Source organism: Altericista sp. CCNU0014 (genome assembly GCF_044923475.1).
In the GTDB taxonomy this organism is placed as follows: domain Bacteria; phylum Cyanobacteriota; class Cyanobacteriia; order Thermosynechococcales; family Thermosynechococcaceae; genus JAAURS01.
On the sequence record NZ_CP137338.1, the window covers coordinates 621,287 to 677,074 of the forward strand.

General features: G+C 53.1%; 58 protein-coding genes and 2 tRNA genes (2 of these 60 only partly in view). 30 read left to right on the top strand and 30 right to left on the bottom strand.

The features are described from left to right. Window positions 1-1,777, top strand: partial view of a glutamine--fructose-6-phosphate transaminase (isomerizing) gene (glmS, locus tag R6H26_RS03080; protein ID WP_404788219.1) — the 3' portion only. The gene continues 122 nt to the left of window position 1, outside the view; only the last 1,777 of its 1,899 coding nucleotides appear in the window; its start codon lies beyond the left edge, outside the window; its stop codon occupies window positions 1,775-1,777. Between the two features lie 57 nt (window positions 1,778-1,834). Continuing rightward, window positions 1,835-2,623, top strand: coding sequence for a Uma2 family endonuclease (locus R6H26_RS03085; RefSeq protein WP_404788221.1), 789 nt, complete (start codon window positions 1,835-1,837; stop codon window positions 2,621-2,623). A gap of 25 nt (window positions 2,624-2,648) precedes the next feature. On the opposite strand, the gene mnmG is transcribed toward R6H26_RS03085, so the two are convergent. The 7 genes from mnmG to R6H26_RS03120 form a co-directional block, all read right to left on the bottom strand. Next, a complete protein-coding gene (gene mnmG, locus R6H26_RS03090) occupies window positions 2,649-4,556 on the bottom strand; it encodes a tRNA uridine-5-carboxymethylaminomethyl(34) synthesis enzyme MnmG (protein ID WP_404788223.1) in 1,908 nt (635 codons plus the stop codon). Between the two features lie 111 nt (window positions 4,557-4,667). Beyond that, on the bottom strand, window positions 4,668-5,633 hold the full coding sequence (gene bioB, locus R6H26_RS03095; RefSeq protein ID WP_404788225.1) for a biotin synthase BioB: 966 nt from the start codon (window positions 5,631-5,633) through the stop codon (window positions 4,668-4,670). Window positions 5,634-5,886: 253 nt separating this feature from the next. After that, window positions 5,887-6,753 carry a LuxR C-terminal-related transcriptional regulator gene (locus tag R6H26_RS03100; RefSeq protein WP_404788227.1) on the bottom strand — a complete coding sequence of 289 codons (867 nt, stop codon included), beginning with the start codon at window positions 6,751-6,753 and terminating at the stop codon, window positions 5,887-5,889. A 126-nt stretch (window positions 6,754-6,879) separates the two neighbouring features. Beyond that, a protein-coding gene (locus R6H26_RS03105) for an IS1 family transposase (protein ID WP_404788229.1) occupies window positions 6,880-7,589 on the bottom strand; the annotation gives its coding sequence in 2 pieces (ribosomal slippage) (window positions 6,880-7,292 and window positions 7,292-7,589; 711 coding nt in all). Window positions 7,590-8,555: 966 nt separating this feature from the next. After that, window positions 8,556-8,747 carry a hypothetical protein gene (locus R6H26_RS03110; protein WP_404788230.1) on the bottom strand — a complete coding sequence of 64 codons (192 nt, stop codon included), beginning with the start codon at window positions 8,745-8,747 and terminating at the stop codon, window positions 8,556-8,558. Between the two features lie 13 nt (window positions 8,748-8,760). Next, window positions 8,761-9,087: a hypothetical protein gene (locus tag R6H26_RS03115; RefSeq protein WP_404788231.1), complete on the bottom strand. Its 327-nt coding sequence runs from the start codon at window positions 9,085-9,087 to the stop codon at window positions 8,761-8,763. An 89-nt stretch (window positions 9,088-9,176) separates the two neighbouring features. Continuing rightward, a complete protein-coding gene (locus tag R6H26_RS03120) occupies window positions 9,177-9,380 on the bottom strand; it encodes a hypothetical protein (RefSeq protein WP_404788233.1) in 204 nt (67 codons plus the stop codon). Window positions 9,381-9,439: 59 nt separating this feature from the next. Here R6H26_RS03120 and R6H26_RS03125 point away from each other — a divergent pair, with 59 nt between their 5' ends. Together R6H26_RS03125 and R6H26_RS03130 are read left to right on the top strand one after the other, a co-directional pair. Further along, entirely contained in the window at window positions 9,440-9,733 is a 294-nt protein-coding gene (locus R6H26_RS03125) for a DUF433 domain-containing protein (RefSeq protein WP_404788235.1), read from the top strand. Then, window positions 9,730-10,074, top strand: coding sequence for a DUF5615 family PIN-like protein (locus R6H26_RS03130; protein ID WP_404788237.1), 345 nt, complete (start codon window positions 9,730-9,732; stop codon window positions 10,072-10,074). The genes R6H26_RS03125 and R6H26_RS03130 overlap by 4 nt, the downstream gene beginning before the upstream one ends. A gap of 212 nt (window positions 10,075-10,286) precedes the next feature. Here R6H26_RS03130 and R6H26_RS03135 read toward each other — a convergent pair. Next, a tRNA-Ser gene (locus tag R6H26_RS03135) sits at window positions 10,287-10,371 on the bottom strand. A 225-nt stretch (window positions 10,372-10,596) separates the two neighbouring features. On the opposite strand from R6H26_RS03135, the gene thrS reads away from it, so the two are divergent. Continuing rightward, window positions 10,597-12,462, top strand: a complete 1,866-nt coding sequence (thrS, locus tag R6H26_RS03140) for a threonine--tRNA ligase (RefSeq protein WP_404788239.1) — start codon at window positions 10,597-10,599, stop codon at window positions 12,460-12,462. A 4-nt stretch (window positions 12,463-12,466) separates the two neighbouring features. Beyond that, window positions 12,467-13,057, top strand: a complete 591-nt coding sequence (locus tag R6H26_RS03145) for an L-threonylcarbamoyladenylate synthase (protein WP_404788241.1) — start codon at window positions 12,467-12,469, stop codon at window positions 13,055-13,057. Here the strand turns inward: R6H26_RS03145 and R6H26_RS03150 are convergent. Next, on the bottom strand, window positions 13,054-13,458 hold the full coding sequence (locus R6H26_RS03150) for a DUF4359 domain-containing protein (protein ID WP_404788243.1): 405 nt from the start codon (window positions 13,456-13,458) through the stop codon (window positions 13,054-13,056). The two genes, R6H26_RS03145 and R6H26_RS03150, sit on opposite strands and share 4 nt — an antisense overlap. Before the next feature lie 211 nt (window positions 13,459-13,669). Here R6H26_RS03150 and R6H26_RS03155 point away from each other — a divergent pair. Then, a tRNA-His gene (locus tag R6H26_RS03155) sits at window positions 13,670-13,743 on the top strand. A gap of 208 nt (window positions 13,744-13,951) precedes the next feature. On the opposite strand, the gene R6H26_RS03160 is transcribed toward R6H26_RS03155, so the two are convergent. Beyond that, the gene (locus tag R6H26_RS03160) at window positions 13,952-14,287 is read right to left on the bottom strand and encodes a XisI protein (RefSeq protein ID WP_404788245.1); all 336 of its coding nucleotides are present in this window, start codon (window positions 14,285-14,287) and stop codon (window positions 13,952-13,954) included. Continuing rightward, window positions 14,275-14,691 carry a XisH family protein gene (locus tag R6H26_RS03165; RefSeq protein ID WP_404788246.1) on the bottom strand — a complete coding sequence of 139 codons (417 nt, stop codon included), beginning with the start codon at window positions 14,689-14,691 and terminating at the stop codon, window positions 14,275-14,277. Before R6H26_RS03165 ends, R6H26_RS03160 begins: the two co-directional genes overlap by 13 nt. Window positions 14,692-14,879: 188 nt before the next feature. Here R6H26_RS03165 and R6H26_RS03170 point away from each other — a divergent pair, with 188 nt between their 5' ends. From R6H26_RS03170 to R6H26_RS03180, 3 genes are all read left to right on the top strand, one after another. Further along, the gene (locus R6H26_RS03170) at window positions 14,880-16,031 is read left to right on the top strand and encodes a transposase (protein ID WP_404788248.1); all 1,152 of its coding nucleotides are present in this window, start codon (window positions 14,880-14,882) and stop codon (window positions 16,029-16,031) included. A gap of 211 nt (window positions 16,032-16,242) precedes the next feature. Continuing rightward, on the top strand, window positions 16,243-17,682 hold the full coding sequence (locus R6H26_RS03175; protein ID WP_404788250.1) for a TldD/PmbA family protein: 1,440 nt from the start codon (window positions 16,243-16,245) through the stop codon (window positions 17,680-17,682). Beyond that, a complete protein-coding gene (locus tag R6H26_RS03180) occupies window positions 17,679-19,010 on the top strand; it encodes a TldD/PmbA family protein (RefSeq protein ID WP_404788251.1) in 1,332 nt (443 codons plus the stop codon). Before R6H26_RS03175 ends, R6H26_RS03180 begins: the two co-directional genes overlap by 4 nt. A gap of 10 nt (window positions 19,011-19,020) precedes the next feature. Here R6H26_RS03180 and coaE read toward each other — a convergent pair whose 3' ends face one another. Next, a complete protein-coding gene (gene coaE, locus R6H26_RS03185; protein WP_404788252.1) occupies window positions 19,021-19,644 on the bottom strand; it encodes a dephospho-CoA kinase in 624 nt (207 codons plus the stop codon). 490 nt (window positions 19,645-20,134) lie between these two features. Here coaE and R6H26_RS03190 point away from each other — a divergent pair, with 490 nt between their 5' ends. Next, the gene (locus R6H26_RS03190; RefSeq protein WP_404788254.1) at window positions 20,135-23,857 is read left to right on the top strand and encodes an EAL domain-containing protein; all 3,723 of its coding nucleotides are present in this window, start codon (window positions 20,135-20,137) and stop codon (window positions 23,855-23,857) included. Here R6H26_RS03190 and lpxB read toward each other — a convergent pair. From lpxB to R6H26_RS03225, 7 genes are all read right to left on the bottom strand, one after another. Continuing rightward, window positions 23,802-25,004, bottom strand: coding sequence for a lipid-A-disaccharide synthase (lpxB, locus tag R6H26_RS03195; RefSeq protein ID WP_404788256.1), 1,203 nt, complete (start codon window positions 25,002-25,004; stop codon window positions 23,802-23,804). The two genes, R6H26_RS03190 and lpxB, sit on opposite strands and share 56 nt — an antisense overlap. Further along, window positions 25,001-25,831, bottom strand: a complete 831-nt coding sequence (lpxA, locus tag R6H26_RS03200) for an acyl-ACP--UDP-N-acetylglucosamine O-acyltransferase (protein ID WP_404788258.1) — start codon at window positions 25,829-25,831, stop codon at window positions 25,001-25,003. Before lpxA ends, lpxB begins: the two co-directional genes overlap by 4 nt. Before the next feature lie 37 nt (window positions 25,832-25,868). Continuing rightward, window positions 25,869-26,369, bottom strand: a complete 501-nt coding sequence (gene fabZ / locus R6H26_RS03205) for a 3-hydroxyacyl-ACP dehydratase FabZ (protein WP_404788260.1) — start codon at window positions 26,367-26,369, stop codon at window positions 25,869-25,871. 67 nt (window positions 26,370-26,436) lie between these two features. Beyond that, complete coding sequence (gene lpxC, locus R6H26_RS03210; protein ID WP_404788261.1) at window positions 26,437-27,297, bottom strand: UDP-3-O-acyl-N-acetylglucosamine deacetylase; 861 nt, start codon at window positions 27,295-27,297, stop codon at window positions 26,437-26,439. Between the two features lie 6 nt (window positions 27,298-27,303). Continuing rightward, window positions 27,304-29,727 carry a BamA/TamA family outer membrane protein gene (locus tag R6H26_RS03215; RefSeq protein ID WP_404788263.1) on the bottom strand — a complete coding sequence of 808 codons (2,424 nt, stop codon included), beginning with the start codon at window positions 29,725-29,727 and terminating at the stop codon, window positions 27,304-27,306. A 71-nt stretch (window positions 29,728-29,798) separates the two neighbouring features. Then, window positions 29,799-30,527: a phosphoribosylaminoimidazolesuccinocarboxamide synthase gene (purC, locus tag R6H26_RS03220; protein ID WP_404788264.1), complete on the bottom strand. Its 729-nt coding sequence runs from the start codon at window positions 30,525-30,527 to the stop codon at window positions 29,799-29,801. Window positions 30,528-30,915: 388 nt separating this feature from the next. Next, a complete protein-coding gene (locus R6H26_RS03225) occupies window positions 30,916-32,067 on the bottom strand; it encodes a transposase (RefSeq protein WP_404783408.1) in 1,152 nt (383 codons plus the stop codon). Window positions 32,068-32,246: 179 nt separating this feature from the next. Here R6H26_RS03225 and trmD point away from each other — a divergent pair, with 179 nt between their 5' ends. Beyond that, complete coding sequence (trmD, locus tag R6H26_RS03230; protein WP_404788266.1) at window positions 32,247-32,981, top strand: tRNA (guanosine(37)-N1)-methyltransferase TrmD; 735 nt, start codon at window positions 32,247-32,249, stop codon at window positions 32,979-32,981. A 77-nt stretch (window positions 32,982-33,058) separates the two neighbouring features. Continuing rightward, a complete protein-coding gene (locus tag R6H26_RS03235) occupies window positions 33,059-33,598 on the top strand; it encodes a L,D-transpeptidase family protein (RefSeq protein WP_404788267.1) in 540 nt (179 codons plus the stop codon). Window position 33,599: 1 nt separating this feature from the next. Here the strand turns inward: R6H26_RS03235 and R6H26_RS03240 are convergent, their stop codons facing one another. Then, entirely contained in the window at window positions 33,600-34,202 is a 603-nt protein-coding gene (locus tag R6H26_RS03240) for a Maf family protein (protein ID WP_404791190.1), read from the bottom strand. A gap of 151 nt (window positions 34,203-34,353) precedes the next feature. Between R6H26_RS03240 and R6H26_RS03245 the strand changes: the two genes are divergently transcribed. The 10 genes from R6H26_RS03245 (at window position 34,354) to R6H26_RS03290 (ending at window position 40,590) form a co-directional block, all read left to right on the top strand. Further along, window positions 34,354-34,617 (top strand): TMEM165/GDT1 family protein, encoded by a 264-nt coding sequence (locus tag R6H26_RS03245; RefSeq protein ID WP_404788268.1) that lies wholly within the window; start codon window positions 34,354-34,356, stop codon window positions 34,615-34,617. Between the two features lie 15 nt (window positions 34,618-34,632). Further along, window positions 34,633-34,914: a TMEM165/GDT1 family protein gene (locus R6H26_RS03250; RefSeq protein ID WP_404788269.1), complete on the top strand. Its 282-nt coding sequence runs from the start codon at window positions 34,633-34,635 to the stop codon at window positions 34,912-34,914. 193 nt (window positions 34,915-35,107) lie between these two features. Beyond that, complete coding sequence (locus R6H26_RS03255) at window positions 35,108-35,410, top strand: RNA recognition motif domain-containing protein (protein ID WP_404788271.1); 303 nt, start codon at window positions 35,108-35,110, stop codon at window positions 35,408-35,410. 114 nt (window positions 35,411-35,524) lie between these two features. After that, window positions 35,525-35,707, top strand: a complete 183-nt coding sequence (rpsU, locus tag R6H26_RS03260; RefSeq protein ID WP_404788273.1) for a 30S ribosomal protein S21 — start codon at window positions 35,525-35,527, stop codon at window positions 35,705-35,707. Window positions 35,708-35,927: 220 nt separating this feature from the next. Next, complete coding sequence (locus tag R6H26_RS03265; protein ID WP_404788275.1) at window positions 35,928-36,422, top strand: hypothetical protein; 495 nt, start codon at window positions 35,928-35,930, stop codon at window positions 36,420-36,422. 28 nt (window positions 36,423-36,450) lie between these two features. Beyond that, on the top strand, window positions 36,451-37,206 hold the full coding sequence (locus R6H26_RS03270; protein ID WP_404788276.1) for a 16S rRNA (uracil(1498)-N(3))-methyltransferase: 756 nt from the start codon (window positions 36,451-36,453) through the stop codon (window positions 37,204-37,206). A gap of 12 nt (window positions 37,207-37,218) precedes the next feature. After that, window positions 37,219-38,331, top strand: a complete 1,113-nt coding sequence (locus tag R6H26_RS03275; RefSeq protein WP_404788278.1) for a tetratricopeptide repeat protein — start codon at window positions 37,219-37,221, stop codon at window positions 38,329-38,331. 123 nt (window positions 38,332-38,454) lie between these two features. Beyond that, window positions 38,455-38,952: a CGLD27 family protein gene (locus tag R6H26_RS03280; RefSeq protein WP_404788279.1), complete on the top strand. Its 498-nt coding sequence runs from the start codon at window positions 38,455-38,457 to the stop codon at window positions 38,950-38,952. A gap of 72 nt (window positions 38,953-39,024) precedes the next feature. Continuing rightward, on the top strand, window positions 39,025-39,978 hold the full coding sequence (locus tag R6H26_RS03285) for an asparaginase (RefSeq protein ID WP_404788281.1): 954 nt from the start codon (window positions 39,025-39,027) through the stop codon (window positions 39,976-39,978). 30 nt (window positions 39,979-40,008) lie between these two features. Then, entirely contained in the window at window positions 40,009-40,590 is a 582-nt protein-coding gene (locus tag R6H26_RS03290) for a pentapeptide repeat-containing protein (RefSeq protein ID WP_404788283.1), read from the top strand. 50 nt (window positions 40,591-40,640) lie between these two features. Here R6H26_RS03290 and R6H26_RS03295 read toward each other — a convergent pair whose 3' ends face one another. Beyond that, window positions 40,641-41,138 carry a hypothetical protein gene (locus R6H26_RS03295; protein WP_404788285.1) on the bottom strand — a complete coding sequence of 166 codons (498 nt, stop codon included), beginning with the start codon at window positions 41,136-41,138 and terminating at the stop codon, window positions 40,641-40,643. A 335-nt stretch (window positions 41,139-41,473) separates the two neighbouring features. On the opposite strand from R6H26_RS03295, the gene R6H26_RS03300 reads away from it, so the two are divergent. From R6H26_RS03300 to R6H26_RS03310, 3 genes are all read left to right on the top strand, one after another. Further along, window positions 41,474-41,770 (top strand): hypothetical protein, encoded by a 297-nt coding sequence (locus R6H26_RS03300; protein WP_404788287.1) that lies wholly within the window; start codon window positions 41,474-41,476, stop codon window positions 41,768-41,770. 119 nt (window positions 41,771-41,889) lie between these two features. Continuing rightward, window positions 41,890-42,420 carry a hypothetical protein gene (locus tag R6H26_RS03305; protein ID WP_404788289.1) on the top strand — a complete coding sequence of 177 codons (531 nt, stop codon included), beginning with the start codon at window positions 41,890-41,892 and terminating at the stop codon, window positions 42,418-42,420. A 19-nt stretch (window positions 42,421-42,439) separates the two neighbouring features. Further along, window positions 42,440-43,306, top strand: coding sequence for an SDR family oxidoreductase (locus tag R6H26_RS03310; RefSeq protein WP_404788291.1), 867 nt, complete (start codon window positions 42,440-42,442; stop codon window positions 43,304-43,306). Here R6H26_RS03310 and R6H26_RS03315 read toward each other — a convergent pair. Beyond that, entirely contained in the window at window positions 43,293-44,435 is a 1,143-nt protein-coding gene (locus R6H26_RS03315; RefSeq protein ID WP_404788293.1) for a PleD family two-component system response regulator, read from the bottom strand. The two genes, R6H26_RS03310 and R6H26_RS03315, sit on opposite strands and share 14 nt — an antisense overlap. 410 nt (window positions 44,436-44,845) lie before the next feature. Next, window positions 44,846-46,132: a serine--tRNA ligase gene (serS, locus tag R6H26_RS03320; RefSeq protein WP_404788295.1), complete on the bottom strand. Its 1,287-nt coding sequence runs from the start codon at window positions 46,130-46,132 to the stop codon at window positions 44,846-44,848. 213 nt (window positions 46,133-46,345) lie between these two features. Between serS and tpiA the strand changes: the two genes are divergently transcribed. The 3 genes from tpiA to R6H26_RS03335 all read left to right on the top strand — a co-directional run bounded on the left by tpiA (window position 46,346) and on the right by R6H26_RS03335 (window position 49,839). Then, entirely contained in the window at window positions 46,346-47,071 is a 726-nt protein-coding gene (gene tpiA, locus R6H26_RS03325) for a triose-phosphate isomerase (RefSeq protein WP_404788297.1), read from the top strand. A gap of 136 nt (window positions 47,072-47,207) precedes the next feature. Then, on the top strand, window positions 47,208-49,013 hold the full coding sequence (locus tag R6H26_RS03330; protein WP_404788299.1) for an SLC13 family permease: 1,806 nt from the start codon (window positions 47,208-47,210) through the stop codon (window positions 49,011-49,013). Then, on the top strand, window positions 48,997-49,839 hold the full coding sequence (locus R6H26_RS03335) for an inositol monophosphatase family protein (RefSeq protein WP_404788301.1): 843 nt from the start codon (window positions 48,997-48,999) through the stop codon (window positions 49,837-49,839). Before R6H26_RS03330 ends, R6H26_RS03335 begins: the two co-directional genes overlap by 17 nt. Before the next feature lie 53 nt (window positions 49,840-49,892). On the opposite strand, the gene R6H26_RS03340 is transcribed toward R6H26_RS03335, so the two are convergent. Together R6H26_RS03340 and R6H26_RS03345 are read right to left on the bottom strand one after the other, a co-directional pair. Beyond that, window positions 49,893-50,840, bottom strand: coding sequence for an SPFH domain-containing protein (locus R6H26_RS03340; RefSeq protein WP_404788303.1), 948 nt, complete (start codon window positions 50,838-50,840; stop codon window positions 49,893-49,895). A gap of 12 nt (window positions 50,841-50,852) precedes the next feature. Next, complete coding sequence (locus R6H26_RS03345; protein WP_404788305.1) at window positions 50,853-51,302, bottom strand: NfeD family protein; 450 nt, start codon at window positions 51,300-51,302, stop codon at window positions 50,853-50,855. Between the two features lie 290 nt (window positions 51,303-51,592). Here R6H26_RS03345 and R6H26_RS03350 point away from each other — a divergent pair, with 290 nt between their 5' ends. Continuing rightward, window positions 51,593-51,814 (top strand): ferredoxin-thioredoxin reductase variable chain, encoded by a 222-nt coding sequence (locus R6H26_RS03350; RefSeq protein ID WP_404788307.1) that lies wholly within the window; start codon window positions 51,593-51,595, stop codon window positions 51,812-51,814. Here R6H26_RS03350 and R6H26_RS03355 read toward each other — a convergent pair. The 5 genes from R6H26_RS03355 to R6H26_RS03375 all read right to left on the bottom strand — a co-directional run. Next, window positions 51,811-52,599, bottom strand: coding sequence for a YdcF family protein (locus tag R6H26_RS03355; RefSeq protein ID WP_404788309.1), 789 nt, complete (start codon window positions 52,597-52,599; stop codon window positions 51,811-51,813). The genes R6H26_RS03350 and R6H26_RS03355 overlap by 4 nt on opposite strands. Window positions 52,600-52,657: 58 nt before the next feature. Further along, entirely contained in the window at window positions 52,658-54,079 is a 1,422-nt protein-coding gene (locus R6H26_RS03360) for a 2-succinylbenzoate--CoA ligase (protein ID WP_404788311.1), read from the bottom strand. Between the two features lie 260 nt (window positions 54,080-54,339). Further along, complete coding sequence (locus tag R6H26_RS03365; RefSeq protein ID WP_404788313.1) at window positions 54,340-54,960, bottom strand: FMN-dependent NADH-azoreductase; 621 nt, start codon at window positions 54,958-54,960, stop codon at window positions 54,340-54,342. Window positions 54,961-55,004: 44 nt separating this feature from the next. Then, entirely contained in the window at window positions 55,005-55,361 is a 357-nt protein-coding gene (locus tag R6H26_RS03370) for a RidA family protein (RefSeq protein ID WP_404788315.1), read from the bottom strand. Between the two features lie 149 nt (window positions 55,362-55,510). Continuing rightward, window positions 55,511-55,788, bottom strand: partial view of an ester cyclase gene (locus R6H26_RS03375; protein ID WP_404788317.1) — the 3' portion only. It continues 235 nt past the right edge of the window; 278 of the gene's 513 nt are visible here — the last part of the coding sequence; the start codon falls outside the window, past its right edge; the stop codon is at window positions 55,511-55,513.

The following is a 55,788-nucleotide window of genomic DNA, read 5'->3' on the forward strand; positions in this document are numbered from 1 at the left end:
ACTGCACTGTATTCGCGCTAAGGGTAAGCTGCATCATTTGGCAGACAAGCTCGAGCATTGGGAATATCCAGCTTCTGTGGGTATCGGCCACACGCGCTGGGCGACCCACGGCAAACCAGAGGAATATAATGCCCATCCCCACCGCGATGAAGCGGAGCGGCTGGCCGTGGTTCAAAACGGCATTATCGAAAACTATCGAGAGCTGCGAGAAACCCTCAGGCAAAAGGGCTATACTTTCCGCTCCGAGACCGATACGGAAGTGATTCCCCATCTGATTGCCGATCGCCTCAAGGCCCTCGACCCTGCTGGCGATGCGTTGGGAGGGTCTCTCCTCCTAGAGGCAGTTTGTCAAGCGGTGAACGAGCTGCAAGGTGCGTTTGCGATCGCCGTTATTTCCGCCGACTTCCCGGATGAAATCATCGTCGCCCGCCAGCAGGCTCCCTTAGTGATTGGTTACGGCCAAGGCGAGTTTTTCTGCGCCTCGGATACGCCAGCGCTCATTCCCTACACTCAAACCATTCTGCCCCTCGACAATGGCGAAATTGCGCGCCTGAGCACCGATGGGGTGCAGGTGTTTCACTTCAACGGCGATCGCGTCCGGAAAACCCCTAGAACCTTGAACTGGAATCCAGTCATGGTGGAAAAACAGGGGTTCAAACACTTCATGCTCAAGGAAATCTACGAGCAGCCCGGCGTGGTGCGCGCCTGTTTGGAGACTTACCTGGATGAATCGTGGGACATTGACGCCGTCCGAAGTCCGGTGCGGCTCGGTCTGCCCCCAGAACTATACGCCGACCTAGAGCACATCCACATTCTGGCTTGCGGGACGAGCTGGCATGCCAGTCTAGTGGGCAAGTATCTCCTAGAACAGGTTGCGGGCATTCCGACCCAGGTGCATTACGCTTCGGAGTTTCGCTATGCTCCCTCCCCCCTTACTGCGAACACCCTTACGATTGGGGTGACGCAATCGGGAGAAACCGCCGACACTTTGGCGGCCCTAGAGCTAGAAAAACAGCGCCGCATCGATCGAACCGATGCCTATCGCTCGCGTCTGTTGGGGATTACAAACCGGACGGAGAGTTCCCTGGGGCGCATGGTGCCTCACCTGATCGATACCCATGCGGGGATTGAAATTGGGGTGGCTGCGACCAAGACGTTTATTGCCCAACTGATTGCGTTTTATTTGCTGGCTTTGGACTTGGCTCACTATCGCAAAGCCCTTCCAGCCGCACGGATAGTTGAAATTCTAGATGGTTTGCGTCAGCTTCCGGCCCTCGTGGAACAGGTCTTAGAAATTCAAGAGCGCTACGTGGAAACCTTAGCCCATAACTTTTTAGATACCCAAGACTTTATTTTTCTAGGACGCGGGATTAATTTTCCCATTGCCCTGGAAGGTGCCCTCAAGCTCAAGGAAATCAGCTACATCCACGCTGAGGGCTATCCGGCTGGCGAAATGAAGCACGGCCCCATTGCATTGTTGGACTCGAAGGTGCCTGTCGTGGCGATCGCCATGCCGGGAACGGTCTTTGAAAAGGTGCTTTCCAATGCCCAAGAAGCTCGCGCTCGCGACGCTCAGTTGATTGGAGTCACGCCCATGAACGAGCAGGAAGCCCAAGAAACTTTCGATACGCTCCTGCCCGTCCCCGAAATTGACGAGTTGTTATCTCCTATCTTGACCGTTATTCCGCTCCAGTTGCTGTCCTATCACATCGCAGCGCTGCGGGGGTTAGACGTGGATCAGCCGAGAAATCTGGCAAAATCCGTCACCGTGGAATAGATTGAAAAGAAAGAAGAAATCTAGCTCCCCCATGCAGGTCCGATCGAGGGCAACATCATGGTACTTCAGATTCCATCGCCTCGTGCAACAACGCCCAGCGTGACCTGGGAAGCTCTGCCTGCCGATTTTGTCTTGCCCGACGACCCTGTGGAAAATATCCAACAACCGCTCCTCGCCGCTGCGCTCACCGATGCCCTTGGCGCAGCAGGGTACATCAAACCCGCAATGCTCATTGTTTCCAACTTTGGGCTGGTGGCAAACATCAATAAGAAGACCGTCGTGAAAGCGCCGGATTGGCTGTACGTGCCCCGCGTCAATCCGGTTGCCCAGGATATTATTCGTCGTAGCTATACCCAACACCTAGAAGGCGAGCCTGTCGCAATCGTCATGGAGTTTTTGTCTGACGAAGAGGGGGGCGAATTGTCAGTGCGGTCCACCCCGCCCTACGGCAAGCTCTACTTCTACGAACAAATTTTGCAGGTGCCTACCTATGTCACCTACGACCCCTACGAGTCCAGGCTGGAAGTCCGATGCTTGCAGGAGGGACGCTATCGGTTGCAGGAACCTGACGATCGGGGACGGGTGTATATTCCAGAGGTAAACCTGTGGCTTGGCCTGTGGTCGGGCGAACGTCTCCGTCACACGATGAACTGGCTGCGGTGGTGGGACGCGGCGGGAAATTTACTCCTATGGAGTGCAGAACAAGCAGAGCAAGAACGTCAACGAGCGGAACAAGAGCATCAACGCGCAGAGCAAGAGCGCCAACGAGCTGAACAAGAACGCCAACGAGCGGACGCTTTGGCCACAAAACTCAGAGCGCTGGGAATCGATCCGAATCAACCCTGACGAAGGCTTTCTAGCCCTCTCCCCATTAGGCTTGTGTTGCTAACCGAGACGAGGTTTCTAGGTAAAACAACAGGGCATTGATATCCGCAGGGTTAACGCCTCCAATGCGAGTCGCCTGACCGATGGTCAGCGGCTTAACCTTATTCAGTTTTTCGCGGGCTTCCATAGACAGCGTTTGAATGCTGCCGTAATCTAGGTTGATAGGCAGTTTGCGATGTTCTTGACGGCTGGTGTACTCGATTTGTTTTTCCTGCCGCTTGATGTAGCCGGAGTACTTAATTTCAATTTCTACGCCTTCCTGTTCGCACGCTGCCAAAGCTGGAATTCCCAGTCCGTGCCGCTCCAAATCGACATAGTGAATGCTAGGTCGACGCAGTAAATCCGCAAGGGTAATCGAACCTTTGATCGCCTGATCGGTCTCGGCGGCGATCGCCATTCCCACTTCATCCTGTTCCTTCAGGCGCGTGGCGTGGAGTCGCTCTTTCTCAGCCGTGATATTGGCTTGCTTGCGGGTGAATAATTCCCAACGGCGATCGTCAACTAGGCCGATTTCTCGACCCAACGGCGTCAGACGCTGATCGGCATTATCGGACCGCAGAATCAGGCGGTACTCCGAACGACTGGTCAGCATTCGATAGGGTTCGCGAAGATCTTTGGTGCAGAGATCGTCCATGAGCGTACCCAGATAGCTCTGCTCGCGGGAAAACACCACCATCTCTTGATGGCGGACAAAGCGGGCGGCGTTGATGCCTGCCACTATCCCTTGCGCGGCGGCCTCTTCGTAGCCCGTCGTGCCGTTAATTTGCCCCGCGCAGAATAACCCCTCGATTTTTTTAGTCATGAGGGTGGGATAGCACTGGGTTGCGGGAAGGTAGTCGTACTCTACGGCATAGGCAGGGCGAAGCATGGCGCAGTTTTCTAGGCCGGGGAGCGATCGCAGCATTTGCAGTTGCAAGGTCTCGGGCAGTCCCGTCGAGAACCCCTGAATGTAAAGCTCTGGGATATCTCTGCCCTCTGGCTCGATAAAGATCTGGTGGCTTTCCTTATCCGCAAAGCGCACGATCTTGTCTTCAATGCTGGGACAATAACGAGGCCCCTTGGCATCCACCCAACCGCCATAGACGGGCGATAGGTGCAGGTTATCTCGGATGAGTTGATGGGTTGCGGCAGTGGTGCGCGTAATGTGGCAGGGCACTTGCTCCCGCTCCACCCACGCGTCAGGATCGAAGCTAAACCAGCGCGTGCCATCGTCTGGGGGCTGTTCTTCCATTTTGCTGTAGTCTACCGAGCGCTTATCGACCCGCGCTGGCGTGCCCGTTTTCAGCCGTCCCGTTTCAAAGCCGAGGCGGTTGAGGGTATCCGTCAGTCCTTCTGCGGCAAATTCACCCGCGCGGCCAGCAGCCATGGATTTATTGCCCACCCAAATGCGACCGCCCAGAAAGGTTCCCGTCGTTAAAATGACGGCTTTGCACTCAAAGGCGACGCCAAAGTAAGTCTGCACCCCCACGACTTCTGCGTTAGGTCCCAGCACCAAGTCCGTCACCATGCCTTCGCGGACGGTCAGGTTTTCCTGATTTTCGACGATGGTTTTCATGACCGCAGCGTATTCCCGCTTATCGGTCTGCGCCCGCAGCGCCCACACCGCAGGCCCGCGAGAGCTATTGAGCAAGCGCTTTTGCAGGTAGGTGCGATCGGCCATTTTGCCAATTTCTCCGCCCAGCGCGTCTACTTCATGGGTGAGCTGAGACTTGGCCGGCCCGCCCACGGCTGGATTGCACGGCTGCCACGCAATTTTGTCTAGAGTCAGGGTCAGCAGCAGCGTTTTGCAGCCCAATCGCGCCGCAGCTAACGCGGCCTCGCACCCCGAATGGCCTGCCCCCACCACAATGATGTCAAAGGCATCGATAAATTCAACAGAAACTGGAGCGATCATAGAGCGATGGCGATTTGCACGGAACCTTTCCCTATTCTACTCGGCTCTCAGTGCGAGTCTCCGCGTGACGGCGACGCCTCCAGTTCTGGCGGACATTGCCGAACATTATTTTTATGCCGTTCGAGCATTTGTCGGGCTTAAGGCGCCAATTTTTTCTAAGAGTTGGCGATCGCAGTCTGGTTCGGGGTTCTCTGCCGTGAGCAGTGTCTCTCCATAGAAAATCGAGTTCGCTCCTGCCATAAAACAAAGCACTTGAGCTTCGGGCGTTAAGTGACTGCGCCCCGCACTGAGGCGGACGCGAGCCTTAGGCATGACGATCCGAGCTGTGGCGCACATTCGCACTAAGTCAAAGGAATCGACGTGGATCCGATCTGCCAGTGGCGTACCTGGAATCGGCATCAAGGCGTTAATGGGAACGCTTTCGGGATGCGGGTTCATTGTAGCCAGGATCTCCAGCATTCGGGCGCGATCTTCGAGCTGCTCGCCCATGCCGATGATGCCGCCACAGCAAACGGTGATGCCTGCGTTGCGGACGTGGGTGAGGGTTTGGAGGCGATCGCCGTAGGTCCGCGTGCTCACGATCTGACTGTAGTATTCGGGGCTGGTATCTAGGTTGTGGTTGTAGGCTGTCAGCCCTGCCTCGGCTAGGCGTTTGGCTTGCAGCGGCGCGAGCATGCCTGCTGTCACGCAGGCTTCCATGCCCAGTTGCCGCACGCCCTCGACCATTTCGAGCATGGCGTCAAATTGCTTGCCGTCGGGGATTTCGCGCCACGCCCAGCCCATACAAAAGCGATCGGAACCCAGTTCTTTTGCTTTTTGGGCTGCTGTTAAGACCTCATCGACGGTCTTGAATGGTTCTGGCTTAACTGCGGTGGGATGGTGGGCCGATTGAGAGCAATAACCGCAATTTTCGGCACAGCCGCCAGTTTTGACGCTCATGAGGGTTGCGAGCTGAATATCCGTGCCCTGCCAATGTTGGCGGTGAATGGTTTGAGCTTGATAGACCAGATCGAGGAGCGGTAGGTTGAGCAGGTCAAGAATGTCGGCAGTCATCCAGTCGTATCGAAGCGTTGACATAGGTTAGGGCGGAGGGGTAGGGGTTATACGCTGTCCAGAATGAATTGAATCCCACGATGGAGAAACGCAGGCTCATCCTTGATAATGCAGTAGGGCGGCATAGTTTAGATTACCTTGCCTAAGGAGCACGGGAGTAGTTTTTGAGCGATCGCGTTTTGTCGCACTGCCTTTGAGCACTGATGGATGGGCGTTTAGAGCCTTTCAGGCTTGAACCGTCAGCTAAGGGGGGACAAATTGAGAAGGCCTAGTTTTGCTAATGCCTGGGCGATCGTCTCTGTCCGGCTATGCACCCCCCATTTGCTATAAATACTTTCCAGATGTTTGCAGACGTTGCAGACGTTGATTTGAGGTGAGTGGCGATCGCCTTATTGTTTTTGCCCTGTATCACGCAAGCTAAAACCTCGGTTTCGCGTTGGCTTAACCCTAGTAGGGCTAGGGAATTCATTGGGGATAGCGTTTGTTCTTCGAGCAGAAGTAGATATCGCGCCCCCAGTTGTTCGATGACTAAACGAATCACTAATTCTTTGCCTGCCTGCTGAATTCGTAATGGCGAACAAGCTTTGGGGTGGTCTGGATGTTTAGTGAGTCCAGCGATTTGATGTTTAACCCATGACCATAGATGGTCTGGGAGTTGATGGGAGCAGGTGGGTTTTGAAAAATAGGTTTCTAGCCATCGTATGGATTGGGGTGCAATCGATTGTATACACCCGTCAGCATTTAGGATGACCAAATCAAGGTAATTGAGGGTCTGCTGGAGTTGGCTTAACTTCTGTTGTAGTAGCTGATAGTGTTGAACATTGCAATAGGCTTGAAATAGGTGAGGACGAAGGAGATTTAGGATGAGGCGATCGCTTTCTGTAAAACTACGCTGACTTCGATTTAGCGAGGCTCCGACTAAAGTTGCTTTTACCTGCGAAAGTTGATGCCAGCCCACAGGAGTTACATTTGGCAAGAAAAGAGTCATCTGGTCTTCAAGGTTAAACGATCGCATAAACCTTTGATATACCCCCTCAAGGCAATAAAGTTCCTCTTGACTGACAAAATCTGAAACTTTATAGGCTCCATTGAGGGTTTGCGGCATATTACGGGTGATTGGATGCTCGCCGAAATGTTCGGACATTTCTCTTTCTTGAGCAGCAGTTAAGCCAGGAAAATCGGGTAGATGGCTATGAGAAATTTGAAGCCCTTGAGAGTGAATGACGTGGAAACATGGAATATCGCTGGGGACAATCTGATTTAGGTAGTCCTAAACAAGTAAGGATGCATTGTCGTGGTGAACAAAGAGCCAGATGGCTCCAATGTGATTTTCCAGTTTTTTAGAAAAAGAGAGGGTTTTACGCACTAATCGTGAGACTCGTTGGCGCATCGTACAGTTGAAACGCTCAATATAACTCGTTTTGCCTGTCTCTTTGCCCACAGCCTTGTGACGCTTATCAGGGAACACAAGGGCGTAGGCACTCCAAAAATCTGTGTAGGCCACTGCACACTGACGGTAGATCCCAGGCAACGAAGCCCAAAGCGCTCTCGCTCCTTGTTCAGAGCGGTCGCCGACATGAACCCCGACAATTTCGCGGGTCTCGACATCCAGAGCAAGCCAAATCCATTGTTTGTTGCCTTTATCGCCGACAAACGACCACATTTCATCGCACTGAAGGGTCAACGGCCCTTTTTTTTAGAGGACACTTTGACCTGTCGAGGAATCGACTCATATTTGCAGTTAACATAGTCCTGCAACCATGTTTCGGAAACATCGCAAACCCTCGCAATCCCGGCAAGCGGTATCTTTTCGAGTAAGAGTTTATCGATGAGGTCTTTGGTCACTTGAGAGATCAGTTTTTGCTTAGGGGCCTCAACGAACTGGCGACCGCAAGTTTTGCACTTGTGATTTTGATTCCCGTTATGGATAAAACCGTTTTTGACAACGTTTGTCGATTCGCAGCTTGGGCAACTTGGCATTGATCGTAAGGCGCTAAAGAGGTCTTTATGATCTTATCCTTACATTTGGGGGACTACCCTGATTTAGAACTGAGAGTGCATCCACCCCAAATGTATCTGGATTGCGAAGCGTATAGAGTTGCTGAATACTTTGCCATAGATTTTTTGTATCGCTAAACACCAACTCTTTCATAAACTTATACGCGATTCTTGAAAGTAAGGCTTCAGAATTAAATTAAGCCAGACTTTTCTGAAGCCTACAATTTAATGTAACAAAAAAATCACAAACAGATGGGTCAAATGGCGAATAGATTTTTAGAAGCCTGAACTGTATCTTACTTAGTAGGTTTAATGCAACTGTAGTGAACAAGCGATCGCCATTAACTGTTAAGAAGTTTTTCTGTAAGCAGTAGTTCTTATGAATTTGAATTGTGAGAATGGCTATTTATAGAAGCTTTCTTAGATCAAACATAGGAGAAAATATGATTTCTATTACCCTCAATAGCCCACCCCGCCCAGCAACTGGGGATGGGGAAGTAATTTTAGCCTTAGACGGCGTAGAAATGTGTTTTAATTGGAAGAATGGAGAATTTAATGGTGTCCATGCAGGTTCTGTGGATAGGGGAGAACAGGTTAATATTCTAAGTGACCACATAACGCTAGACGCAGAAGGGACAACATGTGAGTGCTGTATATGGCCAGAAGGCGGTGGAACAAGAGTTTGTTGGCCTATCAGGTGCGGGTCTGCCTGTCCGTAAAGTCAGGTAGGTTGAGTTTCCTAACGTCAACTCAACTTTAAACTTCCTCAAAATAACTTGAACCAGCGATCGCTTCCCCTTGCGCTGAATGCGCTGGAAACGCGATCGCTTTGTGGCTGAAGCTAAAGAAGGCGATCGCGTCTGTTGAGCTTTGGTTGGCGATCTGAGTATTAGTTTTTGGCTAAAAAAGGGCGATCGCCAAAAAAATCAATAAAAAGATCGCCACAAATTACGAAACTGGAACTTTTGACTCAAGCATTTGAGCCAAATCTCCACGAATCGCTTCTAAAAATAAGCAATCATTCGTAATATCTGCAACCTCATCCTCATCCAGTACTTTGCTAAGACGCTCCTGATATGCATTGATTTGGAAATCAAGGGCATCAACAATAAACCGAATTGCTTTTGGCGATAAATTCATTAGGTTTTACCCTCTAACTCATCTTATAGAACTTTGCTGCTATAGATTGCAGCGCAGCCTTATAGTCGTCTAACCTCATTGTACACGCTGGCTCCCAAGCCCAATGATTTCCATAGTCATTCACAAGGGTGAGCGCATCAGGAATAATAGCCCCCCGATCTAACTTCCACCAGTTTTTTCCTGCTCCTAGAGTTGCAAAAGTAGAAATTCCTCCAGAATTCTCGATAACCCAAATTTCGCCATCTTTTTCATAACTTTCAACATCCTGAGGACGCACATTATCCATCCTGGGAGAAATCGCATTACCCATTCGATACAGATCGATTAAAGTTTTGCTCATTAAACAGCTCTACACACCCAAAAGCCCCATAATTCTAAGATACAAGGTTGTGACGGTAGCAAACCTAATCTCAAACGGGTTTCTTCAAGCTAACTTGGGCTGGCGATCGCTTCCCCTTGCCCTGAATGCACTGGAAACGCGATCGCTTTGTGGCTGAAGCTAAAGAAGGCGATTGCGTCTGTTGAGCTTTGGTTGGCGATCCCGTTACAGCCGAATTTTCTGCCGGCTCCAAATGCATGTTCGTCTGCTAATGCTAGGGCGATCGCCATACTCACAGGCAACCCAATCCACACAATGACTGAGCCTATTGATAAACTAGATTAAACGCCAGTCAACCTGAGCCATTTGTCCTATGCTTGCTGAAACCTCTTCCCGCTACGTTACGAGCAATCCTGAAATTTTAGGTGGAGAGCCAATCATTATCGGCACAAGGACCTCTATCCGCGCCATCGTTGGTCTATGGCGCTTAGGCATCATGCCAGAAGAAATCCTCAATCACTTGCCTCATTTAACACTGGCACAGGTGTTTGATGCATTAAGTTTTTATCTCGACAATCAATCCGAGATCGATCATTACATTGAACGGAACCAAGTGCCCAACGAATTGATTCATCCCTCGGTCAAGGCCACATTAGCCACACTATGACCATCTTTGCCGCGCTTTATACAGACGAGGATATGTCGGCATTGGTTGCTACGCTCTTGCGCTCTCGTGGTTTGGATATTACAACAGTTCCTGAACAAGCCACCCTCGGTAAAACCGATCGCGAACAACTTGAATTCGCAACTTCATTAGGACGATGTATTCTGACCCATAACCGAGTTGATTTTGAGCGACTGCATCTTCAATACATGGAGGAAGGCAAACAGCATTGTGGGATTATCATTGTGCCTCAGAAAAGCGCCTATGAAGTCGCACAACGGATTGGTATTTTGGTAAGTGCATTAATGGCTGACAAAATCAACAATCAGCTATTGTATGCATAAAGGTTGCTTAGTTTGATGCTAAGGATCGTGGATTAAATAAACAGGCATAGGCAATCTTACGCTGGAAAGAGCATAGAATCCCACCGCTACAGGAATTAGCCGTACCGCTGTGACCATTGCATCATTACTGCGCCAGCAGATTAAGCCCCGAGTAAGCGCGTCCGACTGAGGATAGTCGCGCTCTAAGGAAGCCTGGAAGCGAGTTATGAAAACGGAGAGGGGGGGATTCGAACCCCCGTTGAGTTGCCCCAAAACAGATTTCGAGTCTGCCGCATTCAACCGCTCTGCCACCTCTCCCTAAGGCATTTCTAGACAAAGCCATGAGTTATTGTACATCGTCTAGCGCTGACCGATTCGGCTGAAGCAAAAACAGTCTCGGGCAAAGTGCCAGTTCGGCTCGGCGTCGCTCGTTCGAATCATTGAGCGTGCCTGATTCCGCAAAATTAAAGCGACGCAGCAGTGCCACCTTCGATAAGATGGAGGTTATCTATTCCTATTCTTCGTCGTTAGCGTCCTCCGCCCATGTCTGTCCAGCCTGAATCGTCAACTCAGAAAATTACGCTGCCCAAGACCAGCGAATCGGAAACCCTCAAGCGCATTCGCCATACCGCGTCTCACGTGATGGCAATGGCCGTGCAAAAGCTATTTCCGGGGGTGCAGGTCACGATCGGACCTTGGATTGAGAATGGCTTTTATTACGACTTCGATAGCCCCCAGCCGTTCTCTGAGGAGGACCTGAAGGCGATCAAAAAGGAAATGATTAAAATTATCAATCGCAAACTGCCCGTTCGACGCGAAGAAGTATCTCGCGCTGAAGCCCAACAGCGCATCCAGGCGCTCGACGAACCCTACAAGCTAGAAATTTTAGAAGGGCTGCAAGAACCCATCACCCTCTATCACTTGGGCGAAGAGTGGTGGGATCTCTGCGCGGGGCCTCACGTCGAATCCACCGCAGAGCTTAACCCCAAGGCGATCGAGTTAGAAAGCGTGGCAGGGGCTTACTGGCGCGGCGACGAAACCAAGGCTCAACTTCAGCGCATCTACGGCACCGCCTGGGAAACGCCAGAGCAGTTGATCGAATACAAGCGTCGCAAAGAAGAGGCGTTGCGCCGCGATCACCGCAAAATCGGCAAAGAGCTGGGACTGTTTATCTTTTCAGACCTGGTCGGACCTGGACTGCCCCTTTGGACCCCCAAGGGTACCATCCTGCGCTCTCTTCTGGAAGATTTTCTGAAACAGGAGCAGGTGAAGCGCGGCTACCTGCCCGTCGTGACGCCTCACATCGCGCGAGTGGATTTGTTTAAGACTTCCGGGCACTGGCAAAAGTACCATGAAGACATGTTTCCGCTCATGAGCGAAAACGAGGGCGATCGCCTAGCCGAGCAGGGCTTTGTTATGAAGCCCATGAACTGCCCGTTTCACATTCAGATCTACCAAAGCGAACTGCGTTCCTATCGGGAACTCCCCATCCGGCTGGCAGAATTTGGCACGGTGTACCGCTACGAACAATCTGGCGAGCTGGGTGGGCTGACGCGGGTGCGGGGCTTTACGGTGGATGACTCCCATTTATTCGTGACCCCGGAACAGCTGGATAGCGAATTTCTCAAGGTCGTGGATTTAATTCTGTCGGTGTTTGAGAAGCTCCAGCTCAAAAACTTCCGCGCCCGCCTCAGCTTCCGCGATCCGGCTTCGGACAAGTACATCGGCAGTGATGACGCCTGGGACAAAGCCCAGACTGCCATTCGTCGCGCTGTGGAAACCCTGGGTATGGATCATTTTGAGGGCATTGGCGAAGCGGCGTTCTACGGACCGAAGCTGGACTTTATTTTCCAAGATGTTCTGGAACGGGAATGGCAGCTCGGTACCGTCCAGGTAGACTACAACCTGCCGGAGCGGTTTGGTTTGGAGTACGTCGCCGAAGACGGCAACCGCAAACGCCCGGTCATGATTCACCGCGCGCCCTTTGGGTCTCTAGAGCGACTGATCGGCATCTTGATCGAGCAGTATGCGGGCAATTTCCCCTTCTGGCTGGCTCCAGTTCAGATGCGGCTGCTGACGGTTTCCGACGAGCAACTTCCCTTTGCTCAGAAGGTTGCAGCGGATTTCCTTGCAAAGGGACTGCGGGTTGAGGTGGATTCAGGGGGCGATCGCCTCGGCAAAAAGATCCGCAATGCTGAAAAAGCCAAAATTCCGGTCATGGCCGTGATTGGCGCGAAGGAGATGGAGTCCGATCGCCTCACGCTGCGCCTGCGGATTCCAGACTCCAACGATTCCGGCGCGATCGCATCTCGGGAAGTGGAAAGTTTGCCCATCGCTCTAGTGGAGGCGGCATTGCTCGAGGCTGTCCAAAGCTATACCGACCTCTCTGCGGCCTTTATTCAAGGGTAGAGCGGTGCCTCAAGTCTCCATTGCGGAATTGGTTGCTGCTGCTCGCGCGGGTCAACTGGTGGGGTTCCCGACGGATACCGTACCAGCACTTGCTGCCGTCCCAGAGGCGGCAGCGAGCATTTACGCCGCAAAGCAGCGCGCGCCCGAGAAACCGCTGATTCTAATGGCTGCAACGGCGGAGGATCTTTGGCCTTTTGTCCGAGGGGATGTTATGGCTCGGGCAAGATGGAAGGCCATTGCCGCAAAATATTGGCCTGGCGCGCTGACGTTGGTGCTGCCCAAGGGCGATCGCGTTCCCAATGCCGTCAACCCGGAGAATCCTACTAGCATTGGCATTCGGGTTCCAAACTGGCCGCTGGCCCTAGCAATCTTGCAGCAGACGGGGCCGCTGGCAACTACAAGCCTCAATCGTTCCGGTCAGCCACCCTTAGAAAACTTAATAGAGATTGCTGAAGCATTCCCGTCTGTGGTGACCCCTCCAATGGATTTATGGGAATTGCCGCTAGGGCAGGATCGCGTTCCTTCTACGGTGGCCCAGTGGAAGGTGGAGGGCTGGACGATTTTGCGTCAGGGTTCCGTCCGGCTAGAACCCTAAGAAATGAGGAAGAACTGATTGCCAATGCCCAGCACCCGCAGGGGACGAATGGGGAACTCAGTGGTATAGAGGCTGAATAGGAAAAAATCTTGACGCTCGGTGTTGTGGGCAATAAAGGCGCGAATTTCGGTTTTTCCCTGCTGCATAAAGGCTTGACAACTGTCCTTGAGGAGCGTGTCAAACAGTTTAGGCGTTTGGTCGTTGGCCCGGCAGAGGTCGCGGATTAAAAACCGAGAAACCGTTTGCGTGGCAAATTCCGTATAGCTTTCCTGCTTTGGATTGGTGGCAATCAGTGCTATGCCCAGACCGCAAACTACACTGCAACCCACCCATTGTGTCATTTTGAGGGGAAGGCGCGACTTCGTCGGTAACAATCGTTCGGGGGGGGAGGGTTGCGTCATTACGGATCTATTATCCACTCAATCCCGCGCTTCACAGACGAACAAACCAAAACTTCCCTAAACGTGCGGCCACGGACGTTAAAGTGTTTGCCCTTGACGCTCCATCTAATGGCTGCAAACCCATACTTTCTGTGTGGGAGATGGCATCGTCTGGCCCAGGCAGCAGACTAGATCTAAAATAGAATGAGGTGTTATATTAATCAAAGCTTTGGCGAGCGTAGCCAAGTGGTTAAGGCAGTGGTTTGTGGTACCACCATCCCGCGGGTTCGAGTCCCGTCGTTCGCCCTTGAGGCTTTTAGCCTAAAATACAATCCCCTAGAGCGCTCTAGGGGATTTTTTGATCGACCGATCGCGCTTCGCCATGTTTTGTTTGACCGGGAGGTTGCAGTCAGCTTGAAAACGTTAGCAATGCAACACGGCAAATGATGGGGGCGTTATCAAGGCGCATCGGTTCTGGATGAAGATGGCTGGAATCTGCCGACCGATGCCTGGTCTATGCAACGCCAAACCCAGTATATTCCCGCATATACGCAGCCTGAAACCCCAGCACAATATCCTCTTTCGCTACCCCCAACGTCATCAATTCTTGGGCGATGGGCATCTCTGTCATATTTTGCTGCACCCAAATTTTGCCATCCTTAATATCTAAATGCAGCACGCAACCGTGTACTCGACGATGGCCATCCCACCCTACATTCATTATCTGATAATGATCTCGCTGAGTGTCAAATACAGCTTGCGATTCAATTTCGCCATTTGCAATCGGGACTTTTATGTAGTTTGTTAGAAGGGTTTGTATGGCCTGACGATAGCGATCTATTGTATCCATTGCACGATAACCTCATTGACTGGCTCGTAAATAATCCGTTTTATTCCATAGCGTTCTACAGAAATTTGAGCAAATTCTCGTCGAAAAAATGCTTCATGTACGGCAACGGGGACAGCCAAGTACAGCAGACGTTCTGGATCGCTCAGTTCTAAGGCAAGTCGGTAATTAAGAAACTGGCCCAAGGCAGCATGGTAATCCGTGACAGGCGATTCCCCCAGGAATGTCTTGATTTCAACTGCAATTTTTTCACCAGCTCGTTCTGCTGCTAATAGCTGCTCGGCACCTAAATCAATTTCAAACTTTGCTCCTCCTACTTCTAGTCTCAGAGGATCATCCGTAATAATCCATTGCTCCTTCTGAAGCGCAACTTTGACAGCCTCATGGAACCGATCTTTTGCTGCCATGCAATTCTTGAATCTCGTGCAATCCAATCCTATTGTAATCAGATATTAGTCTTGCGTTTAACCCAACATTCCTTGATGGTGCAGAAAAGTCATGAAGACCTTACCAGCAGGCAATATTCAAATCTGTCAAAGGTGACAGAGAGGGGCATTCAATGTGATGCTTAAGTTCCCAAACTCAGAGCAATCCTATGTCAACCCCTCAACTCTATCGTCAACTGCAAACTCAACTGAGTCAATGGGTCACACCCAAAGATAAACGTCACCTTACTGTGTTTGCTGAAAACATCGCTGCAATCCTCCAAGCCCAAAGTGGCAGCTTAAGCCATTGGCTGACTTATTTGAGTCATCGTCGTTGTAAAGCCCGCTCTCACATGGAACGACTGAGCTACTTCGTTCATAATCCCAAGATCACCTCAGAAACATTCTATGTTCCATTACTGCTTCAATTTCTTCAAGTGTGGGCGGGCATGGCGACGACATTGACCCTGGATACAAGCATGCTGTGGGATGAGTATTGCCTGATAGAGGTCTGTCTGACCTGGGGAGGGCGCTCTTTTCCTTTGGCTCAAAAGGTGCTCAAGCATGGCAGTGCTACGGTCGCTTTTGCGGACTATTGCTCAGTGCTGGATGTGGCTGAGACGGTCTTACCCGCTGATTGTCAAATCACACTATTGGCTGACCGAGGCTTTGAGCATGGTGAGTTAATTCGTTGGCTACGGAGCCATCAATGGTCTTGGGCAATTCGCGCTAAATCCGATTTGAGGGTCACGTTGTCTAATGCTCAAACCGAGTCGGTTGCTGACCTGCTGCCAGAGCCTGAACAAGCTTTTCTATTTTCTGATGTCACGATTCTTGAAGATATCCACTGTCATTTGGCGACCGCTCGATTATCCATCGCCCAGGAGGCTTGGGCTGTGATTACAGATAAATCGCCTTCTGTGCAAACCTTCGCGCTATATGGTCAACGTTTTGGTGGCATTGAACCCCATTTCAAGGATTACAAGTCTGCCGCCTTTGAACTGCCTCGTTCTAAACTCAGAGATGCCCATGCTTTAAGCCGACTGCTGATGTTACTGGCGGCTGCGACCATTATTGCCATTTGCGTTGCCATTGAAACGATCGCTCAAGGCGCACTAAAGTCCATTGATTGGCATGCTCACAGGGGATTGAGTTTTCTGCAAATCGGGCTAAGACGGATTAATCAGTTGTGCTATCAAAGATTACCGCTGCCACCCTTGAGATATTTGCCACGATGTAATCCACCACCTGCTTATGCCTCTCTCAAGAAGCGAGATGCGATGAACACTCGCATTGAGTTTGCCAAGGTGACTGTCTTCTAAAGCTTTCAGCTCCTTTGAGTTTTCTGCACCACTAAGCCCAACATTCTGAATCCAGCCCGTCGTTTTCTTGAGGATTTAAGGTCAGAGCTATATTCTTGCAGTAGCGATCGCCCCTATCCTTTCCCCTAAAACGCACTACAGCCATGCACCACACCTCCAGGAAACGCTAGACTAGCCCATACATTTGTCTGGTTGCCGCCTGGAATAGCTTATGGAGTTCGATCTACACAAAGCCCTCAATAACCTGACCTTAGACGCCGAATGGGTCGGCCTGCGTCAAGTTTCAGAAAAAGCATCCACCCGCTACGTCCGCGACGGCAACCCCGAAGCCAACCGCCAATCCCGCACCCAGGGCGTCATGGTCGAAGTCCTCGCCAACGGGCAATTTGGCTATGCCGCCACCAATCGCCTCGATCGCGCAGGCATCCAAGCCGCCGCAGAACAAGCGCAACAACAGGCGATCGCCGCCGCCCCTTGGGCCATTCACTCCTTCACCGCAGACGTGCGCCCCAAAGCAGTCGGGCAATATACCTCCCCCGTCGGGCAACCCTCAGACGCCATCAGTGTCTCAGACCTCGTCGGGCTGCTGACTCAAGTCTGCCAAACCCTCAAAGTCTCCGATAAAGTGGTACAAACCAGCGCTATGGCCCAAACCGTCGAAACCGAACAGCGGTTTGTCAGCAGTAACGGTTCCGACGTATACCAGCGCTTCTTCTTTGTCGAAACTGACTACGCTTCCACCGCCCAAGACGGAGCCGTCACCCAAAAGCGAACCGATAACGGTCAACTGGCCCGCTGTTACCAAGCAGGCGTAGAAGTCTTCGACCCCGCCGCCGTCCTGGCTCGCGCCCGCCAAATTGGAGAGCAGTCCGTAGAGCTATTGGTTTCCGAAGAATGTCCCACCACCACCGCCACCTTAGTCCTAGCGCCCGACCAGATGATGCTGCAAATCCACGAAAGCATCGGTCATCCTCTAGAACTAGACCGCATCCTGGGCGACGAGCGCAACTATGCCGGATCTAGCTTCGTGAAACTCTCTGACTTCGGCACCCTCGTCTACGGGTCGCCCCTCATGAACGTCACCTTCGACCCTACCGTCCCCGGAGAACTTGCAGGCTACGCCTTTGACGATGGCGGTACCCCCGCCCAGCGCGAGTATCTCATTAAAGAAGGGCTATTGCTGCGAGGGCTGGGCAGTCTAGAAAGCCAAACCCGCTCCCAAGTGCCTGGGGTCGCCAACTTCCGCGCCACCTCCTGGAACCGTCCGCCCATCGATCGCATGGCAAACCTGAACCTAGAACCCGGCACCAGCACCTTTGAAGACACGATCGGGGATGTTGAATTCGGCGTATACATGGAATCCAACCGTTCCTGGTCCATTGACGACTACCGCAATAAATTTCAGTTCGGCTGCGAGTACGCCAAGCTGATCGAAAACGGCAAGCTGACCAAAACCCTCCGCAACCCTAACTATCGCGGCGTGACGAATCAGTTTTGGCGGAGCTTGGTGAAAGTGGGCGATCGCCACACCCTCGCCATGTACGGCACCCCCTACTGCGGTAAAGGCGAACCCAACCAAGCCATCCGCGTCGGCCATGCCTCGCCCACCTGCGTTTTTAGCAATATCGAAGTGTTTGGAGGCGTCGCATGAGTCAAGAGCCGGAGCAGTCTTTCAATCGGCTTTGCGATCTGCTGCTGGATACCTTGGGCGCAGAAGAACATCTTTCCATCGATTTGTCTGGCGAAGACAGCCATTTTATGCGGCTCAATCGCGGCAAAGTCCGCCAGGTGGGAACCGTGACCGATGGCGATCTGTCCCTGCGCCTCAGCCACGATCGACGCACGGCAACGGCCTCGGTCTCCTTCACGGGGAGCTTGGCGGTGGACAGCGCGATCGCCCTAGAAGCCCTCCAAGACTTGCGGCAAGAACTCCCCCAACTTCCCGCCGATCCGTACCTCGTCCTGCCCCAAAACTACGGCTCCAGCCACGAGGTCTATCCCGGACAGCTTTTGACGCCTGAAGATGCGCCCCAGGCCATTTTGCCCCTCGTCCAAGGCGTAGACTTTACCGGAATTTATGCCTCTGGCTCTATTCTGCGCGCCAACGCCAACTCCGCCGGACAGCGCCATTGGTTCGCCACCGAAACTTTTTTCCTGGACTACTCCATGATTGCCCCATCGGAGAAAGCGGTGAAAGCGACTTTGGCGGGGCAAATCTGGAGTCAAGACCAGTTCCAGGCTGAAATTGAAGCCTCCAAAGCCCAACTTGAGGTGATGGATCGTCCCGTCAAAACCATCGCGCCCGGTCGGTATCGTACCTATTTGGCTCCGGCGGCGATCGCCGAAATTCTATCCATGTTTTCCTGGGGGGCGGTCAGCGAATCGTCCCTGCGGCAGGGCGGCAGCGCTCTGCTCAAACTGCGAGAAGGCAAAACCCTCTCGCCCCTCTTCTCCCTGCGCGAAAACTTTAGTCGCGGGACGGTGCCCCGCTTCAACAGCTTGGGCGAAATTGCGCCGGAAGAGGTATTGCTGATCGATCGAGGCACACTCGCCAATACTCTCGTTAATGCCCGGACTGCAAAAGAATACGGCGTCGCGAGCAATGCCGCCAACAGCAGCGAAAGCCTCCGTGCCCCAGAAGTTTCTATGGGAATGCTTGCGTCGGATGACATTCTGAAGCAGCTCGATACCGGACTGTATCTCTCGAATTTGCACTATCTGAACTGGAGCGATCGCCCCAGCGGACGTATCACGGGCATGACCCGCTACGCCTGTTTTTGGGTAGAAGGCGGCGAGATTGTGGCACCCATCCAAGATCTGCGCTTTGACGATAGCCTTTATGCATTTCTGGGCGAGAATTTGGAGGCGGTGACGGATTTTCAGGCCTTTGTGGCAGATGTGGATACCTATGGGGGGCGATCGCTGGGCGGCGCTCAGGTGCCCGGAATGCTCGTTCGCGACTTTACGTTTACGCTGTAGCCTCTAGAAGCTAATCAGAAATGTGCTTCTGCACAGCTCGGTCAACTTGCGCGTACAGGGCTGAGCGCGCGCCAGAATTATCTAGGACGACATCGGCGCGACGACACTTTTCTGCCATTGACATTTGGCTGTCGATACGAGCCTGGGCCTCCTGTTGTGTAAGATGATTGCGCTGCATCAGACGGCTGAGCTGCTGCTCGGGACTACAGGTTACAACCCACACCTCAGAAACCAAATCGGTCATCCCTGCCTCAAACAGCAGCGGGATAACCATTACGATCTCGGGTTGCGTTGCCAGAACCTCCTGCATCTCCTTCAGACGCTGCCGCACGAAAGGGTGAATCAGCGCCTCAAGCCATTGCCTTTGGGCCGCATCCTGAAAAATAATCTGACCCAGCCTAGATCGGTCGAGCGTGTTACCTGCGTTTAATATCTCTGGGCCGTACTGCCGCACAATGGCCTGCCACCGATCGGATCCCTCTAACACGGCTTCTCTGGCATAGCAGTCTGCATCCAAAATAGGGAGCCCGTAACGATGGGCGAGGTAGCTCGACACAGTCGTTTTGCCAGTCCCAATGCCGCCCGTTAGCCCCAGCACTTTTGAAGCATTGACCGAAGCAGTGCCGCGATGCATGACAATTTTATAGAGAGTGTTGCAATCTGAGACCTAGCGCTGAAGTCTATAGTAATATCTAAAATCGTCGAAGGCACTCTGTAAAGCAACAATCGTCTGCGCCATAGACGGATCGGTCTGGTGCTTGAGCGATGGCATTCCTGCTGGTATTTGATGACATTGAAGTCACACCCGAGCAGAAAAATTTCGATTACAGTGCTTACATAAGGTCATACTTTTATGTATGACAGTTCCCTCCTTTATACTTAATTTGCCTATCGAAGCATGTATCAATGAAGCCCGAATCTAGACAAATAGACGCAATAGGCGGGGTTTGAGACAATTCTGATGCATCGATAAAGCTTAAGAATTTTCCTTTTAGATATTTGACAGCGATGGGCATAATAGTTTCTTAAGCGTGTCCTACCAAAGGATAACCCCCAATAATTACAAGCTTGAGGTTTGAAACGATGGTTGTTGAGTCGCAGCAGAGAACATTTCTCAAAGTCCAATGATTGCAAACTTGACAAAGACACTGCAAAACGCCTTAAAGGCACTTCCCTCCTCAGCGCTCGATCCAGAGGCAGAAGCGCATTTAGATCGACATTGGGCGCTTGGAAGCCGAGTGTTGTTGGCATTTCAGAAATTGGCCGAACGGCAGGGCAACGTTCTATCGTCCGCTCAACAGCTTGAGGTAACGCTTGCCATTGTCGCTGAGACCTTTGGCTTTCCGCTGGCTTTTATAGAGCAGTATGATTCGGACGTAGAGAGCTTGAAGATAGTAGCAGTTTATGGGATAGTGCTGCCCTCTACCCACGAACCCGTTCTGATGTCGCAGCAACAGACGTTGTCGGGAACGGTTATTACAACTCACACCCCTGCAATCTGGTCGGAAAACTCAGACCCTATCCCCATCCCTCAGCTTAAAGGAGTCGAACTTTCGTCGAATCGCTTTCGCACCGTCATAAGCCTGCCATTACTGCATTCCCAGTCCGCGATCGGCGTTTTGACCCTCGCTCATCCAGACTATCGGCCCGTTGAAAAATATGTGATTCATTGGCTCAGCAGTTTAGCGGCTTCTGCGGCCTCAATTTTAGCGTACATCCAAATTGCCCAAAGCCAGCGTCAAGTGCAGGAGCGTTTAGACTTAGCCGCGCTGGGGCTGCGCGGTATTATTTACGACCTCGATCTAGAACATCGGCAAATGCTGCGCACCCAGGGTGTTGTCAGTTTATTAGGATATGACGAAACAGAAATCGCAAACTCGTTAGCTTGGTGGCTGAATCGGGTGCACCCTGAAGACCAGCAAAGGTTGCGAAATTTCTTGGAGCGCGAAGCCCAAAGTCATCGGGAATTTGCCCTCACCTATCGAGTGCGTCGCAAAAACGATCGATATTTGACGGTATGCGATCGCGGTATTGTGCTGCGCAATGCTTCTGGCCGGCCCATTCGCCTCGTGGGGACCATTGCCGAACAAACCTACCTCTTAGACCCGCTCGACTCCGATCGCCCCGATCTCCATCCGGTCGCAGCGCCGGATAACTCGGAACCCGCAGAGCAGCCTCTGGTCTTCGCTGGAAGCCCGCAGCAACAGCCATCAACCTTCCCCTCGACTGCTTCCCGCGTTCTACCCTCTCAGCCCTCAGTGCTCGATCGGCTCCAAGATGTTGTATTTCAAACAGATACCGAAGGATGCTGGACCTTTTTGAACCGAGCTTGGGCTGACCTCACAGGTTTTTCGGTCGAAGAAACCCTGGGCAAAAGCTGGCGAGAATTTATTCATCCAGAAGATGAGACCGCCCAGCAGCAAGCATTTCGTTCGATATTGAGCCAGTCTGCTGCGGTTCAGACCCATCCCCACCTGCGATACATTACCAAAGCAGGCAGTACCCGTTGGGTTGAAGCCCATTGCCAACCCCTGCTCGACGCGGAGGGACTGGTTGCAGGCACCACCGGGACGCTATACGACATCACCGATCGCAAATCCGTTGAGGCCCAACTGCTCCACGATGCCATGCACGATAGTTTGACGGGGCTTCCCAATCGCGTCCTGTTCACCGATCGGCTCCAGCATGCCTATCAAGGCTATCAGCGCCATCCCGATGTGGGCTTTGCAGTTTTATTTTTAGACTTAGATCGGTTCAAAGTTGTCAACGACAGCCTGGGTCACATTCTAGGAGACGAGCTTCTAAAGTCCGTGGCCAACCGCCTTTATGATTGTCTGCGGCCGGGGGATACTGTCGCGCGCTTTGGCGGAGACGAATTTACCGTACTGCTGCCCAACTTGGTCGAAATTAGGGATGCCATTCAGGTGAGCGATCGCATCCTCAGCCAGCTCAGCCAGCCCTTCAAGCTGTCGGGTCACGCCCACGAAATTTATACATCCGCCAGCATTGGCATTGCTCTGAGCGCCGGGCCGGAACAACAGCCCGACGAACTGCTCCGCAATGCAGATATTGCCCTCTATCGCGCTAAGGCCAATGGTAAAGGTCGCTACGAGCTGTTTGCACCCACCATGCATGCCGATGCCTTAGAGCAGCTCGAACTGGAAACCGACCTCCGTCGCGCCATCGAGCAGCAGGAGCTGATCCTGCACTACGAGCCCATTTACGCGCTACCCGATCGCAGACTGGCTGGATTCGAGGCATTGCTGCGTTGGAATCATCCCAGCCGGGGACTCCTGAACCTCTCGGATTTTTTACCCTTAGCCGAAGAAACCGGGTTGGTCGCATCCATTGGTTGGTGGACGTTAAAGTCAGCCTGCGAGCAACTGCAGTCTTGGCGACAGGTTTATCCCGCTGCCGTTCAGACTTTTATGTGCGTCAGTCTATTTACTCAGCAAGTAGAAGCCGAAGATTTTGGGAGGCGTATGGAGCAAACGCTCTCCACCTTGGGCCTGCCCGCTCATTGCCTCATGCTAGCGGTCAGCGAACGCGTATTTTCCGAAGATTTCGCGAACGTGACCGCTAAGCTTCAGCTTTTGCACCGTCAGGGGATGTATCTGTGCCTGGATGCATTCGGCCATCTGTTCTCCTCCTTTGGAGATTTGAGCCATCTGCCCGTCAGCCATCTGAGAATTCATCGTTCTTTGATCGGTCAGATGCAAACTGGAAATAATTTAGATGCAGTTTCTTCTATCCTTGACTTGGGGCGTCGCTTAAGTCTGAGAGTCATCGCCGAAGGCATCGAAAACGAACTCCAAATTGCGCAACTTCAAGCATTGAGGTGCGATTATGGACAAGGTCTTTTTCTATCTCCAGTTTCTTCTCCAGAAAATCTCCATCATTTACTCGAGCAACCCTTGGCAGTTAGCGCGTCTAGCATGAATCTCCATTCTGCTTCTCCACCTATCCTAATCGTGCACAATGCTTTGCAAGATACCCACATCACCTTGGCGAACGGTAAGTCATGGAGTATTGGTCGCAGTCCGGACAGTACAGTTGTATTGGCGGATCGGTGGGTATCGCGCAGTCACGCGGAAATACAGCTATTGGACAACGGCAATTACTACCTGGTCGACCTGGGGAGCGGCAACGGTTCTTTTGTAAACGGCCAGCGCGTGACCATGCCCGTTCACCTCAACGATAGCGATTTGCTGACGATAGGGCGCACCGAAATCGAGTTTCAGACATTGGCGATCGAAATGCCGACTCAGCAGCAGGAACCTCTTCCCGTGCCGCAGCTAGCGACTGTGCCTGTCCCGCCCGATCCGGCGCGAAAAACTGTATTGATGATGCAGTCGTCTCAGCATCAGAGCAACATTTGGCGCGCAGCGCTTAAGTCCCAGGATCTTTTACTCAAGAGTGTCAGTCCCGAGACGGACTTACAGCAGGTGATCGAGCAACGAGCTCAGGCTGGGGAGTCGCTGCCCGATTTGCTGCTGCTCGATATGACCACCTTGCGCCCCAATCCCTACAGTTTTTGTCGCTGGTGCCATCGCGAGTACCCACAGCTCAAAATTGTGCTCACGAGCGGCACGCGCACGGAAGTTCCCCCTTCGGAGCGCCAGTGGGCCATTCACCAAGGGGCTTTGGATTTGCTGGCCGCCTTTCCCGAAGACAACCTTTTTTCTAAGCTGGTCGATATTGCTGCCAAAGTGCGATCGTTACTCAATGCCCTTGACGCGCATCCAGTTTCGCAGCAGTCTCTAGCTAGCGCGCTGATGTCTATCCAAGCGGTTATGAATCCTCAAGATACGGTGCTGGGGTTGGACGAGTTTTTGCCAGGCGGTTGAGGATAGCGGTGGCAGCTCTCTGAATTGCGCCAGGGGGGCCAAGTTGGGTTCTGAGCTGCTGGTACTGCTGCAACATTTGCATCCGCGCTAGAGAAGGCTGTAGCAGCTCTAGGGCTAACCGTGTGATCGCTTGAGGGGTTACGGCTTCTTGCAACAGCTCTGGCACGACGGTGGCATTTTGGACGAGATTGACAGGGGAAATGTAAGGCACCTGAAACCGCAGGAGTTTGCGGTAGAGCCAGCCGTTAAAGGGATGAATGCGGTAAACTGCAATTTGGGGCACGTTCAGCAGTGCGGCTTCGAGATTGGCAGTACCGGATTTACCAATACTTAAATCTGCGGCGGCAAGGACCAGATGGGGGTCCTCAGTCAAGCTAGCTTTCAGCTCAAATCGATCGACGACAGCTTGAATCGATTCGCGAAAGTGAGGTAGGGCAACTGGGATCCAAAAGCGGACCTCGGGAACTCGCGCCTGAATTTGCTGGGCAGCTTCGGCCAAGACAGGTAGAATGTATCGCAGTTCCTGGGAGCGCGAGGCAGGCAGGAGGGCGATCGCCTTTTGCTGCGGGGGAATTCCCAGCCGATCGCGGGCTCGATCGCGGGTGGGCAATTGCGTCAAAGTATCGACAAAAGGATGTCCGATCCAGGTTGCAGAAGCTCCATGGTCCGCATAATATTGCGCCTCTTGGGAAAAGATTGCCAAAATCTCGTCGGTGGAGTTTGCAATTTGCCGGGTCGTCCCTTTCCCAAAGGCCCATACCCATTCTTGGGGGGCAATGTAGTAAACGATAGGGCAACCGCAATGCCGCTTCAGATATCGGGCTAAGGGTACGTTAAACCCCGGATAGTCGATCAGAACTGTCAGGTCTGGAGGGCGTCCGATGAGATGCTGCTTCAACTGCTGCTGAATGGTTAAAGCGGATTTTATGAAGGGCAAAGACTCGATCGAGCCGATCGCGCTCAAACGGGTGGTATCGGCCAACAGCGTTACCCCGCTCTGCTGCATGCGCGGACCGCCGAGCGCATCGATCTCTAGATGCCAATCTCGTTCCGAAGCAGCGGCATGAAGCGCCCGAACGAGAAGGCTCCCCTGAAGATCGCCAGAGACCTCCCCGGTCGCAATCAAAAGGCGAAATCGATCGGTCATCTATCCGCTGCGCTCGATCGCCCGTGCTGTCCGCGCCCCGAAATGACACCCCGCCGACCGGACTGTTGGGCTTCCTGCAAAAATAAACTGAGATGGCGGACGGGATCTTCGGAAGCTTCTTGCATGAGGTGTTCCAGCGCCTTAGCAAAGGGTATTGCGGAGTGGTATAGCAGTGCGTAAGCTTTTTTAAGCTCCTTGAACGCCAAACTTTCCGGGGCGATGCCATTGCGCTTTAGCCCCACAGTATTGAGTCCCCTGATCCGAGCTGGATTGCCTTCAACGAGTAAATAGGGCGGCACATCCCGATTAATGCGGCTCATTCCCCCAATCATGGCCAGGCGACCGATGCGCGAGAACTGGTGTACGCCTGTCATCCCGCCAATCACGGCCTTGGACCCAACCTGGACGTACCCCCCTAGCCCTACCGCATTGGCAATGGTGACCTCATCCTCGATCTGGCAGTTGTGGGCGATGTGGGCGTAAGCCATCAAGAAGTTATCGTTGCCGATGCGGGTGACCGCATCGACTTGGGTGGGGCGATGAACGGTCACGAACTCGCGGATCTGGTTGCGATCGCCAATCTCGACCCAAGATTGCGCTCCAGCGTAAGATACATCCTGAGGCGGCAATCCAATCGTCGCACCGGGAAAAATCCGATTGTCTTCCCCGATACGGACTGCCCCATCAATGACAACGTGAGCGCCCACGCGAGTTCGCGCTCCAATCGAGACGCTGGCGTCAATCACCGCATAGGGACCCACCTCAATATCTTCAGCCAACTGCGCCTTGGGGTGAATCACAGCAGTCGGGTGGATGCGGCTTATCATAATAGGCGGCTAACATTGCAACCTGCGTCGGCCAAGGCTAATCTACCAAGGAGAACATGAGTTCGCCCTCAGAAACCAACTGCCCGTTCACCTCGGCCTTGGCCTGCATCTTGCCAAAGCGACGCTGCTTAATGCAAATGAGCTCGACCGTCATCACCAACTGATCGCCCGGCACGACAGGACGGCGAAATCGGACCTTATCGATACCTGCAAATAGAGACAATTTGTCCTTGAGATCCGCCATTTGCAGCAGAACGATACCCCCCACTTGAGCCATCGCTTCAACAATTAAAACCCCTGGCATAATGGGTCTCCCCGGAAAATGCCCTTGAAAGAACGGCTCGTTGACGGTCACGTTTTTGATGCCGACAGCCTTTTCCCCTGGAAGATTTTCGATAATGCGATCTACCAATAGGAACGGATAACGATGGGGCAAGAGCGCTTGAATTTGCTCAATCGTTAGGGTATTCGATACCTCAGATCCACCCATTACCGTATGAGCTGGCGCTGAAGATGAGGGAGAAGTTAACGTTGGCATAATCAATGTGAAGGTAGGCGGGCATCAAAAGATGAAATAAGGCAGTAACGAAAAAAACAATCTCAAATTACTGCAACTGCACGAGACGTCGAACGAACTGAGTATGGAGCGCGTGACTGGCTTTGTAGGCCAAAATGTGAGCCTTAGGCAAGGTTCCCATCAGACTTAAATCTCCCACTAAATCCAGGAGCTTATGGCGAACCGGCTCGTCGGGATAGCGTAAAGGAGGGTTGAGCCATCCCTCAGTACCGCATACTAAAGCATTCTCTAGACTACCACCTTTGATTAATCCCCTAGCACGTAATTTATCAACCTCTTCTGCAAAGCCAAAGGTTCGCGCTGGGGCAATTTCAGTCGCAAACTCGGCTCCGCGTACGCTGCACCACTGTCGCCCAATTGCAGGATGGGGAAAATCAATGCCGTAGGTCAGTCGAGTTTCCTCGGCGGGCACTGCCATCACAAACGCATCGCCCTTCTGAACCGCGATGGGACATCCTACTATCGGGCTATTTCGTAGTTCGGCTTGGCTGGTCCATCCAGTCGCGAAAATCGCCTGCACCCATTCTCGGGCCGAACCATCTAGCAGCGGAATTTCCGGTCCGCAGACCTCAATGCGGACGTTGTCTATTCCCAAACCAGCCAAGGCCGCCAAGAGATGTTCGACGGTTCTGACGGTTGCTCCCTGAGCGATTAATTCAGTTGAAAGAACCGTTTGATGCAAGGCATCGATGCACGCTGGAATGACGATCGGTCCAGAGGAAAGGTCGGTTCTGACAAAGTAGCGACCTGCATCGATGGGAGCAGGGTGCAGGGTCACTTCTACCGTCTGTCCCGTATGCAGCCCGATGCCGCTCAGGCAGATCGGCGCGTTGAGGGTGTGCTGATGGGACAATAACAGGGCTGTCGCAAGGTCGGGATTGGCTGCCATTGCGTCCTAAAAGCGTTCGCCAAAGCCAAATTGGAAGCGACTGCCGCCGTCAATCGTCCAGCCGTAATCGAGCCGAACTGGACCGATCGGCGTTTTTACGCGCAGGCCAACGCCGTAGCCCAACCCATCCCCCGGCTTCCCGCGTACGATACCGGGCTGACCGGGCACGTCGCTTTGGGTGCCGAGGTTGGTTCCATAATCGACGAACAAAACGCCGCCAATTCCACCTAAAAATTTCAGCAGGGGGAATCGATATTCAGCCGTCGCTTGGAGGAAACTGCGCCCGCTACCCACTTCGCCTTCATCGTAGCCCCGCACAGAGGAGCCGCCCCCTAAGGTGAAGGCTTCGTAGGGCGGTAAGTCTCCTAGGATAGTGCCACCCTGAACGTTGAAGGCCAAAGCCTGAGGGCCTTTGGTGAATTTAACCAGGTTGACGGGGATGAAATAGCTATAGCTCGCTCGCAGCCGCGTTAAGGTAATGCTGCCCAGTCCCACAGGAATAGACTGATCGAGACCGACCCGAAGCACGGAACCTTTGGTAGGGGTTAATGGGTCGTTGCGAAGATCGCGAGAGAGGCCGAGCTGCACTAGGAGAAGATCGTCTTGCCCTTTTCCGCTAAAGCTCAGGTTGTTGCCGAGTACGTCAAATCTGGAAATGTCAAAATCCTCGTCGCGGATTGAAATTCTTTGATACTGAATCCCGGCGGAAGCGGTCCAAGCCCTTGCAACTTTATCGGGGTCTTTGGTGAGGGGACGCGCAAACGTGACGCCGCCACCCAGGCGATTGACCCGAGGGGTAATGTCAGTATCTCCAAACACTTGCTGCTGTCCGTTGGGTGCAACGATCGGGTTGGCAAAAGGCCCCAGATTACCCGTATCGCCGAGATTGATGTCGGTCGAACCGCCATCGAATACGAGCGGACGGGTGAGACGATTAAAGAGGTTGACCGTGTAAGAGGTGCGGTAGGGATCGGTGGCGATCCACGGGTCCGTAAAACTCGCATCGAAGAGAAATTCGCGGGTTCCCACCTGAATCTGCGTGTTGAGCTTCTGGTTGTTGCCGCCCAGGTTATTTTGGGTATAGGATGCCGTTCCAAACAGACCGCTGTTGGAGCTGAACCCTGCCCCTGCGGAGAAGTTGCCAGTTTTGCGCTCTTGTACGTTGAGGTTGACGACTACTTTTGTCGGATCTTGCCCTGGTTCTAGGGCGACCTGGACGTCTTCGAAGAGTCCGAGTCCGAAGACGCGGCGCAGGTCTGCCTGTAGTTTGTCTCGGTTGAGGGGTTCTCCCGGCTTGGTCCTCAGTTCGCGGGTGACGATGTAAGCTTTGGTTCTGCCTTTGGCTGGCTCTCCGTCTTTGTTTTTGTAGCGGACATCAATTCCTTCAATGACGCCCTCAGCAACTTGGAGGGTCACCACTCCATCCGCACCGATCTGAGGCGCTCCAGCCACTTGGCCCAGGACGTATCCTTTGTCTTGATAAAACTGGTTGATGGCTTTGATGCCCGTTTGCAACTCTCTCAGATTGAGAATTTTGCCGTACTGAGGTTGAAAGATCTCGTCGATTTTCTCTTGAGTGAGAATTTGGTTCCCCGCAGGCTGCACGGATTTTAAGACGGGGTTGGACTGAACGATAAAGGTTACTCTGACGCCTAAGGGCGTATCGGATGGCTCCGCTCGCACGGCGCTGAAATATCCCGTCGCAAAAATGGCGTTGATGTCTACCTGAAGCTGCGATCGCGTTGTCGCCTGTCCCGGTCGCGTAGAAATGGCTTCGTAGACCCGATCGGCCAGTTCGCCCTCAACCCCTTCTACTAAAACCTCGGAAACAAGGACTTGGCGCTCGGGAGGCTGAACTTCTTCTGTAGAAGGTGGGGCATCTGTTGGAGGGGCTGGTGGTGCTGGTACTGAAGGATCGGTAGGGGCAGGCTCGCCCGTTGGCGGGGCTGGCGGAGGGCTGGTTGGCGCTGGAGCAGTGGCGTCGGGTGGGGCGGGGAGAGGATTGGTTGGCGCGGGGACCGTTTCGCCAGTCGACGGTGTGGGAGGAGGACTGGTTTGTTCGCCAGGTAAGGTCGGTAACGCTTTTTCCTCTGGAGGACTAGAAGGCGTTGCATCGGGCTTGGGAAGGGGGAAAACTTGGGTGGGTTGCGTTGCCGGATCGGTGGGTGATTGGGCGATTTTTAAGATCGTTTGCTGCGGTTGCGGTTGTCGATCGGGCTTGTGAGATTGAGGCAAGACTGCTGAAACAGTGTCGCGCCCGACTTTAGGTAGGACCACCGCATCCGAGTCTGAGAGCGTTTGAGCGGCTAGGGGAGCTGCTGCGCCCGTGAAGACAGACAGCGTTAAAGCCATCCGAAATAGAAGTAAGGAGTAGGATGTCATAAATTGATTGATTTCTTGCGCCACTTCACACACCACGGACAACAGCATCGGTCGAATCTAGCGTCGATCTCGTCTTGCTAGACTCAAGGAGGGATTGTAACGTACCGTTTACCATCTCGCTAGACGACCTGTGACAGTACGCGTTCCATCACTTGGGCGTAGGCTTGCTCTACATTCCCCAAATCTTGACGAAATCGATCTTTATCCAGCACGCGCCGATCGGGGTCTGCGACAGACCGATCCCAAAGGCGGCAGGTATCGGGACTGATTTCATCTGCTAGCAAAATTTGCCCGTTAGAGTCCAAGCCAAACTCCAGCTTAAAGTCCACTAGGGTCATATCGCAGTTTTGGAAGAAATCAGTCAGAATTTGGTTGATGCGAAGCGCGCTTTCGCGCAATCGATCGATTTGCGCCGCTGTTGCCAGTTTTAGAAGCGCAATTCGATCGGGGGTGACCAACGGGTCGCCGAGAGCATCGTTTTTGTAGTAGAAGTCGACGAGGGGAAATGGCAAGACGGTACCTAATGCGAGTCCTGTTTGTTGACAGAGGCTACCCGCTGCAATGTTCCTGACGACGACTTCAAGCGGCACGATCGCGACGGCTTTGACCCGCATTTCGTTGGCACTGAGAAGATCGATAAAGTGGGTAGATATGCCGCTCGCCTCTAGTTTCTTGAATAAATGAGCGGAGATCTGGCAGTTCATCGCACCTTTGCCAGTAATGATGCCTTTTTTCTGGGCGTTAAAGGCGGTAGCATCGTCTTTGAAGTAGGATCGCAAAATGTCGGGACGATCTGTAGGGTAAATAATTTTTGCTTTTCCTTCGTAAAGGGGGGTGACGTCAGACATAGGCACGCTTCAAACTTTTTGGAGGGGGGTTGCTGGCTTTTGAGATAAAGGGATGAAAATTGGATTGGGGCTATTTCTGAAATCAAAACTGCTCGCGATCGCGCCGATTGACGCGCACCAGTTGGCGTGCAAAGTCTCGTGCCTTGACAACGCGGCAACTTCTGCTCTAGAAACTGCCTAAAATCCACCTGCGGCAAGAATGAGAAGAATCTGATGGCAAAAATTGTCAGCGGATCCGCTTAATTATTCTATAGGTATTGCGACTCATCCCGTTATCTTTTTGGAGTTCGAAGTCGCGGGTTCTAGTTGGCGTTTCAAGATCTCAGTCGCGCGGGAATCAAAGGTGTCGGTCCTTAGTGGTGCAGAAAACTCAAAGGAGCTGAAAGCTTTAGAAGACAGTCACCTTGGCAAACTCAATGCGAGTGTTCATCGCATCTCGCTTCTTGAGAGAGGCATAAGCAGGTGGTGGATTACATCGTGGCAAATATCTCAAGGGTGGCAGCGGTAATCTTTGATAGCACAACTGATTAATCCGTCTTAGCCCGATTTGCAGAAAACTCAATCCCCTGTGAGCATGCCAATCAATGGACTTTAGTGCGCCTTGAGCGATCGTTTCAATGGCAACGCAAATGGCAATAATGGTCGCAGCCGCCAGTAACATCAGCAGTCGGCTTAAAGCATGGGCATCTCTGAGTTTAGAACGAGGCAGTTCAAAGGCGGCAGACTTGTAATCCTTGAAATGGGGTTCAATGCCACCAAAACGTTGACCATATAGCGCGAAGGTTTGCACAGAAGGCGATTTATCTGTAATCACAGCCCAAGCCTCCTGGGCGATGGATAATCGAGCGGTCGCCAAATGACAGTGGATATCTTCAAGAATCGTGACATCAGAAAATAGAAAAGCTTGTTCAGGCTCTGGCAGCAGGTCAGCAACCGACTCGGTTTGAGCATTAGACAACGTGACCCTCAAATCGGATTTAGCGCGAATTGCCCAAGACCATTGATGGCTCCGTAGCCAACGAATTAACTCACCATGCTCAAAGCCTCGGTCAGCCAATAGTGTGATTTGACAATCAGCGGGTAAGACCGTCTCAGCCACATCCAGCACTGAGCAATAGTCCGCAAAAGCGACCGTAGCACTGCCATGCTTGAGCACCTTTTGAGCCAAAGGAAAAGAGCGCCCTCCCCAGGTCAGACAGACCTCTATCAGGCAATACTCATCCCACAGCATGCTTGTATCCAGGGTCAATGTCGTCGCCATGCCCGCCCACGCTTGAAGAAATTGAAGCAGTAATGGAACATAGAATGTTTCTGAGGTGATCTTGGGATTATGAACGAAGTAGCTCAGTCGTTCCATGTGAGAGCGGGCTTTACAACGACGATGACTCAAATAAGTCAGCCAATGGCTTAAGCTGCCACTTTGGGCTTGGAGGATTGCAGCGATGTTTTCAGCAAACACAGTAAGGTGACGTTTATCTTTGGGTGTGACCCATTGACTCAGTTGAGTTTGCAGTTGACGATAGAGTTGAGGGGTTGACATAGGATTGCTCTGAGTTTGGGAACTTAAGCATCACATTGAATGCCCCTCTCTGTCACCTTTGACAGATTTGAATATTGCCTGCTGGTAAGGTCTTCATGACTTTTCTGCACCATCAAGGGTGTCGGTCTCTAATTTTCAAGGTTTGTCAGAATCGAATAAACGGTTAGCGAAGGTTTGTTGTGCGGTTTGATATCGTGACGCTGTTTCCTGACTTTTTTGAGTCGCCGCTCCAGTCTGGGTTGATCGGCAAAGCCCTCAGCAAAGGCATTGCAGAGGTGTACTTAACCAATCCGCGAGACTTTGCTGCCGATAAGCACCGCAGAGTAGACGATGAAACCTACGGCGGTGGCGCGGGAATGCTGATGAAGCCCGAGCCCATTTTTGCGGCGATCGAGTCGTTACCGATTCTGCCGAAACGGGAGGTGATTTTCTTGACGCCTCAAGGTCAGCCGATGAACCGAGCCCTGTTTCAAGAGCTGTCCGGTTATCGCGAACAACTGATTTTGCTGTGCGGTCACTACGAGGGCGTAGACGAGCGAGTGGTGGAGCACTTGGTCACGCGGGAAGTTTCGTTGGGGGATTTTGTCCTGACCTGCGGCGAAATTCCGGCGCTGGCATTGCTGAACGGGGTATTGCGTTTGCTCCCCGGTACAGTTGCGAAGGAAGATTCTTTAAAGTACGAAAGCTTTGAGGCAGGCTTGCTCGACTACCCGCAATACACGCGACCTGCAAATTTTCGCGGTTGGGACGTGCCGGAAGTGTTGAGGTCGGGCAATCACGGCGAAATCGAGCGTTGGCGGCAGCAGCAACAGCTTCAGCGTACCCGCGATCGCCGTCCCGATCTGTACGACCGTTGGCTCGCGCTCCAGTCTCCACCTTCAGAGGAGCGCGATCGCGGACCTCAAACGCGCTGAGTTGCGAGCGCGCGACCAATCGATCGATTAAGATAGGTTTGAAAACAGCCTCTTCTCAGGTACAAGCGGGTCTTTCAATGTATCATCAAGTTCTAAAAGGTTTGGGATTTGCCATCGCTGCATCCGTTTTATCGTTCTCTGGCATCGGGCAAGCTTTTGAGTTAGATCCGCCCAATCGGTTGCCAGGACTGTCGAGCGTGAATGCTTACCTGCCGCCTTTGATCGCGCCTTTGCGATTAGAACTCGATCTCTCGGCGCGCAAGGTGACTTTATACCGCGCGGGAGAAGCCTTTAAGAGCTACCCCGTAGCAGTAGGGCGTCCGGGATGGGAAACCCCCACGGGAACCTTTAAGATTGAAACGATGTATCGCAACCCGACGTGGGTGAACCCTTTTACGGGGGAAGTGATTCCTGGCGGCGATCGAGATAACCCCTTAGGGCGTCGTTGGATGGGTTTTCATAAGGACGGCAAAAACTGGGCTGGATTTCACGGAACGAATAGCGTGAGCAGCATCGGTACGGCGGCCTCCCACGGCTGCGTGCGGATGTTTGAAAAAGACATTGAAGAGCTGTTTCAGTTGGTTGCGGTGGGAACGCCGCTAACGGTGAAGCGTTAGCTCAATCGGAATGCCAAAAATCTGTAACGTCGTAACTGAAGTCGGCGAGCATGCGACGCAGTAAGGGCAGGCTCAGCCCGATCACGTTGCTGTGGCACCCTTGAATCTGCTCCACAAACAGGCCGCCTTTGCCATCGAGGGCAAATCCGCCCGCACAGTCGAGCGGTTCGCGGGTGTCGACGTAGGCTTCAATTTGGCGATCGCTCGTTAAGGCAAACTCGACGAGGGTCTTTTGGGTGCGCACTGCATTTCGGTTTTGGTAGAGGTCGAACAGCGCGTGGCCGGTGTATAGTTCCCCCGCGCGCCCGCGCATTTGCCGCCAGCGGGCGATCGCCTCGGCGCGATCGCGGGGTTTACCAAAGATTTCGCCCTCTAGGGTCATGACCGAATCGCAGCCCAAAACCAACGCAGAAGCATGTTGCTGCGCGACCAAACGCGCCTTCTCAAAAGCTAACTGTCGGACGAGATCGACCGGATTGGTCGTTTGAATCGTGGATTCGTCAAACCGACTCGGCTGCACCTCGGCCTGAATTCCGACGGTCTCTAGCAGGCTGCGGCGTGCTGGAGAAGCAGAGGCCAAGATAAAGCGAAAGCGAGATCCCATATCTTTTATCCCGATCGAAAAAGTTTCAAGTACAGGCATAATAATGAAAGAAATATGAAAAATCCACGGAGCATCTGTGCTGGACTTAGATTCCTCAACGATTAAAACACCTGCCCCCAGCATGCCAAAAACTGGGATGTTCCGGGAATTCATGACTGCATTTATCGCGATTTTTTTTGCTGAAATTGGGGATAAAACCCAGCTGGCGACATTATTAATGACCGCCGAGTCTCAATCGCCGTGGGTTGTGTTTGCAGGGGCTGCCGCTGCTTTAATCTCCACCAGTCTCCTCGGCGTCCTCGTCGGTCGATGGTTATCGCGTCGGCTTTCAGAAGAGACGCTTCAGACTGTAACGGGTGCAGGCATGCTGCTGATTGCGGTCTTGCTGCTCTGGGATGTCGTTCACCTCGGTTAAGGAGGCCGCCAAACAATGGACTGGAAACTTTTTGCCGCTAGCTTTGTAATGGTTTTTATTGCGGAATTGGGGGACAAAAGCCAGTTGACTGCCATCACCCTCAGCGGTCAATGTCAGAACCCCAGGGCAGTCTTTTTGGGATCTGCTTGCGCCCTTATTCTTGCTAGCTTTTTAGGCGTATTAATGGGCGAAGGGTTTGCTCGGGTACTCCCCACCCATCTCCTGAAGGCCGCCGCCGCAAGCGGCTTTGCCGCGATGGGATTGGGCCTGCTGTGGAAGCCTCAGCGGATGGGATAGAAAGGCTGAAGCGAAAGGTTGGGTTCGACAGATCGCCGAATACCTCGCCGAACATTGCTTTTTTTCGCGCGAACGAGGTCTTGGCTCGCTATGCTAGGATGGCAAACAAAGGTTATTTTCGGCTGGGTAATTCACTCGATGGGCGTCTCTCCGAATCTAAGCTTTAATTGACTTCTCAGTTTGGAGATACAGCATGTCCGTTTACGTTGGCAATCTATCCTACGATGCCACGCAGGATGATCTGACCCAAGCCTTTGCAGAGTACGGAACGGTCAAAAGCGTTCAGCTTCCCAAGGATCGGGAGACAGGGCGATTTAGAGGTTTTGCCTTTGTGGAGATGGGGACAGATGCAGAAGAGTCCGCTGCGATTGAAGCGCTAGATGGCGCTGAGTGGATGGGCAGAAATTTAAAGGTTAACAAAGCGAAGCCTCGCGAAGAGAAGCGATCCTTTGGCGGCAGTTGGGACAACAATAGTCGCTCGGATCGGCGCTACTAAATGTTGAGCTTCAGTCTCAAAGATTAAGGTCTAGGGGCAGACTTTTGTCTGCCCTTTCTCGTTGATGCCTTGCTATAGTCTGTTTATGAATCGTTTACCGAAAGAGGAGAAGGAATGACGCAGGTAATTCCAGGTGAGAGCGAAGGGATTGAGTCGACACTGCGACGCTTCAAGCGAGAAGTGTCCAAGGCAGGCATTTTCCCTGACATGAAAAAACATCGCCATTTTGAAACGCCCATTGAAAAACGCAAGCGCAAGGCTATCGCAAAGCGCAAACAACGTCGCAGACGCAGCTAGAAATAGCTCGATCTCAGTAGGGTTTAGGGCCTTCCCTACCATAGGCAAAACAATAGGCAAATTCGTTTGACAGCGCCTGTCGTCCGAGAGAGGTCAATTGTCGGTCATAACTCCTGAAGGTGTGTGGGTGGTAAGGTGATTGCCGCTCGCGCACCTTGATGTGATTTTTCAGGGGTTTAGCGCTACGATCGTCTGTCTTTTTGCAAGAGGTTTAGCAGCGATGACGCCGGAGGCAATACGCGTTATTTCTCAGTTGAGGGGCGAATTTTATACGCTGTTCTCCGGGGAAATGGAAGCGCCAGTCAAGATTACCAACGAGCATTCCTACGTGGGGAAGCTCTCTATGGCCTCTTGGGTGGACGCGCGCAAACAACTCAATTACATTTGCGTGTACGCCCATTCGGCTCCGGATGCACTGTTTCCAGATCGGCCTTTTATCCTTCGCGTGTCGGTGAATAAGGGGGCTGGTCTTTTGGCTGCTGCTCAGCGCGGCAAAGATTTTCAAGGGCTGAATCAGCGCTGGCATTTTGAATTGACGCTGATGCCAGAAGAAATTTTAGATTTTCTGCCTTGGGTTGTGAGTTTGGTCAAGTCGCGAGACCGCAATGCGGAGACCGCTCTGCTAGAACCGCCTCACCCTTTAGACGGCAATGGCCTAGAACCGCCTTCGCTTAAAGATATCTGGACGCGTAAGGCTTGGCAGGTTGCCTGTTGAGCGCTTTACTGCGATGGAGGGCTAGACGATGGCTCAATTTCAGCGGTTGGCGATCGCCCCGACCCAATTAAATGACCGCACGATCGCCTTAACCGCACAACAGCAACACTACCTCACGCGGGTGCTGCGGCTGAAGGGGGGCGATCGCTTTATTGCAATCTGCCATCAAACTTGGTGGCTGGCCCAACTCGATCTCTGCCAGCCCGAAGCGCAGTTATTAGAGTCGGTATCGGTCCAAACGGAATTGGATCGGCCGATCGCGCTGTTGGCAGCGCTGACAAAAGGACAGGGGTTTGACGAGGTCGTGCGGGCCGCGACGGAGATGGGCGTTGCCGTCTTGATCCCCCTCCTCACGGCTCGCACGATCGCGAACCCCGGCGAGGGAAAACTAGAACGATGGCGGCGGATTGCTGCCGAAGCCGCCGAGCAATCCTGTCGGCAGATCGTGCCAGAGGTGCTCGCGCCCGTGACCTTTGAAAACGCGCTGGCCCTGGCCAAAAGCGATCGCTTTGCAGGTTGGCAGCGCTCGATCTGCGTTACAGACCGAGATGGAAAAAATTTGTGGCAGGCTTTAGTTCGCTTGCCGCAGTTGGGCATCTTAATAATGGTCGGCCCGGAAGGCGGATGGACCGCCGAGGAACGGGCGGCGGCGATCGCCCAAGGGTTTGCGCCAGTTTCTTTAGGACGTCGCGTCCTGCGCGCGGTCACGGCCTCTCTAGCGGCAGTTGCCCTGCTCTCCACTCGCATAGATGCGGAGGAGTGCGGAAAAAATATCGATATCTAGGAGACCTCCTGCGTGATAGACAGCATCGAAGCGGCCCTACAGGGCGGCAATTATCCCGAAGTCACTCGACTGCTCGGCACCCTAAACGAGCAAGATCCTTGGACTCAGTTCTATTGGGCGAGACTTTGGGAAACCACGCAGGAATCAGATCGGGCTGAGGCGGCCTATCGCAATCTTTTGCGTCAGGCCGACAGTCCGAAACTGACCCTTGCCGCCCGCCAAGGTCTGGAGCGCTTGCAAACCCAACGCACCCAAGCTCGCAAACAGGCCATTGCCGAGGCGATCGCCGAACCCCACAATACCGAACCAGGCGTTTTGGTTCTCGCCGCCATCGACCCGGCCCAAAAAACCGAAGCGGCTCAGGCAATGGCAAAAATCATGAATATCGAACCTTACTCCGCTCGAATGCTGCTGCCGAGCCGAGGCATTCGTCTCTACCGCACGGGCGCGGTGGGAGAGCTGGAGTTTTACGGTCGGCAACTGAACGATTGCGGGATTCCAGCCTTTTGGCTGCCCCTCTCGCTCCTGCAGTCCGTAACCGTTCATTCAATTCAGTACTTTGAGTCGGTCGAAGGCATCGTGCGGGCAATCGTCCAATCCGATGAGGGGGGACCGCGTACGCTGGGTGCGGAGCGAGCGCTTCAATTTGCGTGGACAGACATTGCAGCACGGGTGGAAGGCCAACTGCCGATCTTTGAAGAAGTAGTAGACCGAGACGCGCGCGGCAAACTGCTGCGCAAAGAAAAAACCCAAGATCGTGCCAACTTCTGCGATCTGCACCTTCCCGCCCAAAACTGCATCCTGCGGATTTCCGATGCTGCCTATCAATTTAACCGAGGCGAGCGCTTCGAATCCGAAGCCACCGCTGACTTCCCCCTCAATCGCAGTACCGCTTGGGCCAACTGGCGGCAGCTTTCTCTGGTCCTGAGCCAGAAACTCTCCCAACAACCCGTTTGGGCAACCTTCGAACCCTTTGCCGAAACTGCCTTCGAACATCCCGATTTGCTCTCGAAACTGCCGTCCCACATCAATTTATTTCGCCGAGAAGACAGCAACTGGGATCCAGCCTTTCAGCTTTATAGCGCGCTTTTATTCCTGAAGTCGCCCGATGCATCGTTGGGATAGGCGAGATTCATGGGTCTCTTCTGAGGATTGCTATAGACTAAAGAGAAGCAGCGACCGCCAGTCTAGGTGTCGACCTGGGCTGGCGCGGTCTACCCATCTCTTCTTCGCCGAACCTTTGAAGCTATGTCTGCGCCCGTTTCCGCTTGTCCTGTCCCAGCCGATCAGCGTCCGATTAACGAGTACAAGAGCCTGCAAGAATCTTGGTTCTTTGGGTGGTCTAGCGCAGACTTCAAGACGTTTATCGTTCGCTTGGGCTGTCTGGGAGGTACGAGCGGCTTCATTGCTGGTCCCATTGCTGCTGCTAGCTTCGACCCGACTGAGGCGTTTGGGCGTTTTTTCCTGGCTGCAAGTGGTGGAATCATTTTGTTGGTGAGCCTCATTTTGCTGCGCCTTTACCTAGGCTGGGCCTACGTTTATCGAAGGCTCCACTGCGAAACCGTCGATTATGAAGAGACTGGGTGGTACGATGGTCAATCTTGGACGAAGCCCCACGCGGAGCTCGCCCAAGATCGGTTGATTAGTACCTATCAGGTTCAGCCTATTCTCCAACGGCTCAAATATAGCTTTGGAGTTTTGGGGCTTTTGTGCATTGTCGGTCGCAGCCTGTGGCAATTCTGCTAAAGTTATCTGTCGGTGCCCTAAACGGACCGCAATCGACGTTTTTTCGCTCAATTAAAGGATAAGGTCTGACCCATGACAATGGGAAAACGGAATCATGCCACAGCACTTGAAATTCGCCTCCTCCGGGAAGGCATTGTCGAATCCGCCCACGAAACTCAGGCGGTCGTTTGCGACGAGCGGGGTCGGGTGCTGTCCATTGCGGGGAGTGCGGAGACGACCTGCTTTATTCGATCTTCTCTCAAACCGTTTCAAGCGCTCATCGTCACGACGAGCGGCGTCATGGAGCGGTACGGATTGAGCGATCGCGACCTAGCCATCATGTGCAGCTCTCACAAGGGCACCATGGAGCAGGTCCGCCAAGTGTTTAATATTTTGTGGCACTGCGATATCGACCTGACCATGCTCCAATGCCCCATTCCCGAGGGCGGCAATAGCCCGCTCCAGTACAATTGCTCCGGGAAACACGCAGGGATGTTAGCAGTCTGTCAGCTCAACCATTGGCCCTTGCAAACTTACATGCAGCCGCAGCACCCGCTTCAGCAAACGATTTTGGGTAAAGTCGCCGATATGCTGAAAATGCCAGCAGCGGAATTTATCGGCGCTCACGATGACTGCGGGGTGCCGACCTACTTGATGGAACTCGGGCAAATGGCCACTTTATTTGCCCAGCTCGCTTCTGGGGATAACCTATCGATGGAGCGCGTAGTGCGCGCCATGATTCACCATCCGAATTTGGTGGCAGGTCCAGGGGAGTTCGACACGGATCTCATGGAAATGACCGCAGGGGAATTGGTGAGTAAGACTGGGGGAGAGGGCGTCCAGTGTATTGGCCGCGTTGGAGAAGGCATGGGACTAGCCATTAAGGTGATGGATGGTGCGAAGCGCGCGAAGCATGCTGCTGCCATCCAGCTTCTGAAGCAGCTCGGCTGGATCACGCCAACCATTGCAGAAGCACTTTCGGAACGATATTTGACCCTAAGCCCCTTTAAGCGATTAGAGGTCTTGGGCGAACTTTCGATGGCTTAGATTCAAAATTCTCTTTTTGCGGAGCGGCCTATGCCAGTCTCGAAACGATTTAAGGTTTCCCTAGGGAACGGACGGAGAGAGGCGAAGGGCGCAATGGGTTCAGTCTGGCGGGCGATCGGACTTTGGGCGGCGACGTTTTGCGCGGTGACGTGGAGTTGGATGCTGCCCTGTTTTGCAGGCGAATCTACCCTAGAGCTGATTAAGCCGATGTCCTATAGCAATGCAGAACTGCGCGGCAAGGATTTTTCGCATCAAGATTTACGCGCTTCGGATTTTGCCAACGCCAATATGGAAGGGGCAAATTTCAGTCAGGCCGACCTGAGGGGCGCAATTTTTAGCGCATCGGTGATGCAGAATGCCGACCTCAGGAGTACAAATCTTCAGTACGCCATGATGGATCAGGTGGACTTTACCGAGGCTAACTTAGAAAACGCAATTTTGACAGAAGCGCTGCTGTTTCGCTCCACCTTCAGCGCAGCAAACATTACGGGAGCGGATTTCTCGGATGCTCTGCTAGATGGCGAGCAGCGCGCTATCCTCTGCGAGTCTGCCTCTGGCACTAACATGCAAACGGGTGTCAGTACCCGCGCGTCTTTAGATTGCAAGTCTTAAGTCTCAAACAAAAATTTAAAGATACTTGGAGCGGCCAACGGTGCGATGGATTAGGCTTTGGCGGTCGCAAATAGGCGTCCGTCGTATTCTTCAACCGCGTCTGCTGGAGACTGCAGGTTAAACTGCTTTTGCCATGCCATCGCGATGGTTCCGGGCAGGACGCCTACCACCTTTGCCAGGACATCGTTGGGAATGGAGCGGATCTCGTCAATGCCAAAGCGATCGCAGAGCATATCCAAAAGGTCGATCGCGCGGCGGAGGGGGACCTCTTCTTGGCACAATGTTTGCATCGTTTCAATCTGATCGATGCGGCGACGGAATGCTTCCTGGCGTTCTTCTAAGGTTGCCGGAGCTGTAAATTCTGCTTGCCCTAGGGCGTAGATCGTGACGCACTTCAGGTCAAATAACCCGCCGATGGCCGCACCCGGACCGATATATTCCGCGAAGAAGGGCTTCTGCAAAATGATGCCGGAGGTAGCGCCGTCCGTAACGGCCAGCAACTGACCGCTTTTGAGTAATTCGATAGGTTGGTTATTCTTAGAACTCATAGAACATTTTTATCCCGAGCAGAAAGACATTTGAAGCGCTGGCGTATCGAGTAGATATTTAGAGCTTTGAACCTTTGACGAAGTTTATTAGGGGTTAGTTGCCCATAATAAACTTCAATCGGGCTTTTTTGCAAAAAGGCAGCTCATGGAGTAAGGACTGTACTCTAGTGTGCCCAGATTTCTGAGAACAGTCTCAGGATGCGGTTGAATTGGTTTTGTCGAATTGGTTTTATTGTGCAAAATACGGGAGCCTCAGCGCTACCGTAGGATTACGGGAAACGCTTTTGCGTACTTTTACGGAGATCGAAGGTTGAGGATATTTTTGTTATCTCGCCGTGACATTATGGGTCGCAATTTCAAGACGAAGGCCAGTCCGGCTCCTATCTGCGATCGCCTCGCTCTCGACCGCTCAAACCCTCTCTCGTTCGATTTTTCAAGCTTCCTTCAAGGAAATTGCTTGGGGTCCGAAGGGCGATCGCAGACTGTTGCACCCCATTGGATCGAGCCGTTCGCCGCACATTGGGGGTGGTAGGGCTCGACAGCCAGACCGTCCGTCGCGGACCCGGAGCCGCATCTTCGATCCGCAAAAATACGCACCCGCCCCTGACTCGACGCAAATCGTTACATCGTAGCAAGCTCGATTCGTCCCTTCGGCCTATCGCAATCTTGCCGCATCAACCCACTCATCGACCGCTATCCTTGATAAGATCTCCGGTATTTATTGCTACGACTTAGAGAAGCCCCTAGCGCCATGAACCAAACCGATCCCGATTCTTCCCAAGAATACGATCCCTACGAGCTGTTCTCAGAAGAACTCGATCTGGACTCTTTAGGCATGGAGTCGCCTGCTCCAGAACAGCCTGAAGAAGCCCCTTTTCTGTCTCGAGATGAGGATCGTCTCTATACGGATGAAGTCATTCATCAGAACGAAACCGCCTCGCGATTTTTGTTCTTAAGTGTCATTGCAGCGGGCGCGATTAGCTTGGGTATCGGGTTGTGGTACCTGTTGGCGCAAAAGCCAACCCCCCCCTCACCCACAGCGCCGCTTCCAGTCCCCGAACAGCCCTTCCAGCCCCCGCAGCCTAGTTTTAGTCTGCCGGCTACGCCCCCTAACGCGACAGTACCGCCCGGTCAAACCCTGCCGCCCTCTAATTCTGGTGCGATTCCAGGGGCACAACCCCCTGCCGACCCGACCCTTCCCGCTCAGCCTAACGCCGTCAACGGCGGCGCGACGGTGCCGCCACCGCCACCGCCCTTACCACCCAAAACGTCCGGTCAATAGCCCATTCGCCCTAGATTCTATGAAGGTTTTGATTCTCGGATGCGGCTATACAGGACAGCGACTGGCGCGCTGGCTCGTGCGACAAAAGATTGACGTTTGCGCGACTAATCGCTCCGGTACGCCCCTCGAAGGCTTAAATATTCCCGTTTTTCCGTTTTTCTATGCCAGCCAAGCTGCAGCTGTTCCGCTCCCCCATGCGGCTCTAGAGGGCGTCACTCACGTCTTGAGTACCATCGCCCCCGATCCGCAAGGCATCGATCCGGTGGCTGCCAGCCTCATGCCCACCCTCCAGCGATCGCCCCTCACTTGGTTTGGCTATCTCTCCACCACAGGCGTCTATGGCGACACCCAGGGAGAATGGGTGGATGAAGAAAGTCCGCTGCAACCCCAGAACGCGCGATCGCAGTATCGCGCCGCCATCGAAGCCACCTTCCTCCACTCCGGTTTGCCCGCCCATATTTTTCGGCTGCCCGGTATCTACGGTCCGGGCCGCAGTATTTTGGACAAACTCCGCGCGGGCGCGGCCCAACACATCCGCAAACCCGGCCACGTGTTTAGCCGGATCCACGTGGACGATATCGTGCAGACGCTCTGGCAATCGATGCGATCGCCCAGTCCTGGGTCGATCTACAACGTTTCCGATGACGAACCCTCAGAACCGAGCACCCTTATCGTAGAAGGAGCAAAACTCCTCAACCTTTCCCCCCCCGTCGCCCAGCCCTACGAACAAATTCAACTCAATCCGATGGCGGCATCGTTCTGGAGCGAATGCCGCCGGATTCGCAATCGCAAAATCAAGCAGGTGTTGGGCGTGCGGTTGGCGTACCCGACCTATCGAGAAGGATTGCGGGCGATCTTGACCGCCGAGACCGCTAAACAACCGTAGGCACGATCTGCTGGACGAGATCCTGTAAAACCTTTGGATCGAAGGACTTTGCCAAGCAATCGGTTACTCCTACCCTCCGCGCCCAAAGACGATGGACAATGCCTTGACGCTCGCTAAGGGCTACGACGGGCATTGACTTAAACCGTTCGGAACGGGAAAGGGCTTTGACAAAACTGTAGCCATCGAAGCCGTCCACATCCAGTAACAGCATGTGGGGTGGTTGCTGTTGGAGTATCGACCAAACATGAGTCGGCTCCGTTAGCGATATCACTTGGTATCCCTCCGGCTCCAGCGTCCGCTTTACATTTGCCTGGACTTCAACGCTCCCATCGATGCAAGCAATGGTGGGCTTAACTCTCTGGGGCTGGGCGCGATAGGGCTGCATTCTAATCAGCCCGAGCCGCACTAAAAACTGCAACAGCGGCACGATCCCGATCAGCTCGACGCCCATTTCGCGCGCGATCTGGTAGAGACAAAAATTACTCCCTAAAAAAGGCTGAATTAAATGAAGTCGCGGAATGGTTTGCCCGGGGGAATTCAGCACTTCATTCCATCGCTTTGGATCGTCGATCGTCGGTCGTTGGAGCGGCGATAAGATGTCTGGCAGAACCGTTTGCCACAGGCGTAGCGCGCTTAACTCAGAAGATAAGAGTTTTACGATCGGAACCGAGATCAAAAGCGGGTCCAATCCGAGCTGCCGCTCTACTCGTACGTCAGCCTGGGGAAGTTTTAAAATCTGAATCAGCGCGTCTTGAGTCATGAGGGTCAAAACGGCACGCAGTTGTGCAAGCGTGAGTCGCCCCACTCGCCACTGCGAACACAAAAACTGATAGTCAGAGGTTTTGAGGGTGTCAAAGGGCAGAAAGATGCCCGCAACTTTGAGGAAATAGGCCAGACGATCGCCCTGTCCCGCCAAACTCGTTGCAAAATGAATTTGTCCGTTTCCTACAAAAACTTGCCAGAGTACTTCGGGATCGTGGGGATCCGAGACGCTCAGTTTGCCGGAAGCCTGGGCCAAAATTATGCGGTGCAACACCTGAATGGGTGCTTCTAAGCCCAGAGACGGCTCTGCTGCAGAACGCTCAATTCGATTCTGCGTGGCTGCGATCGGTAACGACACAGTTTTCATCGTATTCCCCCCCCCTCGTGTTTCTGATTCGATGTCGATCGAAATGCTTTATAAAGCGCTTCCGATCCCAACCCCTAAGCGTGCTTTTAGGCAAACGCTCTTTCTTCGAGCGCGCTACCGAGTGCTGGCTGCTAAGAGCGCATAGCTCAGACCCTTTGACGGAAGTGACAGCTATGAACCTCGATCGCCCTTTAATCCCGAGTAACCGATGCAGCGCGCTCGCGGTGAGTGGCGCGAGATTACATAGAAAAACCTCAAAACATTAAATCAATCTTAAAAGATTTGACGGTGTCTGTATAGCGCGAATTTCCCACAAAAACCTCGTCGAAGAAGGTTAGAAACAAGCCATATTCGAGGTTTTGGGCTAAGGTTACGGCCCAATCGAGGCAAATTTGAAGATTGAGAAGCGCTCAAAAACGACTGAATACTTTTTGCCCTAAATAAGGCTGGAGGGCATCTGGAATCGAGACTGAGCCGTCGGGCTGCTGGTAATTTTCTAGAATAGCGGCCATGGTGCGACCGACGGCAAGTCCCGAACCGTTAAGGGTATGCACGAACTGGGTGCCCTTCTGTCCGGGTTCTTTAAAGCGCAGATTGCCGCGGCGGGCTTGAAAATCGTGAAAGTTCGAGCAGCTCGAAATTTCACGATAGCTCTTGGCAGACGGCATCCACACTTCGAGGTCGTAGCATTTCGCAGCGGAAAACCCCAAGTCGCCCGTACAGAGCTCTAGGACTCGATAGGGGAGTTTGAGCGCCTCGAGGATTCCAGCAGCGTCTCGCACCAAGGATTCGTGTTCTGCTTCTGAGGTGCTGGGATGCACGAATTTCACCAGCTCGACTTTATTGAACTGGTGGAGTCGGATCAGCCCTCGGGTGTCGCGTCCGTAGCTTCCGGCCTCGCGGCGAAAGCAGGGCGTATAGGCACAGTGACGAATGGGCAGTTCCTCGGCGGACAGGATCTCGTCGCGGTAGAGGTTGGTGACGGGGACTTCTGCGGTGGGAGCCAGCCAGAGGTCGTCATTGTCGCATTTGAAGCTTTCTTCCGAAAATTTAGGCAGTTGGCCCGTGGCAGTCAGGGACGTGGTGTTGATCAAAAAGGGCGGCAGAATTTCTACATAGCCCGCCTGAGTGTGGCGATCGAGCATCAATGCAATCAGCGCTCTCTCCAAGGCCGCACCTTTGCCGATCAGCGCGACAAAGCGGCTTTGGGCTACTTTCGTGGCGCGCTCGAAGTTTAAGATGCCGAGCCGTTCGCCAATTTCCCAGTGGGGCAACAGCCCATCTCCCTGGGGGATATATTCCTCGCCCCAGCGCCGCACTTCGACGTTTTCGGCTTCGCTTTTGCCGATGGGGGTAGTGGGGCTAGGCAGATTGGGGAAGGCTAGCAGCCACGTTTTGATTTCGGCTTCGATTTCTCGCTCTTGGGGTTCTAGCTCGCCGAGCTGGGTTTTGATGTCGGTGCCTTCGGCTTTGAGGGCGGCAATGGCCGGATCGGTGGGTTTAGCGCCCGCTTTCATCCGATCGCCGACGGCTTTCCCGATTTGATTGCCCCGCGCCTGTAGCTGCGATCGCACTTCTTCGATTTCGCGCTGTCGACGGTCTAGCGCCAATAGTGGCTCGAGGTCATAGTCGCCCCGCAGGTTCAAGCGAGCCGAAAACTGCTGCGGGTTTTCTCGAAGCTGCCTTAAATCGATCACGATTGCTGTCTCTTCCCGGCTATACCAACGTTCTCCAGTCTCCTAGGATACCGGATTCTCCGGTCGAACCCTAGCGCTAAAGATACAAATAAGCCCACAAGCCCTTACACTGATTGAAGGTCTTTTTGGCCTAACGCTCGTAGAACTCAGCTGAGCTGGGGTTCTAGAAGAGCGCTTTTTTCGATAATTTAGTGTTTTTTCTAATAACGAACCGTGCGCAAAGTAGCGATCGCTGGCAACTGGAAAATGTATAAAACCCAGACGGAAGCTCTGGAATTTCTGCAAAATTTTCTGCCGACCTTAGAAACCACGCCCGAAGACCGAGATATTATTTTGTGCGCGCCATTTACCACGCTCGCATCGATGTCTAAAAACCTCCACGGCAGTCGAGTGCAAGTGGGCGCTCAAAATATCCACTGGGAAGATGCAGGCGCGTACACTGGAGAGATTGCCGGCCCGATGCTGACTGAAATTGGCGTGCGCTTTGTCGTGGTCGGCCATAGCGAACGGCGTCAGTATTTTGGCGAAACGGACGAAACCGTCAACCTCAGGCTCAAGGCCGCCCAAAAAAATCGCCTCACCCCAATTTTATGCGTGGGAGAAACCAAGGCCCAGCGAGATGCTGGAGAAACGGAATCCCATTTATTCGGGCAGATCGAGCGAGGTCTGGTAGGGGTCGATCAAAATCATTTAATTATCGCCTACGAACCGATTTGGGCGATCGGGACGGGCGACACCTGCGCCGCAGACGAGGCGAATCGCGTCATTGGCCTCATTCGCTCTCGCTTAAAAAATCCCGATACGACTATTCAGTATGGCGGTTCGGTCAATCCAAAAAATGTGGATGAGCTCATGGCCCAGCCCGAAATCGATGGCGCCCTGGTGGGTGGGGCTAGCCTCACCGCAGAAAGCTTTAGCAGAATTGTCAACTATCAGTAAAAGGCCGGTAGAAGACCAGTAGAAGGCTCGATTTCTTTTATCGTTCGGCAGGCGTATAGGCGTGTATTAGTCTTGGAGATCGGTTAACTTTTAGAAATCATTTAAGAGCCACCTCTTCCGGTGCTAGCGATCGCCTATGACATTTCTGCAAAATCCTATTTTTCTAACGCTCAGCGTTTTGGTCGTTGCCCTCGTCGCCTTTGTCGTCGAGTGGGTCCCAGTGGATATGACGGCGCTGTTTGTGGCGATCGCTCTGGTCGTACTGGGCTTGGTAACGCCGGAGGAAGGCGTGGCAGGATTTGGCAATACCGCCACCATTACCGTCATGGCGATGTTTATTCTGAGCGCGGGCATCTCGCGCACGGGCGTCATCATGGTGGTGCGAGATTGGCTGGTCAAGTGGGGCGGTAAAAATGCAAACCAGCAAATTTTTATCCTGGGCATTATTGTGGGGCCCATTACCGCCTTTATTAACAATACGGCGGTCGTTGCGGTTTTTCTGCCCATCGTCGAGGACTGGTGCAAAAAGCAGGGAATTTCCCCATCCAAGCTCCTCATTCCCCTGTCCTACGCAACCGTGCTGGGCGGCATGATTACCTTAATTGGCACCTCGACCAGCATCCTGGCCAGTGGCGTTTCTAAAAAGCTGGGCTATGGCGAATTCAGTCTGTTTCAGTTCACCAGTTTGGGTTTGATTACCTTTGCCGTAGGGTTGGTTTACCTAGCCTTATTTGCCCCGAAGCTATTGCCCGATCGCGTATCGCCCTCAGCCGATTTAGAGGGATACGGTCTCAAAGACTATGTCAGCGAAGTCACGATCGCGCCTCGCTCTGTTTTGATCGGCCAAACCCTTCGTTCTAGCGAAATCCAACGCAAGTTCGATATTGATGTTTTGGAGCTGATTCGAGACGGGAGTCATTTCCCCCAGCCCGTCGCCGATAAAAAGCTGCTCGCAGGGGACATTTTGCTCGTGCGCGGCGGTCGCCAAGAACTGCTGAACATCCGCGATGAGAAGGGATTGGATATCGTGCCGGATGTAAAGTTTGGCAAAAAAGAACTCGAAGCCGAGCTCAATTCCGGTGAAGACGAAGTGGCTGAGGTTCTGATTTTGTCGAATTCGCGGTTGGTGGGCGCGACCATTAAAGATCTGCGGTTTCGACAGCGGTACAATGCGACTGTTTTGGCCATTCGCCGGGGCGAGGAATTGCTGCGAGAGCGGTTGGGAAAAACGCCCTTAAAATTTGGCGATCTGCTGCTCGTGCAAGGGCCTAGAGAAAGCTTTAAGGGGTTGCAGACCAGTCGGGAACTTCTGGTCATGGAACCGCGCGATGTGGAAAACCTGCGCGTCGATAAGGCGTGGGTGGCGATCGGTATTATCCTGAGCGTGATCGTCGCGTCGGCCTTTAACTGGATGCCGATTCTCGTGAGTGCTTTGGTAGGCGTCGCGTTGATGGTCGTGACGGGTTGTCTGAAGCCCGGAGAAATCTACGGTGCAGTGCGCTGGGATATTATCTTTTTGTTGGCGGGGCTGCTGCCCTTAGGAACGGCCATGGATAAATCCGGTACGACCAAATGGCTGGCGGATCATCTTTTGAGTGCGGGCGGTCATCTCTCTGGGTTCTGGGTGCTGACGTTTTTCTATATTGCGACCACGCTGCTGACTGAGATTTTGTCCAATAACGCGGCGGTGGTGCTGATGATTCCCATTGCAGCGGAGGTTGCTAAGACCCTCGGACTCAATCCCTTGGCTTTTATTTATGCGGTCACCTTTGCGGCATCTAATAGCTATCTCACGCCCATTGGCTACCAGACCAACACGATGGTCTACGGACCTGGGGGCTACAAGTTTCTGGATTTCACCCGCGTCGGGGCACCCCTCAATCTGATTTTGACGATTCTGACCCCGTTACTGATTATTTGGATCTATGGTTTATCGAAGTAGCGGAGACGAGCCGATGGAGGCATTCTGGACGGCGGTTTTGGCCTTTGCCAAATCCATAACGACGGAGGTTGGCGCGCAACTCCTCCAGGATTTCGGCCAGATGCAGGCGCTGGAAAAGGAAGATGGGAGTTTGGTCACGCCCTCCGACCGATGGGCGGATCTGACGTTGCGGGAGGCGATCGCCGCTCGGTTTCCTACCCACGGCGTCCTGAGCGAGGAGGTGGAGCACGTTTTGCCCGCGACGGACTGGTGCTGGGTCATTGACCCCATCGATGGCACCACCAACTTTACGCAAGGGATTCCGCTCTGGGCTATTTCTTTAGGGTTGCTGTACCGAGGGACGCCCATCTTCGGCTGCATCTACCTCCCACCCCTAAAACAGCACTTTCACGGATTTTGGTCGGCGCCCGATCGAGAAAACGGCGCGTATCTCAATGACAAACCCATTCAGGCGCGCGCGGACGCACCCGGATCCAATCAGTTTTTCAGCTTTTGCGCCCGCAGTATCAAATACTATCGACATCCGTTTCCCTGCAAAATTCGGATGTTGGGGGCTTCTAGCTATAACTTTTTGACCGTGGCGGCAGGTATCGCGCTAGGGGCGGTGGAAGCCACGCCTAAAATCTGGGATATTGCTGGAGTATGGCCGATCGCCCAGGCGGCGGGTGCAACTTGGGTGGCGTTGGATGGGCGATCGCCGTTTCCCCTCACGCCGGGTAAAAATTACGGCCAGGAGGTCTATCCCACGCTAGTGGCCGCGCGATCGCAGTGGGTGGAGCAGTTTTTGCCGTTTATCGAAGACTTGGGGAAGCGATCCGTTCCCTAGGGTGCTACCTCCGACCCTTCCATTGCAGGCGTTCGGACGAGTCGCTGCCGATCTTAGCTCGTTCGATCCAACACTTCCCTCATTCCCTCAATCGTGCCCACGACCGAGCGCGGGTCTAAAAACAGCACTTTGCTGCTCTCGCTTTGGCCGATCGCAGTGCCCATGTCGAGATAATTCTGCGCCAGTAAAAACTGGAGCGCCGCCGCTGCTTGGGGATCCGTTTCGAGCGTGTTTGCTAAGAGCTGCATCGACTCCGCGACCGCCTGCGCCCGCAGCAACCGCGACTGCCGATCTGCCTCCGCTCGCAAAAGGACGGACTGCTGCTGCGCTTCTGCATCTAAAATCACCGCCTGTTTCTTGGCTTCCGCTGCCAAGACCTGGGCATCCGCATTTCCCCGCGCCGAGTTGACCTGTGCCTCGCGATCGCCTTCCGAGGTCAAGATGGCGGCCCGCTTGCGCCGCTCGGCGGACATTTGCAGCTCCATGGAATCCTGAACTGCCTTCGAAGGCGTAATGTCGCGAATTTCCACCCGCGTCACCTTTACCCCCCAAGGGTCGGTGGCCGTGTCCAATTCCTCTAGCAAAATATCGCTAATCTGGCTGCGGGCCGTAAAGGTTTGGTCGAGTTGCAGCTTGCCAATCTCGCCGCGAATCTGGGTTTGCACCAGATTGACCATCGCAGACTCTAGATTTTGCACCTTGTAGTACGCCCGCTCCATATCGATAATCTGCCAGTAGACCACCGCATCTACCGTAATGCTGACGTTGTCTGCTGTGATGCAAGACTGGGGTGCGATATCGAGCACCTTCAGCCGCAGCGTCTCTTGGAAGACAATCCGATCTAATCCGGGCAGAATCACGTTCAATCCCGGATCCAATCGCTTGCGGAAGCTGCCCACCCGCTCCACTAAGGCAGAATTGCCTTGGTTGATAATTCGCACGGAAGATGCCAACCCCGCACCGCTCAGCCCCAGAATCAGCAGCAGTAAAAACTGTCCCATAGCCTTATCTCCTCAATCCTCTCGTTCGTAAATGGGTAAATCAACGCCCAGTTGCGGCATCACCACGAGCGTCGTGCCCTCGCGCCCGACGACTGTGACCTTAGTCTGAGGGGCGATCGCCATTTCCTTGTCCGCGCACCGCGCCGCCCAGGGACTCCCTTCGTGCAAGACGCGACCCTTTTCTCCAGGGGCGATCGCCGTTAAGGTGGTGGCATCCAGGGACTCCTCCAAAATTTTGGGCATCCTGCGGGGCAAAAAGCGGCGCACCAAAAAAATGCTGACCAAAGACAGTAGCATCCAGATGAATACCTGTATCCCAAACGATGGCACCAGGAGCGATACAAACGCCACCAGAATAGCGCTTAGCCCCATCACCAATTCCACAAAAGCCGTTGGGAAAATGAGTTCTAGCACGCACAGCGCCAGCCCCAACCCAATCCAGAACCACGTCTCTGCAAACATATCGATTCATTTACCGATTCGCGGCCAATTATGACGTGCCATCCCAATCATAGACGCGTGTTGGAGCGATGTTGTCGAATATTACAGGTTCCTTAGCAAACTCGATTTTGCGCGAACCCCCTACCGATGGATCGTCAAGACGATAGAAATTTCCAAACCTAGGGATTGAGGGGTTTGAATTGCAAGAACTGAAGTCAATGTCCCCTCTTATGCAAAGATAGTAAGGCTGATGTCCGCACCAGGATGAGCCAGCACGAGCAGACGACTGAAAAGGAATCGAAATTAGGGCTATGCAAGTGGGCGATCGAATTCGCGTTAAAGAATCGGTGATCGTGTATCATCATCCCGAGCATCGCAATCAACCTTTTGACATTAAGGGACTTGAAGGCGAAATCGTTTCGGTTTTGCTAGAGTGGCAAGGGCGGCCCGTCAGCGCTAACTATCCATTTATCGTTCAATTTGGACCCAAGTTCCGCACTCACTTGAACGATTTTGAAATCGAGAAGGTTTAGGCCCATCCCCTCAGGCGATAAACGGCCATCCCGACGTATTCTTTCAGCGCGATCGTGGTTTGATGTATAGCTTCGGCGTCGGGCAGCAGCTTCAGCACAAAATCCGGTAGTCCTTGGGTTAAGGGAGATTCGTCAAATAGGTAGTCTGTGGGGGCGGCGATCGCCTCCATCCTCTCTTTCTTGAAAATTGCCATCGAGCGCGGCATGTGAATCGCTGAAGTTACGAGCAAAATTGGGCCGTCTAGCCGTTCTCGGGCCAAAATTGCCTTGACGTTGACGGCATTTTCGTGGGTATTGAGCGATGTGCGCTCTAGCAGCATGGCGGTCTGCGGAATGCCTATAAATTTCAAAAGCGTCTCGATGTCTTCAGCTTCCGAGTTGCCCGTGCTATCTTTCCAGGAAATGCGCCCTCCGGTCAGAACCAGTTTGGGTGCGTAGCCTTCTTTATAAAGCCGAGCGGCGTATAGAACGCGATCGCCCGCTTCGAGAACCTCCGGCCAGACCCGCGGCGCGATCGGCGCGCGCGTGGCACCGCCTAGAAATACAATAGCTGCCACCTTGGGATAGGTGGCAGCGGGTCGATATTGGGACTCTAACCCTCGCACCAGAACCTCGGCCACCCAGGCATTGCTGCTAAACAGCAGTACCCCCAAGGCCGCCCCTACCAGCCCCGCCGCCATGCGAGGGCGTTTCCAAAACGCGGCGATCGCCGCCACCAATAACAAACAAGATAGCCCCATTGGATACAGAAACAGAGGCAGCAGCTTCGATAGAAATAAAAACATGATGTGGGTACCAAAACAGCTTCTCCTGAAGCGATTGAACGCGGTTCGGTCCCGACAGTCAATCCCCTCGACTTTCGATAATCTCCAGCGGGGACGGCAAGCGCGTCCGATCGACTTTACCTTGCGCGTTCCGGGGGATCTCGTCCACCTGAAGCCAGTGTTTCGGATGTTTGTAGCGACTTAATTTCGATTCCAGTGCTGCTTTAAGCTGCTGGCTTGTTACTCCAGGGTGACGCGGCACGTACAGCGCGGCGACTACTTCGCCCCATTGCGCGTCAGGCAGTCCCATGACGCAAACATCGGAGATCGTCCCGGTCTCGTACAATGCGGCTTCTACTTCTTCCGGGAAAACGTTTTCGCCCCCTGAAATGATTTTGCGGCTGCTGCGGCCTGCAATATGGAGGTGGTTTTGCGCGTCGAAGTATCCCAGGTCGTCGGTTCTGAAGCTTGTTTCGGAAGAAGGGCGCGGGTAGTAGCCCCGAAACAGGGACTTCGCTCGAACGACAATCGTTCCGGTCTGGCGTGCGGCCAAAGGCTGTCCGGCTGAGTCGCAAATTTCAATGCGAGCGTGGGGTAAAACGGGGCCTGAATCGATCCGTCCCTGCAAAAACGCTTGGGGCTTGAGGGTGGCAATCTGAGATGCGGTTTCAGTCATGCCGTAGGTTGGTGCTAGGTTGAGTCGATGCTGTTTAGCTCGATCTAATAGCGCCGGCCAAGCTGGAGCGCCGCCCAGCAAAATGATGGGATGCTGAAGCCAAGGGAGGCGGTGGGGCTGTTGGAGGAGCCGCTGCAGCTGCGTGGGGACGAGCGAGAGAAAAAATGTCGCGCGCGTTTTGCTGGCTTCGCTCAAAAAGAAGTGCTGTTCTGGGTTCTCGGACTGACCGCTGAGGAGGTCGGCAAAGGGGATGACGCGCAACCGTCCGTGGGTGAGGAGCGATCGCAGAAACTGCATCAATCCGCTGACGTGATACAGCGGCAGCACGCAGCAGGAGTTGATGGCAGCCACTTCAAAATAGCTTTGGAATCCCCGGACTGAGGCCGATAGGGTCGTCCAGGTGTGAATGGCAAATTTAATTTGACCTGAAGTCCCGCCAGTGGGAATCATAATCCATCCCCGTTCTCGATCGTCGGCAGATTTTAATGCTTGCGGCTGGACTGGAATCGGCAGTGTTCCCCATACTTGATGCGGCTGCACCAAATGCAGCACCTGCTCCCACTCTTGGATGCTCCAGTTTGGGTTGCCCAAAAAGACAGGGCATTCGGCGATGCAGGCTGCCGCGAAACCTGCTAAAAACTCGATTGGGTCGGTCTGGGAAAGCAAGATGCGAGGGAATTGGGTTTGGGCCGCAAAGGGAGAGAGGCGATCGCTATAAAATCGCGTTTGCTGAATCCAACGCGCCCGATCCGCACCCAAAAGGTCGAAGTTTGAAGATTCTGCAAATGCTGCTCGTGCTGAATCGAAGGAAAAGCGATCGCTCATTGTTTCTCCTTTTCACGTCATCTCTACGACTTCACATCTCTGAAGTGTGCTTCAATCGCTATAACTTCTAAAGCTTTCCCTCAGCATCACTCTTGTTGTAACAATCTGAATTGTACTGAGTTCCAATGCTTAACTTCTTTCAAATTCTTATACCGTTTTATTAGATTCTTATCGTGTTAGCGAACCTGCTTCGAAGTGATTCTAGTAATGCGCTTAAACTGTTGCGTCAGATGACTTTGGCTAGTTAATGACTTGTAATGCTACCAGTCATTAACTAGCTTTTGAATTTTAGATTGTGCTTCGTCTAGTCCCCGTTTTCGTGCCTCGTCTCCCAGATCTAGACCATTGGCATGAATGAACTGAATATCAGTCACACCCATGTATTGAAAAGCATACCGGAGCGCAGGTTCCTGACTATCCCATCCTTTGTAAGGAGACCCTGCTTCAAACTCAACGCCTCGCGATGTGATGAACAACAGTTTTTTACCGTTCGCAAGTCCTTTGACTTGACCATTCTCCTCCATGAATGTGCGACCCACACGCACCACTTGATCGATGTAGGCTTTGAAATTGGACGGAATGCTGAAGTTGTACATGGGCACACTGAAAATACATCGATCGGCTGCCAAAAACTCATCCACTAACGCATCAGAAAACTTCAGCAGTTCAGCCATTTCCGAAGTCAGTGCTTCTGGCGCAGTAAAAGAAGCCGCAATCCAGTCTTCGGTGACGTGAGGAACTGGCGTTTGTCTTAAATCACGATAGGTGATCACGTCATCAGGATGTAAGTCTTGCCACGCCGCGATAAACTCCTTTGCCAACTTGCGAGATTTGGAGCGATCGCCCCGTGGACTTGAATCAATATGCAGAATACTTGCCATAGTTCCTCAACCAGAAATTTCAATTGCGATCTAGACAGTCGGTTTTAGCTCGTGATTGCCGTAACGCGGATCTCAATCCGCATCGTTGGAAGTGCAAGAGCTGCAACTCCTACCTCTGTCCAAATGGGGGCATGGTTGGGCATGTAATGACGAAATAGCTTGACCATCACCTCGTTAACCTCTGGGGGAAACCCTCCAACATGGTAAGAATTGACATGGATAACATCCTCCCAACTAGCGCCAGCAGTAGCCAAGGTTCGTTCTACGTTCCGAAACGCCTGAGCAATCTCGTCAGCAAGCGATTCGGGGAATTGCAGATCGTCGTCCCAGCCGCCTTGTCCTGATGTCTCCACTCGATCGCCAATTTTTACGGCTTGCGAGTAACAGAATCTATTCAGCATACGTTCCCCATAACCAGGGGTGATAAAAAACTCGGGTTTATTCATTGTGCTCCTTATTAGATGATTTAGTAGTAGGGCATCGCCCACCATTTTGTAAAACCCTTCACAGTAAGGTTTTGTGGGCAGTGCCCACCCTACTGGCTTTGAGTTCACTCGATCGCGCGATCGATCAGTGCGTTTGAGGGCAAGCTCGGATCGAGTGCCTTACGCACACTTTCAACACCTGCAACGGGTAACGTACCCAGATCGAGCAAGCCGAGTTGAACTAACACACTCGCCTGATCCCAGTAGAGGTGTTCATGGGCGACCTTGCCATCCCGAAATCGAATAATGGCAACCGTTGGGACTTCAACTCGTTTCCCGGTCGGAGCAACACCGGGTAGCATCCAGTCCATCCCAATCGTATGAGTGAACTTACCCACCATTT

What these genes read in the sequence shown, in the direction of transcription:
- R6H26_RS03085 (WP_404788221.1), top strand. Translation starts at nt 1,835, where the DNA reads ATGGTACTTCAGATTCCATCGCCTCGTGCAACAACGCCCAGCGTGACC.
- mnmG (WP_404788223.1), bottom strand. Translation starts at nt 4,556, where the DNA reads ATGATCGCTCCAGTTTCTGTTGAATTTATCGATGCCTTTGACATCATT.
- bioB (WP_404788225.1), bottom strand. Translation starts at nt 5,633, where the DNA reads ATGTCAACGCTTCGATACGACTGGATGACTGCCGACATTCTTGACCTG.
- R6H26_RS03100 (WP_404788227.1), bottom strand. Translation starts at nt 6,753, where the DNA reads ATGTCCGAACATTTCGGCGAGCATCCAATCACCCGTAATATGCCGCAA.
- R6H26_RS03110 (WP_404788230.1), bottom strand. Translation starts at nt 8,747, where the DNA reads ATGAATTTATCGCCAAAAGCAATTCGGTTTATTGTTGATGCCCTTGAT.
- R6H26_RS03115 (WP_404788231.1), bottom strand. Translation starts at nt 9,087, where the DNA reads ATGAGCAAAACTTTAATCGATCTGTATCGAATGGGTAATGCGATTTCT.
- R6H26_RS03125 (WP_404788235.1), top strand. Translation starts at nt 9,440, where the DNA reads ATGCTTGCTGAAACCTCTTCCCGCTACGTTACGAGCAATCCTGAAATT.
- R6H26_RS03130 (WP_404788237.1), top strand. Translation starts at nt 9,730, where the DNA reads ATGACCATCTTTGCCGCGCTTTATACAGACGAGGATATGTCGGCATTG.
- thrS (WP_404788239.1), top strand. Translation starts at nt 10,597, where the DNA reads ATGTCTGTCCAGCCTGAATCGTCAACTCAGAAAATTACGCTGCCCAAG.
- R6H26_RS03150 (WP_404788243.1), bottom strand. Translation starts at nt 13,458, where the DNA reads ATGACGCAACCCTCCCCCCCCGAACGATTGTTACCGACGAAGTCGCGC.
- R6H26_RS03160 (WP_404788245.1), bottom strand. Translation starts at nt 14,287, where the DNA reads ATGGATACAATAGATCGCTATCGTCAGGCCATACAAACCCTTCTAACA.
- R6H26_RS03165 (WP_404788246.1), bottom strand. Translation starts at nt 14,691, where the DNA reads ATGGCAGCAAAAGATCGGTTCCATGAGGCTGTCAAAGTTGCGCTTCAG.
- R6H26_RS03170 (WP_404788248.1), top strand. Translation starts at nt 14,880, where the DNA reads ATGTCAACCCCTCAACTCTATCGTCAACTGCAAACTCAACTGAGTCAA.
- R6H26_RS03175 (WP_404788250.1), top strand. Translation starts at nt 16,243, where the DNA reads ATGGAGTTCGATCTACACAAAGCCCTCAATAACCTGACCTTAGACGCC.
- R6H26_RS03180 (WP_404788251.1), top strand. Translation starts at nt 17,679, where the DNA reads ATGAGTCAAGAGCCGGAGCAGTCTTTCAATCGGCTTTGCGATCTGCTG.
- coaE (WP_404788252.1), bottom strand. Translation starts at nt 19,644, where the DNA reads ATGCATCGCGGCACTGCTTCGGTCAATGCTTCAAAAGTGCTGGGGCTA.
- R6H26_RS03190 (WP_404788254.1), top strand. Translation starts at nt 20,135, where the DNA reads ATGATTGCAAACTTGACAAAGACACTGCAAAACGCCTTAAAGGCACTT.
- lpxB (WP_404788256.1), bottom strand. Translation starts at nt 25,004, where the DNA reads ATGACCGATCGATTTCGCCTTTTGATTGCGACCGGGGAGGTCTCTGGC.
- lpxA (WP_404788258.1), bottom strand. Translation starts at nt 25,831, where the DNA reads ATGATAAGCCGCATCCACCCGACTGCTGTGATTCACCCCAAGGCGCAG.
- fabZ (WP_404788260.1), bottom strand. Translation starts at nt 26,369, where the DNA reads ATGCCAACGTTAACTTCTCCCTCATCTTCAGCGCCAGCTCATACGGTA.
- lpxC (WP_404788261.1), bottom strand. Translation starts at nt 27,297, where the DNA reads ATGGCAGCCAATCCCGACCTTGCGACAGCCCTGTTATTGTCCCATCAG.
- R6H26_RS03215 (WP_404788263.1), bottom strand. Translation starts at nt 29,727, where the DNA reads ATGCTGTTGTCCGTGGTGTGTGAAGTGGCGCAAGAAATCAATCAATTT.
- purC (WP_404788264.1), bottom strand. Translation starts at nt 30,527, where the DNA reads ATGTCTGACGTCACCCCCCTTTACGAAGGAAAAGCAAAAATTATTTAC.
- R6H26_RS03225 (WP_404783408.1), bottom strand. Translation starts at nt 32,067, where the DNA reads ATGTCAACCCCTCAACTCTATCGTCAACTGCAAACTCAACTGAGTCAA.
- R6H26_RS03235 (WP_404788267.1), top strand. Translation starts at nt 33,059, where the DNA reads ATGTATCATCAAGTTCTAAAAGGTTTGGGATTTGCCATCGCTGCATCC.
- R6H26_RS03240 (WP_404791190.1), bottom strand. Translation starts at nt 34,202, where the DNA reads ATGGGATCTCGCTTTCGCTTTATCTTGGCCTCTGCTTCTCCAGCACGC.
- R6H26_RS03245 (WP_404788268.1), top strand. Translation starts at nt 34,354, where the DNA reads ATGACTGCATTTATCGCGATTTTTTTTGCTGAAATTGGGGATAAAACC.
- R6H26_RS03250 (WP_404788269.1), top strand. Translation starts at nt 34,633, where the DNA reads ATGGACTGGAAACTTTTTGCCGCTAGCTTTGTAATGGTTTTTATTGCG.
- R6H26_RS03255 (WP_404788271.1), top strand. Translation starts at nt 35,108, where the DNA reads ATGTCCGTTTACGTTGGCAATCTATCCTACGATGCCACGCAGGATGAT.
- rpsU (WP_404788273.1), top strand. Translation starts at nt 35,525, where the DNA reads ATGACGCAGGTAATTCCAGGTGAGAGCGAAGGGATTGAGTCGACACTG.
- R6H26_RS03265 (WP_404788275.1), top strand. Translation starts at nt 35,928, where the DNA reads ATGACGCCGGAGGCAATACGCGTTATTTCTCAGTTGAGGGGCGAATTT.
- R6H26_RS03270 (WP_404788276.1), top strand. Translation starts at nt 36,451, where the DNA reads ATGGCTCAATTTCAGCGGTTGGCGATCGCCCCGACCCAATTAAATGAC.
- R6H26_RS03280 (WP_404788279.1), top strand. Translation starts at nt 38,455, where the DNA reads ATGTCTGCGCCCGTTTCCGCTTGTCCTGTCCCAGCCGATCAGCGTCCG.
- R6H26_RS03285 (WP_404788281.1), top strand. Translation starts at nt 39,025, where the DNA reads ATGACAATGGGAAAACGGAATCATGCCACAGCACTTGAAATTCGCCTC.
- R6H26_RS03290 (WP_404788283.1), top strand. Translation starts at nt 40,009, where the DNA reads ATGCCAGTCTCGAAACGATTTAAGGTTTCCCTAGGGAACGGACGGAGA.
- R6H26_RS03295 (WP_404788285.1), bottom strand. Translation starts at nt 41,138, where the DNA reads ATGAGTTCTAAGAATAACCAACCTATCGAATTACTCAAAAGCGGTCAG.
- R6H26_RS03305 (WP_404788289.1), top strand. Translation starts at nt 41,890, where the DNA reads ATGAACCAAACCGATCCCGATTCTTCCCAAGAATACGATCCCTACGAG.
- R6H26_RS03310 (WP_404788291.1), top strand. Translation starts at nt 42,440, where the DNA reads ATGAAGGTTTTGATTCTCGGATGCGGCTATACAGGACAGCGACTGGCG.
- R6H26_RS03315 (WP_404788293.1), bottom strand. Translation starts at nt 44,435, where the DNA reads ATGAAAACTGTGTCGTTACCGATCGCAGCCACGCAGAATCGAATTGAG.
- R6H26_RS03330 (WP_404788299.1), top strand. Translation starts at nt 47,208, where the DNA reads ATGACATTTCTGCAAAATCCTATTTTTCTAACGCTCAGCGTTTTGGTC.
- R6H26_RS03335 (WP_404788301.1), top strand. Translation starts at nt 48,997, where the DNA reads ATGGTTTATCGAAGTAGCGGAGACGAGCCGATGGAGGCATTCTGGACG.
- R6H26_RS03340 (WP_404788303.1), bottom strand. Translation starts at nt 50,840, where the DNA reads ATGGGACAGTTTTTACTGCTGCTGATTCTGGGGCTGAGCGGTGCGGGG.
- R6H26_RS03345 (WP_404788305.1), bottom strand. Translation starts at nt 51,302, where the DNA reads ATGTTTGCAGAGACGTGGTTCTGGATTGGGTTGGGGCTGGCGCTGTGC.
- R6H26_RS03350 (WP_404788307.1), top strand. Translation starts at nt 51,593, where the DNA reads ATGCAAGTGGGCGATCGAATTCGCGTTAAAGAATCGGTGATCGTGTAT.
- R6H26_RS03355 (WP_404788309.1), bottom strand. Translation starts at nt 52,599, where the DNA reads ATGTTTTTATTTCTATCGAAGCTGCTGCCTCTGTTTCTGTATCCAATG.
- R6H26_RS03360 (WP_404788311.1), bottom strand. Translation starts at nt 54,079, where the DNA reads ATGAGCGATCGCTTTTCCTTCGATTCAGCACGAGCAGCATTTGCAGAA.
- R6H26_RS03365 (WP_404788313.1), bottom strand. Translation starts at nt 54,960, where the DNA reads ATGGCAAGTATTCTGCATATTGATTCAAGTCCACGGGGCGATCGCTCC.
- R6H26_RS03370 (WP_404788315.1), bottom strand. Translation starts at nt 55,361, where the DNA reads ATGCTGAATAGATTCTGTTACTCGCAAGCCGTAAAAATTGGCGATCGA.